The sequence below is a fragment of the Frankia sp. CgJB1 genome (assembly GCF_977947065.1).
The window spans coordinates 1-56,276 of sequence record NZ_CDWTNB010000003.1; the positions used below are offsets into that span (position 1 = coordinate 1).

The 56,276-nt window shown below is 71.4% G+C and carries 45 protein-coding genes, 1 tRNA gene, 3 pseudogenes and 1 riboswitch; of the genes and pseudogenes, 29 read left to right on the forward strand and 20 right to left on the reverse strand.

Annotated features, from left to right (window positions below; translation table 11 throughout):
• Nucleotides 1–362 (reverse strand): RNHCP domain-containing protein (locus tag AC08OT_RS00745; protein WP_476602458.1); only part of this gene is annotated, 362 nt, incomplete at its 3' end.
• A gap of 318 nt (nucleotides 363–680) precedes the next feature.
• Between AC08OT_RS00745 and AC08OT_RS00750 the strand changes: the two genes are divergently transcribed.
• The 4 genes and pseudogenes from AC08OT_RS00750 to AC08OT_RS00765 all read left to right on the forward strand — a co-directional run bounded on the left by AC08OT_RS00750 (nucleotide 681) and on the right by AC08OT_RS00765 (nucleotide 4,332).
• The gene (locus tag AC08OT_RS00750) at nucleotides 681–1,019 is read left to right on the forward strand and encodes a DUF3263 domain-containing protein (RefSeq protein WP_476594540.1); all 339 of its coding nucleotides are present in this window, start codon (nucleotides 681–683) and stop codon (nucleotides 1,017–1,019) included.
• 8 nt (nucleotides 1,020–1,027) lie between these two features.
• Nucleotides 1,028–1,690 (forward strand): LytR C-terminal domain-containing protein, encoded by a 663-nt coding sequence (locus tag AC08OT_RS00755; RefSeq protein ID WP_476595087.1) that lies wholly within the window; start codon nucleotides 1,028–1,030, stop codon nucleotides 1,688–1,690.
• Between the two features lie 69 nt (nucleotides 1,691–1,759).
• A complete protein-coding gene (gene otsB / locus AC08OT_RS00760) occupies nucleotides 1,760–2,608 on the forward strand; it encodes a trehalose-phosphatase (protein ID WP_476602459.1) in 849 nt (282 codons plus the stop codon).
• Nucleotides 2,609–2,809: 201 nt separating this feature from the next.
• Nucleotides 2,810–4,332 (forward strand): annotated as a pseudogene (locus AC08OT_RS00765) (alpha,alpha-trehalose-phosphate synthase (UDP-forming)).
• Nucleotides 4,333–4,395: 63 nt separating this feature from the next.
• Here the strand turns inward: AC08OT_RS00765 and AC08OT_RS00770 are convergent.
• Nucleotides 4,396–5,193, reverse strand: coding sequence for an HAD family hydrolase (locus tag AC08OT_RS00770; protein WP_476602460.1), 798 nt, complete (start codon nucleotides 5,191–5,193; stop codon nucleotides 4,396–4,398).
• A 214-nt stretch (nucleotides 5,194–5,407) separates the two neighbouring features.
• Nucleotides 5,408–5,524, forward strand: a riboswitch (SAM riboswitch).
• A gap of 8 nt (nucleotides 5,525–5,532) precedes the next feature.
• On the opposite strand from AC08OT_RS00770, the gene thrC reads away from it, so the two are divergent.
• The 3 genes from thrC (at nucleotide 5,533) to AC08OT_RS00785 (ending at nucleotide 9,871) form a co-directional block, all read left to right on the forward strand.
• Nucleotides 5,533–6,810, forward strand: coding sequence for a threonine synthase (gene thrC / locus AC08OT_RS00775; RefSeq protein WP_476593859.1), 1,278 nt, complete (start codon nucleotides 5,533–5,535; stop codon nucleotides 6,808–6,810).
• Nucleotides 6,811–7,144: 334 nt separating this feature from the next.
• The gene (gene groL, locus AC08OT_RS00780) at nucleotides 7,145–8,767 is read left to right on the forward strand and encodes a chaperonin GroEL (protein ID WP_476593858.1); all 1,623 of its coding nucleotides are present in this window, start codon (nucleotides 7,145–7,147) and stop codon (nucleotides 8,765–8,767) included.
• Between the two features lie 558 nt (nucleotides 8,768–9,325).
• Nucleotides 9,326–9,871 (forward strand): Uma2 family endonuclease, encoded by a 546-nt coding sequence (locus AC08OT_RS00785; RefSeq protein WP_476593857.1) that lies wholly within the window; start codon nucleotides 9,326–9,328, stop codon nucleotides 9,869–9,871.
• A gap of 17 nt (nucleotides 9,872–9,888) precedes the next feature.
• On the opposite strand, the gene AC08OT_RS00790 is transcribed toward AC08OT_RS00785, so the two are convergent.
• The 9 genes from AC08OT_RS00790 to AC08OT_RS00830 all read right to left on the reverse strand — a co-directional run bounded on the left by AC08OT_RS00790 (nucleotide 9,889) and on the right by AC08OT_RS00830 (nucleotide 20,000).
• A complete protein-coding gene (locus AC08OT_RS00790; RefSeq protein ID WP_462186148.1) occupies nucleotides 9,889–11,529 on the reverse strand; it encodes a DNA repair helicase XPB in 1,641 nt (546 codons plus the stop codon).
• Nucleotides 11,530–11,799: 270 nt separating this feature from the next.
• Nucleotides 11,800–14,343, reverse strand: a complete 2,544-nt coding sequence (locus tag AC08OT_RS00795; RefSeq protein ID WP_476594447.1) for a helicase-associated domain-containing protein — start codon at nucleotides 14,341–14,343, stop codon at nucleotides 11,800–11,802.
• A 54-nt stretch (nucleotides 14,344–14,397) separates the two neighbouring features.
• Nucleotides 14,398–14,913, reverse strand: coding sequence for a hypothetical protein (locus tag AC08OT_RS00800; protein WP_476594446.1), 516 nt, complete (start codon nucleotides 14,911–14,913; stop codon nucleotides 14,398–14,400).
• Nucleotides 14,914–15,411: 498 nt separating this feature from the next.
• Nucleotides 15,412–15,645: a hypothetical protein gene (locus AC08OT_RS00805; protein ID WP_476594445.1), complete on the reverse strand. Its 234-nt coding sequence runs from the start codon at nucleotides 15,643–15,645 to the stop codon at nucleotides 15,412–15,414.
• 1,048 nt (nucleotides 15,646–16,693) lie between these two features.
• Nucleotides 16,694–17,131: a DUF3180 domain-containing protein gene (locus AC08OT_RS00810; RefSeq protein ID WP_476593694.1), complete on the reverse strand. Its 438-nt coding sequence runs from the start codon at nucleotides 17,129–17,131 to the stop codon at nucleotides 16,694–16,696.
• Nucleotides 17,128–17,733 (reverse strand): 2-amino-4-hydroxy-6-hydroxymethyldihydropteridine diphosphokinase, encoded by a 606-nt coding sequence (gene folK, locus AC08OT_RS00815; RefSeq protein ID WP_476595091.1) that lies wholly within the window; start codon nucleotides 17,731–17,733, stop codon nucleotides 17,128–17,130. Before folK ends, AC08OT_RS00810 begins: the two co-directional genes overlap by 4 nt.
• Before the next feature lie 4 nt (nucleotides 17,734–17,737).
• On the reverse strand, nucleotides 17,738–18,205 hold the full coding sequence (gene folB, locus AC08OT_RS00820) for a dihydroneopterin aldolase (RefSeq protein ID WP_476593696.1): 468 nt from the start codon (nucleotides 18,203–18,205) through the stop codon (nucleotides 17,738–17,740).
• Nucleotides 18,202–19,137, reverse strand: a complete 936-nt coding sequence (gene folP / locus AC08OT_RS00825) for a dihydropteroate synthase (RefSeq protein ID WP_476593697.1) — start codon at nucleotides 19,135–19,137, stop codon at nucleotides 18,202–18,204. The genes folB and folP overlap by 4 nt, the downstream gene beginning before the upstream one ends.
• A complete protein-coding gene (locus tag AC08OT_RS00830) occupies nucleotides 19,134–20,000 on the reverse strand; it encodes a GNAT family N-acetyltransferase (RefSeq protein WP_476593698.1) in 867 nt (288 codons plus the stop codon). Before AC08OT_RS00830 ends, folP begins: the two co-directional genes overlap by 4 nt.
• 851 nt (nucleotides 20,001–20,851) lie before the next feature.
• Between AC08OT_RS00830 and AC08OT_RS00835 the strand changes: the two genes are divergently transcribed.
• From AC08OT_RS00835 to AC08OT_RS00845, 3 genes are all read left to right on the forward strand, one after another.
• Nucleotides 20,852–22,282, forward strand: coding sequence for a hypothetical protein (locus AC08OT_RS00835; protein WP_476602461.1), 1,431 nt, complete (start codon nucleotides 20,852–20,854; stop codon nucleotides 22,280–22,282).
• A gap of 35 nt (nucleotides 22,283–22,317) precedes the next feature.
• On the forward strand, nucleotides 22,318–23,262 hold the full coding sequence (locus AC08OT_RS00840) for a phosphotransferase family protein (protein WP_476595094.1): 945 nt from the start codon (nucleotides 22,318–22,320) through the stop codon (nucleotides 23,260–23,262).
• Between the two features lie 341 nt (nucleotides 23,263–23,603).
• The gene (locus tag AC08OT_RS00845; protein WP_476593701.1) at nucleotides 23,604–25,661 is read left to right on the forward strand and encodes a MinD/ParA family ATP-binding protein; all 2,058 of its coding nucleotides are present in this window, start codon (nucleotides 23,604–23,606) and stop codon (nucleotides 25,659–25,661) included.
• Nucleotides 25,662–25,708: 47 nt separating this feature from the next.
• On the opposite strand, the gene AC08OT_RS00850 is transcribed toward AC08OT_RS00845, so the two are convergent.
• Nucleotides 25,709–27,061, reverse strand: a complete 1,353-nt coding sequence (locus AC08OT_RS00850; RefSeq protein ID WP_476602462.1) for a geranylgeranyl reductase family protein — start codon at nucleotides 27,059–27,061, stop codon at nucleotides 25,709–25,711.
• A gap of 79 nt (nucleotides 27,062–27,140) precedes the next feature.
• Entirely contained in the window at nucleotides 27,141–28,313 is a 1,173-nt protein-coding gene (locus AC08OT_RS00855) for a DUF5926 family protein (RefSeq protein ID WP_476596435.1), read from the reverse strand.
• 496 nt (nucleotides 28,314–28,809) lie between these two features.
• On the opposite strand from AC08OT_RS00855, the gene AC08OT_RS00860 reads away from it, so the two are divergent.
• The 4 genes from AC08OT_RS00860 (at nucleotide 28,810) to purL (ending at nucleotide 33,602) form a co-directional block, all read left to right on the forward strand.
• Nucleotides 28,810–29,769, forward strand: coding sequence for an NAD(P)/FAD-dependent oxidoreductase (locus tag AC08OT_RS00860; RefSeq protein WP_476594604.1), 960 nt, complete (start codon nucleotides 28,810–28,812; stop codon nucleotides 29,767–29,769).
• Nucleotides 29,770–29,859: 90 nt separating this feature from the next.
• A complete protein-coding gene (locus tag AC08OT_RS00865; RefSeq protein WP_476594606.1) occupies nucleotides 29,860–30,417 on the forward strand; it encodes an ATP-binding protein in 558 nt (185 codons plus the stop codon).
• Between the two features lie 106 nt (nucleotides 30,418–30,523).
• Nucleotides 30,524–31,237 carry a phosphoribosylformylglycinamidine synthase subunit PurQ gene (gene purQ, locus AC08OT_RS00870; RefSeq protein WP_476594603.1) on the forward strand — a complete coding sequence of 238 codons (714 nt, stop codon included), beginning with the start codon at nucleotides 30,524–30,526 and terminating at the stop codon, nucleotides 31,235–31,237.
• 79 nt (nucleotides 31,238–31,316) lie between these two features.
• A complete protein-coding gene (purL, locus tag AC08OT_RS00875; protein WP_476594545.1) occupies nucleotides 31,317–33,602 on the forward strand; it encodes a phosphoribosylformylglycinamidine synthase subunit PurL in 2,286 nt (761 codons plus the stop codon).
• Between the two features lie 71 nt (nucleotides 33,603–33,673).
• Here purL and AC08OT_RS00880 read toward each other — a convergent pair whose 3' ends face one another.
• On the reverse strand, nucleotides 33,674–34,552 hold the full coding sequence (locus AC08OT_RS00880; RefSeq protein WP_476602463.1) for a DUF3027 domain-containing protein: 879 nt from the start codon (nucleotides 34,550–34,552) through the stop codon (nucleotides 33,674–33,676).
• 98 nt (nucleotides 34,553–34,650) lie between these two features.
• On the opposite strand from AC08OT_RS00880, the gene AC08OT_RS00885 reads away from it, so the two are divergent.
• The 5 genes from AC08OT_RS00885 (at nucleotide 34,651) to AC08OT_RS00905 (ending at nucleotide 39,283) form a co-directional block, all read left to right on the forward strand.
• Nucleotides 34,651–36,198 (forward strand): MFS transporter, encoded by a 1,548-nt coding sequence (locus tag AC08OT_RS00885; protein WP_476602464.1) that lies wholly within the window; start codon nucleotides 34,651–34,653, stop codon nucleotides 36,196–36,198.
• Between the two features lie 105 nt (nucleotides 36,199–36,303).
• A complete protein-coding gene (locus AC08OT_RS00890) occupies nucleotides 36,304–36,753 on the forward strand; it encodes a hypothetical protein (protein WP_476602465.1) in 450 nt (149 codons plus the stop codon).
• 276 nt (nucleotides 36,754–37,029) lie between these two features.
• Nucleotides 37,030–38,043, forward strand: coding sequence for a futalosine hydrolase (gene mqnB / locus AC08OT_RS00895; RefSeq protein WP_476594529.1), 1,014 nt, complete (start codon nucleotides 37,030–37,032; stop codon nucleotides 38,041–38,043).
• A gap of 1 nt (nucleotide 38,044) precedes the next feature.
• Nucleotides 38,045–38,890, forward strand: coding sequence for a 1,4-dihydroxy-6-naphthoate synthase (locus tag AC08OT_RS00900; protein ID WP_476594530.1), 846 nt, complete (start codon nucleotides 38,045–38,047; stop codon nucleotides 38,888–38,890).
• A gap of 42 nt (nucleotides 38,891–38,932) precedes the next feature.
• Nucleotides 38,933–39,283 (forward strand): rhodanese-like domain-containing protein, encoded by a 351-nt coding sequence (locus AC08OT_RS00905; protein WP_476594531.1) that lies wholly within the window; start codon nucleotides 38,933–38,935, stop codon nucleotides 39,281–39,283.
• An 86-nt stretch (nucleotides 39,284–39,369) separates the two neighbouring features.
• Here the strand turns inward: AC08OT_RS00905 and AC08OT_RS00910 are convergent.
• The 3 genes and pseudogenes from AC08OT_RS00910 to AC08OT_RS00920 form a co-directional block, all read right to left on the reverse strand.
• Nucleotides 39,370–40,111 (reverse strand): annotated as a pseudogene (locus AC08OT_RS00910) (HNH endonuclease family protein).
• Nucleotides 40,112–40,227: 116 nt separating this feature from the next.
• Nucleotides 40,228–42,102: a protein kinase domain-containing protein gene (locus AC08OT_RS00915; RefSeq protein WP_476595226.1), complete on the reverse strand. Its 1,875-nt coding sequence runs from the start codon at nucleotides 42,100–42,102 to the stop codon at nucleotides 40,228–40,230.
• Nucleotides 42,103–42,604: 502 nt separating this feature from the next.
• The gene (locus AC08OT_RS00920; protein ID WP_011438780.1) at nucleotides 42,605–43,000 is read right to left on the reverse strand and encodes a cold-shock protein; all 396 of its coding nucleotides are present in this window, start codon (nucleotides 42,998–43,000) and stop codon (nucleotides 42,605–42,607) included.
• 176 nt (nucleotides 43,001–43,176) lie between these two features.
• Here AC08OT_RS00920 and AC08OT_RS00925 point away from each other — a divergent pair, with 176 nt between their 5' ends.
• On the forward strand, nucleotides 43,177–43,578 hold the full coding sequence (locus tag AC08OT_RS00925) for a hypothetical protein (protein WP_476594159.1): 402 nt from the start codon (nucleotides 43,177–43,179) through the stop codon (nucleotides 43,576–43,578).
• Between the two features lie 66 nt (nucleotides 43,579–43,644).
• Here AC08OT_RS00925 and AC08OT_RS00930 read toward each other — a convergent pair whose 3' ends face one another.
• Entirely contained in the window at nucleotides 43,645–44,286 is a 642-nt protein-coding gene (locus AC08OT_RS00930) for an HAD family hydrolase (protein WP_476594158.1), read from the reverse strand.
• Nucleotides 44,287–44,419: 133 nt separating this feature from the next.
• Here AC08OT_RS00930 and purS point away from each other — a divergent pair, with 133 nt between their 5' ends.
• Nucleotides 44,420–44,704, forward strand: coding sequence for a phosphoribosylformylglycinamidine synthase subunit PurS (purS, locus tag AC08OT_RS00935; protein WP_476594157.1), 285 nt, complete (start codon nucleotides 44,420–44,422; stop codon nucleotides 44,702–44,704).
• Nucleotides 44,705–44,938: 234 nt separating this feature from the next.
• Here purS and AC08OT_RS00940 read toward each other — a convergent pair.
• Nucleotides 44,939–45,021, reverse strand: a tRNA-Leu gene (locus AC08OT_RS00940).
• Nucleotides 45,022–45,180: 159 nt separating this feature from the next.
• Here AC08OT_RS00940 and AC08OT_RS00945 point away from each other — a divergent pair.
• The 8 genes from AC08OT_RS00945 to AC08OT_RS00980 all read left to right on the forward strand — a co-directional run bounded on the left by AC08OT_RS00945 (nucleotide 45,181) and on the right by AC08OT_RS00980 (nucleotide 55,745).
• Nucleotides 45,181–46,467, forward strand: coding sequence for an FhaA domain-containing protein (locus AC08OT_RS00945; RefSeq protein WP_476594156.1), 1,287 nt, complete (start codon nucleotides 45,181–45,183; stop codon nucleotides 46,465–46,467).
• Between the two features lie 6 nt (nucleotides 46,468–46,473).
• Nucleotides 46,474–46,971 (forward strand): FHA domain-containing protein FhaB/FipA, encoded by a 498-nt coding sequence (locus AC08OT_RS00950; protein WP_476594155.1) that lies wholly within the window; start codon nucleotides 46,474–46,476, stop codon nucleotides 46,969–46,971.
• Nucleotides 46,968–48,389, forward strand: a complete 1,422-nt coding sequence (locus AC08OT_RS00955; RefSeq protein WP_476597173.1) for a PP2C family protein-serine/threonine phosphatase — start codon at nucleotides 46,968–46,970, stop codon at nucleotides 48,387–48,389. The genes AC08OT_RS00950 and AC08OT_RS00955 overlap by 4 nt, the downstream gene beginning before the upstream one ends.
• Nucleotides 48,390–48,402: 13 nt before the next feature.
• Nucleotides 48,403–49,899 (forward strand): FtsW/RodA/SpoVE family cell cycle protein, encoded by a 1,497-nt coding sequence (locus AC08OT_RS00960; protein WP_462188225.1) that lies wholly within the window; start codon nucleotides 48,403–48,405, stop codon nucleotides 49,897–49,899.
• A complete protein-coding gene (locus AC08OT_RS00965) occupies nucleotides 49,896–51,338 on the forward strand; it encodes a peptidoglycan D,D-transpeptidase FtsI family protein (protein WP_476592741.1) in 1,443 nt (480 codons plus the stop codon). Before AC08OT_RS00960 ends, AC08OT_RS00965 begins: the two co-directional genes overlap by 4 nt.
• Nucleotides 51,335–52,984, forward strand: a complete 1,650-nt coding sequence (locus tag AC08OT_RS00970; protein ID WP_476592740.1) for a serine/threonine-protein kinase — start codon at nucleotides 51,335–51,337, stop codon at nucleotides 52,982–52,984. The genes AC08OT_RS00965 and AC08OT_RS00970 overlap by 4 nt, the downstream gene beginning before the upstream one ends.
• Nucleotides 52,981–54,996 carry a Stk1 family PASTA domain-containing Ser/Thr kinase gene (gene pknB, locus AC08OT_RS00975; protein ID WP_476592739.1) on the forward strand — a complete coding sequence of 672 codons (2,016 nt, stop codon included), beginning with the start codon at nucleotides 52,981–52,983 and terminating at the stop codon, nucleotides 54,994–54,996. The genes AC08OT_RS00970 and pknB overlap by 4 nt, the downstream gene beginning before the upstream one ends.
• A gap of 98 nt (nucleotides 54,997–55,094) precedes the next feature.
• Nucleotides 55,095–55,745, forward strand: a complete 651-nt coding sequence (locus AC08OT_RS00980) for an aminodeoxychorismate/anthranilate synthase component II (RefSeq protein ID WP_476592738.1) — start codon at nucleotides 55,095–55,097, stop codon at nucleotides 55,743–55,745.
• 192 nt (nucleotides 55,746–55,937) lie between these two features.
• Here AC08OT_RS00980 and AC08OT_RS00985 read toward each other — a convergent pair.
• Nucleotides 55,938–56,186, reverse strand: a pseudogene (locus tag AC08OT_RS00985) (DUF881 domain-containing protein); the annotation flags it as partial.
• Nucleotides 56,187–56,276 lie beyond the last annotated feature (90 nt).

Here is a 56,276-nt window from a genome sequence, read left to right on the forward strand (position 1 = left end):
GGGCCCGGCAGCCCTGGGGCCGGCAGCCCTGGGGCCGGCAGCCCTGGGGCCGTCGCCGCCTGCGCGACCGCGGCGGCGACCGCCAGCAGCGTGTCGCGATCGTCCGCCGGAGCGGACCGGTTGCGGCGCCGATGCCCGCACCGCTCGCAGACGTGCGTGATGACCAGATCGTGCGTACGGCTCTCCACCGCGACCGGCCGCATCACACCGCCGCACCGCGCCGCCCGATCGCCGGGGTTGACGTCGACGTGCCGCGACGACAGACAGGACGGGCAGTGGTTGGTGTACCCGTCACCACGCACGGCCGTCCCGCAGACCAGGCAGACGAAGTCCTCGGTGGTGCGGGTGAAGCGCCGGCTCACCGGCCAAGAGTAGGTCACCACACGGCGTGCCCCGCCTGCCCGGAGGCCAATCGGTGCCAATCGGTGCCAATGACAGCCAATCGGGGCGCTCTGACCTGGCCGGAACTCTGACCTGGCCAGGACCAGGTGGGAGCCTCCCGCGAGCGTCTCATCAGATCCGCGTCGGGCGGCCGGACCGCGGGCGGAACGTGTGTTGCCAGAGACGCCGAGGATGTCGGACCCACGGGGTGAAATAGTGGGCGGCGCACCATACCGGGCGTGGTACGTCGGCGCACTATCGCGCCCATCGTCCCGGATGCGTCCCGAGGAGGTCCCGCTGTGGAGGCAGCACACCCTCTACCGCCCGAGAGCCTGCCGCCCGAGAAACCAGCGCCCGAGAAACCAGCGCGGGCGGACGTCCCACCCAACGAACTGTCCGATCGCGACCGTCGCATGTTGCGCTTCGAGCAGGGTTGGTGGCGTCACCCGGGAGCCAAGGAGGAGGCGATCCGGGCCGAGTTCGGGCTGTCATCAACACGCTACTACCAATTGTTAAACCGGGTGATCGATTCGGAAGCCGCGCTGATAGCCGATCCGATGCTGGTCCGCCGGCTGCGCCGGCTGCGGGAGCAACGTCGGGCGGCCCGATCCGGCCGACGTGACCGGGCCGAGGGGTAAGACCACGCATGACACCTGCCACGAACGCACCGCCGCGGCGTCCCCACCGGCGGCGCCCGGACCGGCTCCACACCCTCGGCGCGGGCGTCGTCGCGGTTCTCGCCGTACTCGCGGGCATCCTGGTGGTCAATCTGCTGAACGGCCCGTCCGACGCGGACGGCTCCACCACCCAGGTCGCGGCCCCGACGCACTCGGCGCAGCCGGGCACGGACCAAGCCGGCGGCGGCCGGACCACTCCGGCCCCATCGCCGCACCGCGCGGCGGCCACGTCCCCGGCCCCCGGCCCGGGGGCCACGAAGACAGCGCCGGCGTCCCTGGAACCGACGCCGGCGCCGTCCGCGTCCACCGCGACGAAGCCGCCGGCCCCGCCGGGACCGAAGGCCACGGCCCCGGTGGTCGTCCTGAACAACTCGCGGGTCGCCGGGCTCGCCGAGGTGGCCGCCAAGCAGGTCGAGTCGGCCGGGTTCCGGGTCGAGCGGGTGGGCAACTACCAGTCGATCTACAACGTCCCGGTGACGACGGTCTTCTACGACGCCGACGCCGCCCGAGCCCTGAAGGAGGCGATGCCGGGCATCGAGAGCATCGTGCCCCAGTCGAAGACCAGAATCGTCTCCACCGACGCACTGATCCTGATGATCACCCGCGACTTCCCCGCCCGCCCGGAAAAATGATCACTTGACCGCCGCGCCACGCTCCTCACCGGCGCCCGACCACCTCGCCCCGTGACCGAGGAAGGCCCAGTGACCGAATCCGCGCCACACAGCCCACCCGCCCCCCGCACACCCGCCGGGGGCGCTGGACTCGCCGCCCTGCTCACCGCGCCCGAACGCGCCCTGATCGCCCTCGACTACGACGGCACCCTCGCTCCGATCGTCCCGCGGCCGTCGGACGCCGTCCCGGCGCCGGGGGCGATGGAGGCGCTGCGCCGGATCTCCCATGAGGTCGGCACCCTCGCCGTCATCACCGGACGGTCGGTGGACTCGCTGCTGGAACTGACCGGGCTGGAGAAGATCCCCGACTTCGGGAACCTGATCATCCTTGGCCAGTACGGACTGCAGCACTGGGACTCGGGCAGCCGCGCGATCAGCAGTCCCGAGCCGCTGCCCGGGGTCGCCGCGGTCCGCGCGGCGCTGCCCGAACTGCTCCGCGACGCCCCGGTCGGCACCGCCGTCGAGGACAAGCACCAGGCGCTGGTGGTACACGTGCGGCGCACCGCCGATCCGGACTCGGCGCTCGCCGCGCTCACGCCGGCGTTGACGGCCCTAGCTGAAGACCATGGGCTGGAGGCGGCGCCGGGCAAGCGAGTGCTGGAACTGCGTCCGCCCGGGCACGACAAGGGCGGTGCGCTGCGCGAGCTCATCGCGGCCCGCCAGGCGCGCTCGGTGCTGGTCGCCGGGGACGACTACGGCGATCTGCCGGCATTCGAGGCCGTCGACGAGCTACGGGCGGGCGGGCTGCCCGGTATCACCGTGTGCAGCGACAGCCCGGAGGTCCCGGACGTGATCCGCGAACGCGCCGACCTGGTCGTGGGCGGGCCCGCCGGGATGGTCGCCCTGCTGGAGGTGCTGGTCGAGCGGCTCAGCGGCTGACCGCTCGTGCCCTCTTCGCTCATCCCCATAGGGCGCGCTCAGCCCGCCCCCCGGGGCTCACCCCACCGGCATCCCTAAGCCAACGGCATTTCCGTGAGACATCTGTCGCCGATTCGTGAGCCTCCACCGCCAGACAAGACGATCTTGATGGACCGGCGTACAGGGCTGAGCGGATGGCCTACTCTCCGCAGTGTGCGTCGGATGCCGGGAGCCGAGGAAGACACCCTGCCGCGGCTGTGGCCGACTGGCACCGCGCGGGTGCTGGTCGCCTCCAACCGGGGGCCGGTGGCGTTCGCCGTCGGGGACGACGGGAAGCTGCGGATCCGGCGGGGCGCCGGCGGCCTCGTCAGTGGCCTCAGCCGGGTGGCGGCCGACGACTGTGACGGTCCGATGGCGTGGGTGTGTGCCGCCCTCAGTGACGCCGATCGCCGGGCAGCGCGTTCCGCGCCCGCCGGCCGCCTCGATCTCGCCGGCCACGACACCGGCGGCGCCGCCGTCCGGATGCTCGACGTCGACCAGGTCGTCTTTGACCGCGCCTACAACGCAGTCGCGAACCGCACGCTCTGGTTCATCCACCACCTGCTCTACGCGCCGGCGTCGCAGCCGGTCTTCGGCCCGGCGTTCCGCCGCGACTGGGAAGCGTACGAGACCTACAACGAGATGTTCGCCCAGGCCCTCGCGCACGAGGCCGCCCCGGGCGCCTCGGTGCTGATCCAGGACTACCACCTGACCCTGGTCGCCGCCCGGCTGCGGGCGCTGCGGGCGGACCTGCGGATCGCCCACTTCAGCCACACTCCCTGGGCACCGCCGGAGTACTTCCGGATACTCCCGGACGACGTCAGCGAACAGATCCTGCGCGGCATGCTCGGCGCCGACCGGCTCGGGTTCCTCACCGACGCCTGGGCCGACGCGTTCCAGGAATGCTGCCGCGACCTCCTCGGACTGCGGATCGAGCGGCGGGCGGTGACCGTCGGGACGGCCGGGCCGGGACGGGAAGCCGGGCGGCACCGGACGGTGCGGATCGGGGTACATCCGCTCGGCGTCAACGCGGACGAGCTGCACGGCCGGGCCGCCGCCACCGACGTGGCCGCCCGGGCCGCCGAGCTGGTCGACCTGGCCAGCGGGCGGCGGCTCATCGTCCGGGTCGACCGCACCGAGCTGTCCAAGAACATCGTCCGCGGTCTCGACGCCTACCGGGAGCTGCTGCGCACCCGTCCGGAATGGCGCGGCAAGGTGATGCACCTGGTCTGCGCCTACCCGTCACGGCACGATCTGCCGGAGTACCGGGAATACACCGCCGCGGTGCAACGCCTAGCCGCGGAGATCGAGGACGAGTTCGCCACGGACACCTGGCTGCCGCTGCGGCTGGAGATCACCGACGACTGCCCCCGGTCGATCGCGGCCCTCTCGCTCGCGGAGGTGCTCGTCGTCAACCCGATCCGGGACGGCATGAACCTCGTCGCCAAGGAGGGGCCGATCGTCTCGATCAGGGATGCCTCCTCGTGCTCTCCCGGGAGGCCGGAGCCTGCGCGGAGATGGGCACGGCGGCGCTGGTCGTCAACCCGTTCGACATCCAGGCGACCGCGCGGGCTCTGCACACCGCCCTGACGATGCCCGCCCCCGAGCGGCGCCGGCGCGCCGAGGAGCTGGCCGCCGTCGCCGGGCGGCTGCCGCCCCAGCTCTGGTTCACCGACCAGCTGCACGCCCTCGCCGCCGACCGGTGACCGTCCGGTCTGCCCTGCCGGTGCCGAACGTCGACGCGCGGACGGCGTTCAGGCGGACCGCGTTCAGGCGGCGACGGCCGCTCGCACCGCGCTGGCCCAGCCGGCGCCGACCGGGCCCGCCTCGACCGTGACGTTGTCGTACCGCGCCAGCAAGGCGGCGATGTCCGGGTGCCGCACCGCGTTCGCGACCAGGTGCATCCGCCCGACATGGGGAGCCATGGCCAGGTCGCTGGCGGAATCGCCGATGGCGATCGCCTCGGCCGGTGACACCCCGCGCCGCTTGAGGTCGTAGGCGACCGCGTCCCCCTTGCCCACACCGTCCGGGACCAGATGGTAGACATGCGGATTCACTCCGAGATCAGGCATGTGGACCGGCGAGATCAGCCCGTTGTCGCGCATGCTCAACCAGGGGAACCCGGTCTCGGCGAGCCAGCCGTCGACCTCCGACACCTCGATCTTCCCGCGAAGCATGACGTCGACCTCCCGGCCGGAGTGCGAGGGGGTGTGCAGCTCCAGCCGCCCGGGGTAGCGCTCGACCATCCGGTCGAGCAGGTACTCCGGTACCTGGTCGAAGTCGGGCGGCATCGCGCCGCGCAGGATCTCGCTGTCGCGCCCCTCGTTCCAGCCGACGATCGCGCCGAGCTCCCCGATGAACCCGTCCGCGCCGAAGATCGCCACGGCCTCGAGAAGCTGCGGACGGGTACGCCCGCTGACCAGGACCAGCGCAACGCCGGCGCCGTGCAGCTCGGCGAGCGCACGAGCCGGCTCCAGGGTGATCGCTCCCCCCTCCGCCCGGAAGAAACAACCCTTGGGACCGACCATCGTGCCGTCAAGATCGGTATAGACGACGCGGATACTCACTGTTACAGACTCCCTGGCTCTGGCGTGATCGGGTCGATCTCCGGGCATGGGGGCGCGCGCGGCCGGTGCGAGCGGGCAGGACCCGCCCGCACCGGTGAGACCACACCGAGAAACCTCCGACCGACCCATATCATGTCCACAACCAGAGGCAACACCGGTGCACGACCACCCGCGCACGGTCTACGGTCTACAGTACGGACAGACAACTTCATCTGGCTCATCCAGAGGGGCAGAGGGAACGGCCCAGCGAAGCCCCGGCAACCACCCGCATCCCGTGCGCGGCAGGTGCTAATTCCGTCCTGGTGGCAGACTGCCCCGGGAAAGATGAGGAGCTTCTTCATGACACTCGCGCCCGAGCGTGCCACCGGTCCCGCCCTCGACGTCGCGAACCCCGCGGTCTCGCTGTCCTGTCGGCACTGCGGCGCCACCTACCCGCTGTCCCCTACGCATGTGTGCGTGGAATGCTTCGCTCCCCTGGAAATCGCCTACGACCCGGACCTGCTGGCTCGAGTGACCCGAGAGTCCATCGAACGCGGTCCGGCGAACCTGTGGCGTTATGTCGGGCTGCTGCCCGCCGGGCATGACCCGGCGCGGCGGGTCTCCCTCGGGGCCGGCTGGACGCCGCTGCGCCCGGCCCCGCGGCTCGCCGCGGAGCTGGGGATGAAGACGCTCTATATCAAGGACGACAGCGCCAACCCCACCCATTCTTTCAAGGACCGGGTCGTCTCCGTGGCGCTCACCGCCGCCCGCGAGCTGGGCTTCACCACGGTCGCCTGCGCCTCGACGGGCAACCTCGCGCAGTCGGTGGCGGCGCATGCGGCCGGTGCCGGGCTGCGCTCGGTGGTGCTCGTACCGCACGACCTCGAGGCCGGCAAGACGGTCTCCACCGGGGTGTACGGCGGGACGCTGGTCGCCATCCAGGGCAACTACGACGACGTGAACCGGTTGTGCAGCGAACTGGCCGGGGAGTACGAGTGGGCGTTCGTCAACGTCAACGTCCGCCCCTTCTACGCCGAGGGGTCCAAGACGCTCGGCTACGAGGTCGCCGAGCAGCTCGGCTGGCGGCTGCCCGAGCAGGTCGTCGTGCCGATCGCCTCCGGCTCGCTACTGACAAAGATCGACAAGGCCTTCGGTGAGCTCGGCCGGCTCGGCCTGGTCGAGCCGGCGCCGTACAGGGTGTTCGGTGCGCAGGCGGCCGGCTGCAACCCGGTGGCCGCCGCGTTCGCCCGCGGCGTCGAGACCGTCGCCCCGGTCCGGCCCACCACAATCGCCAAGTCGCTGTCGATCGGCAACCCGGCCGACGGCCCCTACGCCCTCGACGTGGCTCGGCGGACCGGCGGGGCGATCACGGACGTGACCGACGAGGAGATCATCGACGGGATCCGGCTGCTCGCCCGCACCGAAGGCGTCTTCGGCGAGACGGCCGGTGGCGTCACCGTGGCCACTCTGCGCAGGCTGCTGCGCGAGGGGCTGCTCGACCCGGCCGCCGAGACCATCCTCTACAACACCGGCGACGGGCTGAAGACGCTTGACCCCCTCGTCGAGACGGGCGGACCGACCGCGACGATCAAGCCGTCGCTGCGCGCCTTCGAGGCCGCCGGCCTCGGCGACGACTGACTCGGGCGCAGCACAGCCCGGCACAGCGCATTCGACGAACTTCGTGGACCACGCCGGACCAACGGAAGAGCCACGGACGACGGCGAGGCGCCGCGGGGGGATCGGAGCCGGGCACGCGGAACCATGGGTCAGCTTGCACTCACTCGTGCCGAGTGCTAAACAAGAGCTGGCACTCTCGTCTAGGGAGTGCCAAGGCTGAAACGGCGAGGCTGCCCGATCCGCGCTGTGTCCGAGGTGCATCACCCGGGTCCGGAGCAGGCGGGAGCCGTCCGTCGCGGGCGTCGTTAGGGCCAGGCCATCGAACCTGCCATCCCACTGGGAGGACCCAGAAACCATGCCGAAGATCATTGCCTTCGACGAGGAGGCTCGGCGCGGCCTGGAGCGCGGCATGAACCAGCTGGCCGATGCGGTCAAGGTCACGCTCGGGCCGAAGGGCCGCAACGTCGTGCTGGAGAAGAAGTGGGGCGTACCCACGATCACCAACGACGGTGTGAGCATCGCCAAGGAGATCGAGCTCGAGGACCCGTACGAGAAGATCGGCGCGGAACTCGTCAAGGAAGTCGCGAAGAAGACCAACGACGTCGCGGGTGACGGCACCACCACCGCCACCATCCTGGCCCAGGCCCTGGTGCGCGAGGGTCTGCGCAACGTGGCCGCCGGCGCCAACCCCCTCGGGCTGAAGAAGGGCATCGAGGTCGCGGTCGAGCGCGTCTCCGAGGAGCTGTCCAAGCAGGCCAAGGAGGTCGAGACCAAGGAGCAGATCGCCTCCACGGCGTCCATCTCCGCGGGTGACTCGGCCATCGGCGGCCTCATCGCCGAGGCGCTGGACAAGGTCGGCAAGGAAGGCGTCGTCACCGTCGAGGAGAGCAACACCTTCGGCCTCGAGCTCGAGCTCACCGAGGGTATGCGCTTCGACAAAGGCTACATCTCGCCGTACTTCGTCACGGACGCGGACCGTCAGGAAGCCGTCCTGGACGACCCGTACATCCTGATCGTCAACAGCAAGATCTCCGCGGTCAAGGACCTGCTCCCGCTACTGGAGAAGGTCATGCAGACCGGCAAGCCGCTGGCGATCATCGCTGAGGATGTCGAGGGCGAGGCGCTGGCCACCCTGGTCGTCAACAAGATCCGCGGCACCTTCAAGAGCGTCGCGGTGAAGGCCCCCGGCTTCGGTGACCGCCGCAAGGCGATCCTGGGCGACATCGCCATCCTGACCGGTGGTCAGGTCATCTCCGAGGACGTCGGCCTCAAGCTCGAGAGCACCTCGCTCGACCTGCTCGGCCGTGCCCGGAAGATCGTTGTCACCAAGGACGAGACGACCGTCGTCGAGGGTGCCGGCGACCCCGACCAGATCGCCGGTCGGGTCAGCCAGATCCGCAACGAGATCGAGAAGTCGGACTCGGACTACGACCGCGAGAAGCTCCAGGAGCGGCTCGCGAAGCTGGCTGGCGGCGTCGCCGTCATCAAGGTCGGCGCGGCCACCGAGGTCGAGCTCAAGGAGAAGAAGCACCGCATCGAGGACGCGGTGTCCAACGCGAAGGCCGCCGTCGAGGAGGGCATCGTCGCCGGTGGTGGCGTCGCGCTGCTCCAGGCGTCGATCACCGCCTTCGAGAAGCTGGACCTGTCCGGCGACGAGGCGACCGGTGCCAACATCGTCCGGCTCGCGCTCGAGGCGCCCATCAAGCAGATCGCCTTCAACAGCGGTCTCGAGGGCGGCGTCGTGGTCGAGAAGGTCCGCAACCTGCCGACCGGCCACGGCCTGAACGCGGCCACCGGCGAGTACGTCGACCTGATCGGCACCGGCATCATCGACCCGGCCAAGGTCACCCGCTCCGCCCTGCAGAACGCCGCGTCGATCGCCGGCCTGTTCCTCACCACCGAGGCCGTCATCGCTGACAAGCCGGAGAAGAACCCGGCCCCGGCAGTCCCGGGCGGCGGCGGCGACATGGACTTCTAGTCCAATTCGTCACCTGCTGTACCCTGCACCACCGTCTGGCCGAGGGCGGCTCCGGTTCTCCCGGGGCCGCCCTCGTGCGTTCGCCCGTGCATCACAGCCGAGGCTCCGACGGCTACCCCAGGAAGCTCGCCGAAGGCGAGCTGACGGAAACCCCGCCTCCACCCTGATGCCAGGGGTCCCCGCACTGCGCCGAAGGCCCCGTGCGGGGCAAGGCTCGCCCCCGCGGACGGGAGGTTCCGCGAGGGCGAGCTCTCCGGCGTGGGAGCGGGCGCCGCTCGGGACGGAGCGAACGCCGGAAGGCACTCCCAAAGGCGATCTTTCCAAGAACGCTCTTCTCGGCCGCCATCGACGGCGATCAAATTACCAGCGGGTAATCCAAGAGACAAGAGCTTTATGTCACTCCTTTTGAACAATTCGAAGGTCACCTTCGTTAGACTTCGACCTTTTACCGCGACACGGACAATTAACGCATGCCAGCTTTAGACAGCGGCCACGGCGACAGGCACGATAGCCCTCGTGGTTCAGGCCCCCGCACAGCCGCGCTCCCATCGCCCCTCGATGACCGTTCCCACTCCCCCGGTCACCGTGGAAGATCTCGACACAGGCGGACATGATGACGCTCGGTTCGAACTCCTGGACGGCTTGTGCGTCCTGCGACCATGGCCGACACCGCTGCGGGCCCGCGTCACGGCGCGCCTGGTCCGGATCCTGGCGGGCACGGCCTCCTCCGGAGCTCAGATCCTGCCGGCCGGGATCGGGGTGGAGCTGTCCCCCCGCAGTCTGCTCGTGCCGGATGTCGTGGTAGCGGCGAGCGGTGACACCGGCCGTCGGCTCCGGGGCACCCCGTCCCTCGTCATCGAAGTGGCCGACGCCAGCACCCGGCGCTACAACCGCACCCTCAAACTCGATCTCTACCGGCAACGCGGCGTGCCGTCCTGCTGGCTGATCGACCCGGACACCGCCACCATCGAGGCGTACGACCTGGTCGCCGATGCGTACCTCGCCACCCGCACGGTCAGCGGGAAGGAGACCTTCACCGCCACTCAGCCCTTTCCGGTGGCGATCCAGCCGGCCGAGCTAATCGACCCGCCCGACTCGGAGTGATGGCGCGACCCCGACCGCTACCCCAGGACGTCGTCGGCGTCGACGATGGTGTAGGCGTAGCCCTGCTCGGCGAGGAATCGCTGGCGGTGTGCCGCGTACTCCTGGTCGAGGGTGTCGCGGGCCACCACCGTGTAGAAGTGCGCCGTGCGGCCGTCGGCCTTGGGGCGCAGCACCCGACCGAGCCGCTGGGCCTCCTCCTGGCGGGAACCGAACGTGCCCGAGACCTGCACGGCCACCCCGGCCTCCGGCAGGTCGATGGAGACATTCGCGACCTTGGAAACGACCAGTGTGGTGATCTCCCCGGTCCGGAACGCCTCGAATAGCCGCTCCCGTTCCCGGTTACGGGTGGAACCCTGGATGACCGGGGCGTCCAACAGCTCCCCGAGCTCGTCGAGCTGGTCGAGATATGCGCCGATCACCAGCACCCGGTCATCGGAGTGCCGGCGGACGAGACGTTCCACCACCGCCCGCTTGCTGCGGGCGGTGGCACACATCCGGTACCGCTCCTCCGGCTCGGCGACGGCGTAGGCCATCCGCTCGTCCTCGGTGAGCGTGACGCGCACCTCGGTGCACTGCGCCGGCGCGATCCAGCCCTGTGCCTCGATCTCCCGCCACGGGGCGTCATACCGCTTCGGCCCGATCAACGAGAAGACGTCGCCCTCCCGGCCGTCCTCCCGGACGAGGGTCGCGGTCAGGCCGAGCCGACGACGGGACTGGATGTCGGCGGTCATCCGGAAGACCGGCGCCGGGAGCAGGTGCACCTCGTCGTAGACGATCAGACCCCAGTCCCGGGCCCCGAACAACTCCAGGTGCAGGTATTCGCCCTTACGCCGGGCCGTCATCACCTGGTAGGTGGCGATGGTGACCGGCCGGATCTCCTTGCGCTCCCCGGAGTACTCGCCGATCTCCTCCTCGGTCAGCGAGGTGCGGCGCAGCAGCTCGTGCCGCCACTGCCGGCCGGCCACCGTGTTCGTGACCAGGATCAGCGTGGTCGCCCCGGCCTGGGCCATGGCCGCGGCGCCGACGATGGTCTTCCCGGCACCCGCGGGCAGCACGACGACCCCCGACCCGCCCTCCCAGAACCCGGCTACCGCACCCTTCTGGTAGTCGCGCAGCTCCCAGCCGTCCTGGCGCAGTTCGATCCGGTGCGCCTCGCCGTCGACGTAACCGGCGAGATCCTCCGCCGGCCACCCGAGTTTGAGCAGCGCCTGCTTGAGCCGGCCGCGCTCGGAGGGGTGCACGGCGATTGTGTCGTCGTCGATGCGGGAGCCGAGCATCGGCACGACCTTCTTGGCCCGGGCCACCTCGACGAGCACCACCCGGTCGAGAGCACGCAACACCAGCCCGTGGGCCGGGTCGTTCTCCAGGCGCAGCCGACCGTAGCGATCCATCGTGTCGGCGATGTCGACAAGCAGGGCGTGCGGCACGGCGTAACGGGAGAAGCGAACCAGCGCATCGACAACCTGCTCAGCGTCATGGCCGGCGGCACGGGCGTTCCACAGCGCCAGCGGCGTCACCCGATAGGTGTGCACATGCTCCGGAGACCGTTCGAGCTCGGCGAACGGAGCGATGGCCGACCGCGCCTCGGCAGCACTCGGATGCTCGACCTCAAGCAGCAACGTCTTGTCCGACTGGACGATCAACGGGCCATCCGTCACCCGCCACCGCCCTTTCCGTCCGCCGTAGGTTCCACCGTGGGTATCGACCCATTAGTGAACTACCAACACGAGCCGCCCTGCACCAATCGGTGCGGTGCGAGCCACCGGCGTCGCACCGGCACGATCACACCGGCGGCGCGCTGCTCGTTCACCGGCGCCCTTCGACGGTACAGCCGACCACCGACACGGTAATCCAGAGGGGCCGAAGCCCGACTGAAACCACCGCGGGTCCCGCAGGCAGGCGGGCACACCGGCACCGGCCCGCCCGGCTCATGGCGGATCGGCGAGATCCTCCGCGGCGGCCGACCAGTCCGCCGCCACCGGCGGCCCGCCGAACGCGTCGTCGATGTCGGCGACGCCGGTCACCCGGTGCAGGACGAAACGACGCGGGCCGGCGCTGAGTTCGTCCCACGCGGTGAGCCAGCCGCCCTCGACAGCGGTGGGCCGCACGATCCGGTCGCTCGGCGCACCCTGCTGGTCGACGTAGCCCAGCAGCACCCGGCGCCGGTCCCGGACGGCTCCCTGCAGCAGCACCAGGATCAACGGCGCGGACCGGGTGAGCCCGACCTCGATGCCGGGAACCTCACCGGCTGCCCGGACCGCCCGTGCGCTGTCGTCGCCTCGGCGGACCAGCCGGACCACGTCGCGCAGCTGGTTGATCCGGATGCCGGCCACGTCGACCGACGCCACGCGGGGGCGCGCCGGCGTCCGATAGGCGGCGGGCCGGCGCAGCACCACCCGCCCGTCCGGGGCCTCCGCGACCGGTGCGAACCCGGCGGTGCGCAGGCCGACGAGCACCTCCGCGGTCGGCAGTGGGGAGATGACGATCGTCGGCGCGATCCGGCGCAGCCCCAACGCCTGGGTACGCCGGTTGGCGACCACTTCGGCGAGCAGCGCCGTGTCCTCGCAGCGCAGGTAGCTCGCGGCAGGACCAGCCCGCAACCGGCCGTGCCGCCGGGCGGTGTCGTCGATCAGATAGGTGAGGGCCTGCGGCACCCCGCCTCGACCGAGGCGGGCGAGCATCGCGTGGATGTCCTCCGCCACCAGGCCCGAGTCCAGGCCGCGACGCAGCGAGGCCTCGGAGAACCGGTAGACGGTGGCCGCGCCCGCGGACTCGACGTCCGCCATCCGCGCCAGCTCCGCAGCCACCCGGGGTACCAGCGGGCCCGGGGCAACCGCGGTGAGATCCCCCTGCAGCAGCAGCTCCTCGACCGGCTCGGGCAGCAGCGGCGCGAGCGCGTCGGCGAGCCTGGCGCACAGCGCGGGATCACCAGCCGCCGATCGGCTCGGCATGCCCGCGTTCCGCGCCGGATCGGCGTTCTCCGCGTCGAGCTGGGTGGCGAGTAACCGACCGACCGTGCTCGGCGCGCCCCGGCCGGTCAGCCCAAGCAGCTCGGCCTCGACAATCGTTCCGTCGATCATCCCGGCGAGCAGCGTTCCGCCGCGCCGCGGCGCTCGCCAGGTCAACAGGGCACGCAACGACTCCGCGGTCGGCACCACCCCTGCGGGCGCCGTGGCCAGCGCCCGCAGGACCTGGGCACGCAGGTCCTGCGCGGCCGGTCGCCGCACGTCCAGCGACAGGGGAGCGATCTGCCGGCCCCGCTCGTCCCGCTCGCCAACCAGCCAGGCGGCGGTCGACGAGCGCATCCAGCCCTCGACCAGTACGGCCCACCGGGCAGCTACCAGGTCGGTGCCCCAGCGGTCGTAGGCCGTGGTCGGCACGTACTGGACGTCGACCCCCGCGGTCGTGTCGACCAGGCCGGCCGCCGCGGCCAGCTCCACCACGAAGGCCGCGGCCCGCTCGTCGACGTCGAGCAGTTTCGCGGCGGCCCGCAGGTCTCGCACGCTCAACCCGCCGGTGCGCAGCGGGGTGACCGGGCTCGCGCCCCAGGCGTCCAGCAGGGTGGTGACCCACCGGACGAGGGTGTCCGCCGCCAGGGCCGCCGCGGCGTCGGCCGCCGCCACCCCGACGACCTCTCCCTCGACGGCGGGCGGGTGCGGGTGCAGGACCCCGGCCGGATGCTCGCCGCGCACGACCAGCCCAACCTCGCGCGGCAGCTCGACGGTCTCCTCGTCCAATCCGACGAGCAGGCCGCGGGCGAGCAGTTCCTCCACCGGGGTCCGGGCCGCGGGCAACCCCAGCAACCGGCCCGCCTCCGTAGTGGCGCCGAGTGCCGGACCCGCGGCCAGCCGGTCCAGCAGCTGCCGCGCCCGGGAGGAGCAGGCGTCGATCCACTCCCGGACCCGATCCGCGTCCGCGAAGGCGCCGCTCAACGCCTCGATCATCGCTTCCCGGACGGCGAACCCGGTCGCCGTCTCGTCGGCCGCGCCCCGGGGCACCGGCAGGCCGGCCGCGGTCAGGAGCCGGGCGAGCTGGGACTGCCGGTACGTCGTCAGGCAGGCTCGCACGGGACGGCCGAGCCCCAGCGGGCGCACGCCGAGGAGGTCGACGACCATCCCGGTAACCCGCAGCTCGTCGTCGTCGCCCCAGATGAGCCCGAGGTCACGAAGCCGGCCCACCGGCTCGGACACCTCCGGATGCCCGCAGAACCTTGTCAGCTCCGCCAGGGACACCGGCCGGGGAAGGATCGTCAACGCCTCCAGGAGCTCGCAGGCGCCCGTGTCGAGACGTTCCAACGCGCGGGCCACGCTGACCCGGATCTCCAGGCGGGCCGCAAGCACCTCGAAGTCCGGTGGGGGCGGCATCGCCAGGTCCGGCCGTAGGAGGAAGAGCCGGGTCAACGCCTGATCCGGAAGCGCACGCAACCAGTCCACGAGGGTCCCGGGCTGTCCTGAGGCCTCGGCGGCCGGCATCGACACCCTCACGACGGTAGCTGGCGCGGCGCCAGGCCGGCAGGGCGCCGTCGCTCAGCCGGGCCGTGCCGCGTCACCTGGGCGGATGCCGGATTCGCAACCGCGGCGGACACCGGCACCGCGGCGACGGGTGATGGCCCCGCGCGGCAGGTCGTCGTGCCGTCCGGCCGCTCCACCGCCGATCCCGACCCGAGCCGTCCCCACCTGGTCGAGCACCCATCCGCAGCTGGTGTCCCACCGCAGCACCGCGATCGCCGGATCGGTACCGCCCGGCGGGGACAACACCGCGAACGCCCAGTCGGGTGCGCCGGTCGAGGTGCGGATGCCGGTGATGCGCAGACCATCCGGCGACACCCTGGACACCAGCGGGCTGTCGAAGACCGCCGCCGTGATCGCGGCAGCCTCGGCCTCGGTGGGCAGCCGGCCGGGTCCATCGGAGGCGTCCGGGAGCTGCCCGGCCCGGCCGTTGCCGACATGACCCTGCCCAGCCCGGTCCTGACTCACCCGCCCCTGGCCGCCACTGTTCACGGTCAGGGGTGCCGCAGGAGAAGGTGCGGGTCTTGGACGCACGTGGCCTCCCTGGATGCTTTGGCAGGCCAGGACGCGCGCTCGGCCGAACGTCGGCGACCAGGATGCCCGAGACGGGCCTCTTCGCGGCGAGATCGACGGAATGCGACAGACCTACCGATACCGATTTCACACGCCCAGGGCCATCGGATGCAAGAGGATTCGGCAAACTGGGCGCAACCAATTTCGCCGGGACCGCTTCTCCTGCTCCGCCGGCCCGGATGGTCCGCGTGGCCGAGGATCCGCAGGTTACCCGGACATTGATTCGATCATCCTCAATGGAGGCCATAAAGCGACAAGTACGGCAACGATGACAACAATCGCTCTCTGGTCGGCAAACCTCTACGTTGTACGCCATCTTTGCGAACTTTTTGCGGGCCTGAGCCGCGAAGCCCCATCTCCGCCGACGGCGCCCGCCGGGCATGCCCCCGCCGGGCCGCTCCGACGGCCGCGGATCCAGGCAGCATGCCCTGACGACGCCAGGCTCTAAGACGCCAGGCCCTAACGACGCCGGTCGAACTGGTCCACGAGGAAGGACAGATGGTTCACCCGTCCCCAGTCCGCGACCCGGGACATCGTCCCGGCGTCACCGGGCAGGGCCAGTGTCCGGCCGAGCGAGACGCCGACGACGAGGACCGCCGCGAGCACCGCCGCCTGAATCGCGCTGAGTACCGGGTTACGGTGCTGGCGGCCCCCTCCGGCCGGGACTCGGGTACGGGCTCGGCTACCGGCCACGCGGCCACGCGGCCGTGCGGGCGGGCCGGCTCCGGGACGGCGGCGGCGTCACCGGCGGCGGCGTCACCGACATCCGGCCCGTCGGCTTCAGGGCTCCCCCGCCGGCCCTGTCCCAGCGGGTCCGCTCGTGGCCGGCCGGAGGCACCGCCCGGTGACATCCGGTTCGAGGGGCGCCAGGGTTCCCCGGCGGTCCGTGGGTCGTCGTCCCTGATCGCGTGCTGGTACTCGGTGAAGCTGACCTCGTCCAGTAGCCCGGAACCCGGCCGACCGCCTCCCCGGGAGAAGCCGTCCGGGTCCGGAGGAGATCCCCGGTCCAGCCCGGACGGCGCGCGCGGGTCCGGGGGAGACGAGGAATACGCGGGTCGGTGCCGGAGGTCATCGGCCCCACCCGGCGGGGAGACACCCGCACCGCGCGGGTCATGCCAACCGCCGCGTGGATCGTGCCAACCGCCGCGGTGGTCGGGCCGTTCCGCCGGCCCGGGCCTCCTGGCGGATCTCGTCGCCAGCGTGCTGAACGCGACGATCCGGCCCTCGGACGGCTGGCGGCGCCGGGGCACGGCGGTTCCCTCAGCTGCCGGACCCGACCGGATCCGCTCGGTCCGAGCCGCGTTGTCGGGGAGGTCACGCACGGGGTCCGAGAAGTTCCGCGCCGGGTCGTGAACCGGACCGGCGGGTGGGCCGGGATCGGCGCCACCGCCCACCCGACCATGATCTACCCGATCATGATCCACCCGACTGTGATTCAGTCGCGGCTGCACGCGTGTGTCACCGTGCGAGTTCCTGCCCTCAGCGACCACCACCCGCCCCTTCCCGCCCCCGGCGCCCAGGCGCCACGTCACCGCACCATCCACCGACGACATGAACAACGCCGACAATCACCACTCTACGAAGGTGGTCCAGGACAATCCCGACACCGACCACGGTCATATATCGCAATCTATCCCAGAGTAGCCCTGCCAACACGAATCGGCACAGTCAGCCCATCGGTGGTCGCACCACTTTTCGGTGTTCCATCGGAACATTCCGCCCAGAACCAGGGCTGGCCGGGCTAACGCTTCTTGACCCGGCACACCCGTTCGAGGATGAGGCCGCCGGTCAGCAGCACCATCGCCGCGGCCAACCCGAGACCCGCGGTGAGCGCGTCGCCCCCCGCGGTCGGGAACTCCCCCGTGCGGGGCATGGTGTAGCCGAATACACCCGCCCAGAGGCCGGCGAGCGCCGCTCCGACGACGGAGCTCGCCTTGGCCAACGCGGCGAGCCGGGCGACCGTGAGCGGGAGGATCGGGCGCGTTCCCGGCCGTCCCTCCAGCCGGCGGCGGGTCAGGGACGCGACCTGGAGCTCGAGGGCGCCGATCATGAGAACCGACACCGACGCCGTTCGCGGCAGCGTGGGAATCGATCGGTACGCCCACCACAGGAGCAGGTACCCGAGTGCCCCGAACGCCACCGCGACCGCGATGAGATCACGCGCCCGGGTCGGTCTCACCTGGCCGCCTCTCCGGCATCACTGCCGCCGACGGCGGGATCGGTGACGGCACCGGCCCTGGGATCCGCCTCGACGACGAGATCCGCCTCGACCACGAGATCCGACAGCGACCACGGGGTCCGGCGCAGACCGGCCGGGTGCTTCCCCACGGCCATCCGGGCGACCAGATCGGCGACCCGCCTGTGCCCAGGCAGCGTCGCCTCGGGATCAACGTCCAGCCAGGGCACGCAGACGAAGGCCCGCAGATGTGCTCGGGGATGCGGCACGAGGATCTCAGGGTCGTCACTGCGCAGGTCACCGACCGCGATGACATCGACGTCGAGCGTTCGCGGGCCCCACCGGACGGCCCGGACCCGCGCGGCCCGTTCCTCCACCTCGCGGACGACCTCGAGCAGATCACGCGGGGGCGCCGGACGCACCAGGACGACGGCGTTCAGGTAGTCGTCCTGCTCGGGTCCACCGACGGGTGCCGTCTCGTACACCGGTGAGCCGGCGAGCACCCCCAGCGCGCGGTCGAGCCGGTGGACGGCGGCGGACAGCCGGCCCAGACGATCACCGAGGTTGGACCCGAGCGACAGCACCGCATGGTCCGGCCGGGTCATCCGATCACCCGCCATCGGTGGCGACCCCCGCGGCCGCGTCCGGCGCGGTCACCGACTCGACGCCGTCGACCCGGTTCCGGACGATCGTCACCGCGACGTCGGCGAACGGAACCGCGATCGGGGCCGCGGGCTTGTGGACAGTCACCTCGGCCCGCATCACCCGACCGTCCCGCAGACAGGCGCGGACGAGTCGATCGGCGAGGGTCTCAATCAGATTCACGGGTTCTCCGGTAACGATCCCGGTAAGGGTCTCGGCAAGCTCGCCGTAGTGCACGGTGCGGGTCACGTCGTCGTGGGACGCTGCCGAGGAGAGGTCGAGCCACAGCGTGGCGTCGACGACGAACTCCTGGCCAAGATCCCGTTCCGCCGCCAGAACCCCGTGGTGGCCGCGAGCCCGCAGCCCCGACAGGGTGATCCGGTCGAGCGACGTGGCCCTCGGTCGGGAGGCGACCTCCGCCGCGGAACCCGTCACCGCGGAACCCACGGAACCTCCCGGTCTTCCACCCGGCCGGCGTCCACGGCCCAGCCGGGATCGACCTCGGGTCCGTCCCCGGGCCGGTCACCATCGTCCCGCCAGGCGCGCACGACCCGCACGGCGTCGGCGGCCGGCCGGACGGCATGCACCCGCACGCCCCACACCCCGGCCGCGGCCAGCAACGCGGTGGTCGCCTGGGTGGCGTCGTCCCGGTCTGCGACCGGCCGGGCCGAGCCGTTCGCGCCCGCCAGTACCGAGCCGAGAAACGACTTGCGGGACGTGCCGACCAGCAGCGGCCAGCCGAGCGCGAAGAAGGCGTCGATGTGGCGCAGAAGCGTCCAGTTGTGCCGGGCGGTCTTGGCGAAGCCGAGGCCGGGGTCAAGGATGACCCGATCCTCGGCGATCCCGGCGGCCAGCACGGCCTCGAGCCGGTCCACGAGTTCCGCGACCACCTCCGCGACCACGTCGCGGTACACCGCCCGGGACGCCATGTCCGCACTGGTCCCCCGCGCATGCATCAGCACATAGTGCACGCCGCGGTCGGCGACGAGACCGAGCAGATCGGGATCGGCGCCGCCGGACACGTCGTTGACGAGCACTGCCCCGGCGTCGACCGCGGCGGCGGCCACGGAGGCACGGCTGGTGTCGATGCTGACCCGGACGCCCGCGGCGGCGAGCTCGGCCACCACCGGGAGCACGCGACGCATCTCCTCGGCGGCGATGACCCGGGACGCGCCCGGTCGGGTCGACTCGCCACCGACGTCGACGAGATCCGCCCCGTCGTCGACCATCCGCAGCCCGGCCCGGACCGCCTCCAGCGGATCGAGGTAGGTACCGCCGTCCGAGAACGAGTCCGGCGTGACGTTGATGACGCCCATCACCCTGATCAGGCCGCCCGGCACGAGGAGTTCCTCGACGGTCCCGCTCATGGGAGACCTCCACCGGACGTCGCGCCCAGCGGCGCACGGCGGTAGGCGTAGCGGTAGACCGGCCGGAAACCAAGATCGGCGTACAGGCCCCGCGCCGCCGCGCTGATCTCTTCGACCTGCAGATACGCATGAGTGGCGCCTCTGCCCGCCGCCCACTCGGCGAGTGCCGCGATGACCCGGCGGGCCGCGCCCCGGCCACGGGCCACAGGCAGGGTCGCCATGCTGTAGACACCCAGCCAACGGTCGTCCGCGATGCCGCGTCCGACCGCCGCCGGTACGCCGTCCACGGTCAGGGTGATGTAGATGGTGGGCAGCCGCAGCGCCGAGAGCACCGCGAGCGTGCCGGGCCGCTGCACGTTGAATGTCGTCAGCACCTGGCCAGCGACCTCCAGCCACTCATCCGTCGGCGTGGTGGTGACGGTCACCCCCACCGAGCCGGCAGCCGCCGGTGCCCGGTCGGCACCACGCACAAGGTCGGCGAGGGGCGCCGTGCAGACGTCGGTGGGACCGGTGTCGTCGTACCCGGCGGCGTCAAGGACCGCGCCGAGCCCGGTCGGCCGGGAGAAGGGCGTCAGCTGGAAGATCGGCGGCAGACCGGCGGCGGTGTAGAAATCCCGCACCGTGGCGAGCGCCGCGGCGAGGTCGGGCACGTCACCGCGAGCCCAGACTGAGTTGCCTCGCCGGGACGATCCGGCGGACTCGCGCAGCACCCACCCGGCCCGTTCGACCTGGCGCAACGGCGGCCAGGCCCGGTGCGCCTGGTCATCGAGCTCACGGGCCAGGGACGCGTCGGCGGATGGCAGGTTTGCCCGCGGCCCGACTAGTGGATCGGCGGGACGCCGCGCCACGCGGTCATCAGGCACGGCGCGCCGACCACGGCCGGCCTGGTCGACACCAGCTGCGCGGCCTGCCGGCCGGAAAGCACGTCGGGGAGCCATCGATCACAATGCCGAGGCTACCGACCCGAACGCAGGGATGGACGCCGGCACCGATCGGACCAACATCGGGCCCTCCAGCTTCACCTTTTCGGTAATCATGACGAGATGTCATGATTTCAAAGCTATTGCCGCCTCGTTCCCGTTCTGGAGCGGACCGACGGCGGGCCGCATCCCGGCCTCCCTCGGCTCGTCGCCCGGGACCCTCCCGGGCCGGGGCGATGATCCGCAAGCCTGCGCCGCGCGATCCTGTCGGTCCTGCCAGCGCCCCCCTTCCTCGTCCCGCCACCGCCGACCGGCAAACTCCACCGCCGCATCGCACCGCCGCCGGCTCGCCCGCCGAACATGATCGGCAGAGGAAACCTCCGGGTAACACCACGCAGAGCCACGATGACAGGAACTTTGCGCACCAACAACCATCACCCTTCGGCGCAGCCTCCCTCCTACTATTGACCCTACTATTGACAAAGCGAGACACGGGCCAGATCCGGTCGGACCGACCAGAGTGACCGGAGCGACCGGCCGGCGGCAGCGAGGCCGTCGCACGACCGCCGGGAGACTTCGGCCGTTGATCGCTGGATCCGGCCGGACCACCGTCAGGGAGGATGGCGGTCGCGGCACCGATGCGGGCGTGTGGTCTCACTGTGCGCCTCCGGTCGGTCGCTTCTCACAGTGGGCTCTACCCCCCACTACCTTGTCGCCACGGTCACGACCGTGGTGTTATCTGCGTGGTGTTATCTGTTATCTGCGTGGTGTTATCTGAAGGAAGGACGCGCGGCATGCCGCAATCGAGCGGATCTTCACCGACGCGCGGGCCCGACCCCGAGGCCTGGGTCCCGACGAGCCGGTCGGCCCCTCTCCCACCCTGGTGGGCGACCACCGAGTCGATCATCATCCCGCCGGCGCGCACCCCTCCGGACGACCACCCCGAGGACTACGAGCCGCCGCCGCCCCAGCCTTCGATGACGAAGTCCGCAACGAGTCCCACCGATATGTCACCAGTACCTGCGGGCACGCCATCCTTCGGCACTGTGAGCGAAGCACCCTTCGGCGCTGTGAGCGGAGCGATCCCGGCGCAGCCGACACCGTCGTCGGCCCCCCACACCACGCGCCTTGGCGCCCCGGCCCCCGGCGCCTCGGACCGCAGACAGTTCCATCGCTATGCGGGAGCGGCGGTTATGACCGCGATCCTCGCCGAGGGACAGATCATGGAGGTCTCGGACGTCCTCGCGGCCAGTCCGGTCCAGCTCGCTCTGGAACGCGCCGACGATCTGTTCGACGATCTGCTTGACGACCTCCTCGACGCGCACGAGGCGACCCCACCCGCGCACATCCTGGCCCAGACCGAGCGGTTGCGCCGCGGCTTAGAGCGGCTCAGCCGGCGGTCCATCCCCGCCGGCGACGCCCACCGGCGCGACGTGCTGCGGGGGCGGGTCGCCGTGCTGGGTGCGGATGCGGCCTTCAAACTCGGTGACATCGAGACCGCGCGGTCGCTGACGTCGCTCGGCTTCCAGGCGGGGCGCTCGGTGGGTGAGGGTGCGCTTCGCGGCTCGGCCCGGGAAGTCGCGGCCGTCAACGAGTTCTACGCCGGCCGGCCCGACGAGGCGCTCCGCCTTGCCCGGGACGGGCTGACCCACGTCAGTGGCGGTGCCGTGCGGGCCCGACTTGTCTGCCAGGAGGCGCGTGCCCTCGCCGCCCTCGGTGCCGTGCGGGGCGCGGCCCAGGCCCTGGACCGGGCGTACGACCTGGCGGACGCCATCCCGGCAGACCGGTGGGGCCGTCCCGGTCCGAGTTTCGACCAGTTCAATCCGGTCGAGGTGCCCTACAACGCCACGACGGCCCTGTGTCTGCTCGGCCGCCCGCAGGCCGCCCAGGAGCACGCGGATCTCGCCATGCCGAAGCTGGACGGGATGAACGCCCCGGGATTCCGGTCGGTGATCCGCCTCGATCTCGCCCTGGCGCTGGCCCGGCAGGGCCGCCTGGAACTCGACCAGGTCTGCGCGCTGGCCACCGAGGCGATCCAGATCTCCTGGGGGCGAACCGTGGCCTCCGTCTCGGGACGCGCGGATCAGCTGCTCGCGGTCACCCGGCCGCACAGCGAGGTGCACCAGGTGCGGGACCTCGCGGTACTCATCCGGGAGTGGCAGCGCTCCGCGGCGCGGCAGCGGCCCGGCGGGCGCGCGGTTCCCGTGCCGAGCCCGTCGGTCTGACGCCGGCCACCGTACGAGGACCGTACGAGGGTGGAATGGCCGACGGCGGGCGCCCTCCGGCGGGCTCGCCGGACCACGCGCGGTTCACCGCGGAGCGGACTCGCCGCGCCCTCGGCGCGATCTGCGCTGAGGCCGGCCTGGACGACTCGGGCGCCGTGATGATCAAGAGAACCGTGAACGCGGTGTACCGGCTGCCACGGGCCGGCGCGGTTCTCCGGATCATCGGATCGGCCGCGATGGCGCATCGGGTGAGCAAGGTGGTCCGGGTGGCCCGCTGGCTGGCGGAGAACCACGTCCCGGCCGTCCGGCTGCTCCCCGGCGTGCCGGCCCCGGTCACGGCGGCCGGCTTCCTCGCGACGGTCTGGGCCGACGCGACGCCACCTGGCACCCCGCCCGGCGGCCCGGCACCGGACACCACGGAGCTGGCCGGCGCGCTGCGCGGTCTGCACACTCTGGCGCCGCCGGAACCGCCGCTGCCACGCTGGGATCCCCTCGACGACGTCCGCCGGCGATTATCCGACGCCGAGGCGCTCCCCGAGTCCGACCGCCGTTTCCTGGAGAAGATGACCAGCCGGGTCGCGGCGGCTCTGCCCACCATCCGCTACGCGCTGCCGCGGGTCGTCATACATGGGGACGCGCATCTGGCTAACCTCGTGCGGGCCGCGGACGGCCGCGCGCTGCTCTGCGACTTCGACGCTACCTGCCTGGGGCCAGCGGAATGGGACCTGATTCCCGTGGCGGTCGGCCGGCTACGCTTTGGTCATGATCCTCAGGCCCACCTCGACCTGGCCCGGGGCTACGACTTCGACGTCACCACCTGGGACGGGTTCGCCGTCCTGCGGGCGGTCCGGGAACTGAAGCTGGTGACGAGCGTGGTGCCGATCCTGGGGAGCAGCGCGACGGTGGCCGCCCAGTTCCGGGTCAGGATCGACAGCCTGCGCTCCGGCGACACCGGCGTCCGCTGGTCCCCCTACCGTTGACGCCTCCCTCATCACCCTCGCTGTCAGGACCCCGGGGAGGAGACGCCCCCGCCGCCGGCACCACACGAGGCACACCGTTTCCACCGGCCGGGCCGTGCGGTCCACGGAACCACATGTCATTCTGGTCAGACCTGTCGGGCCGGTCCGGCGGGTCACGTCCACGTGCCGGACGCCCGGCTCCGAGCGGGGCTACCGGCGCGGACCACCGTCCTGGGCGTGGTCGTCAGATCACCCCGGCCTCATGGCTTGGGTCGCCCGAACGGAGGGGAGGCCCTTGAACACGACGGAGGGAATGCCCGCCCCGGGGATCAACCAGGTGGTGTGCTGCCCGGAGAACAATCATGAACGATGATCCTCGGGAGATCGGCGCCATCCGGGTCGGCGATGTCGGAGATCGGGACCCCGCGAATCCCGGGCCGCAGGAGCGTGGCGGGCGCGTCGGGTCCCCGCCGCCGACCACCGAGCAGCCGTCCCGTTCGGCGAGCCGACTGCCGGCAGTGACGGACACCGGCCGGTCGTCTCCCGACCGGTCGTCTCCCGACCGAGCCGACCCGGGTCACTGGCAGACCGGTCCGGCGCAGCCGCGCTCCGCCGGTGCCACCGGTTGGACGGTCGACGGCCCCTACCGCCCCGAGCCGGCGGCATCCGCCTTCCGGCCGGGCACCGCCGCCCCGACGGCATCCCGCGCCGTCTCCGACACCTGGCCGTCGATGCGCCGCGTTGATCCGATGTCGGCCACGGGTTCCGAGGCAACAGGTTCCCACCCGGCCGGCTCGGCGGGCTGGACCGGCTCGGCGGGCTCGGCGGGCTGGACCGATCGGGGCACTCCCGGGTCCGCGGCCATGAACCGTCGAGGCACGGAGAGTGCCAACGACAACGGCAGGATGCTGCCGATCGAGACCCGCACCTTCGATCCGCTACTCGACCAGTTCCCCCCGAATCCGGGCGGAGTGTTCGGTCAGGCGTACCCGCCGCCCCCGCCGGGGGAGACCCGGGCCTGGCGGGGCGATCCGCTGAACCCGCCACCGCTGAACCCGCCACCGCCACCGTCCGACCCGTACGCCCAGCCCCCGCCACCGGGCCCGCCACCGGCCCCGCGGGACGAACGCCATGATCCGTGGCGGAGCACGCCGCCGGTGGCGCCGGCAAACTCGTCCGCTCTGGAGGAGACCGCCGCGATGAGACGGGCGGACTTCGACCCCGCCGCTCCCCGGCCGTACGGCGAGATGGATGGGCGATACGAGACCTATCGGCCGTCGACCGAGTATCCCGCGCCGCCGCCCCCCGGCCGGTCGAGAACCGGGAGCAAGGCGGCCCGCGGCCCGCATACTGGCCCGGCCCGCACGCCCACCGAAGCCGGCCGCATCCCCTCCTGGCTGCGCGATCCCGAGCCAGCCGGGTCGCCCGGCGGCCCGGCGGGACCGGGTCCCCGGGAGACGGGTCCCCGGGAACCGGGAAACGGCCGGGCGGGGCTCGCCACCAGCGCACTGCTGCCCGCTCCCCCGGAGACGGCGTCCCGCGGCTGGCGCAGGCTCGTGTACCAGGTCTCGGCGGGCGCGGTGAACCCCGGTCCGTCCCCCGACGAGGTTCGCGACCGCCGGCTCCTCGCGCGCATCCGGAACCCGCTGCACGACTGTCACCGCATCGCGGTGATGTCCCTCAAGGGCGGCGTCGGCAAGACCACGACGACGGTGGCGGTCGGCTCCACGCTGGCCAGCCTGCGCGATGACCGGGTGGTGGCGATCGACGCGAACCCGGACCGTGGCACCCTGGGTTCCAGGGTGCCACGGTCCTCCGCCCACACGGTGCGCGAGCTGCTGGCGGACGCTCCGCGTCTGCACCGGTACGTGGACGTCCGCAGGTACCTGTCACAGGCCGACTCGAGGCTGGAGGTGCTGGCGTCGGCCAACGATCCGGAGCTGTCGGACACCTTCGGGGACGCCGACTACCGGGCAGTCGACGATCTGCTGCAACGGCACTACTCGATCCTGTTGACCGACTGTGGGACGGGCATCCTGCACAGTGCGATGCACGGGGTGCTGGAGCTGGCCGACACGCTGGTGATCGTGAGCAGCGCCAGCGCCGACGGCGGGTCCAGCGCGAGCGCCACTCTCGACTGGTTGGACGCGCACGGCTACTCCGACCATGTCCGCGAGGCGGTCGCCGTGATCTCGATGTTCCCCGTCCAGGGCGAGCGGGTCGACGTCGACACGCTGGAACGGCATTTTGAAGCCCGGACGCGACGGGTGGTCCGGGTCCCGTTCGACCCGCATCTGGCCGACGGGGGACGGATCGTGCTGTCGAGCCTGAAACGGGAGACGCGGGCGGCCTATCGGGAGATCGCCGGCGCGGTGGCCGAACGCTTCGGCGAGGAACGCCGCGGCTACCCGGGCGGCTGACGCCGCTGGCACCGCCGGCTGCCTCAGCACCTCAGCGGCCCAGCACCTCAGCGGCTCAGCGCCGCCACCGCCGTCCGCACGCCGGGACGACGCAGTTGCCGGGCGATGGTGGTCCGTCCCTCGATGAGCCGGGTGAACAGCCCGAAGGCGCCCGGGCCCGCCATGACCGTGTGCATCGCGCCCGGCCGGCGGGTGAACGCGGCCAGGACCTCTCGTCCCGCCGCCATCTCGGGGCCCAGGATCGTCTCGACGCGCGCGGGATAGGCGGCCAAGGCGTCGAGCGCCGTGGCACCCGGGCTAGGCGCCGTGGCACCCGGGCTAGGCGCCGTGGTACCCGGGCCAGTCGGCCTTGTATCCGTGACCCCCCTGGCCCGGGTCACGCCCGCCCTCGCGCGACCGACACCCACACTCGCCGCGGCGGCCGCCTCCCCGGCGAGCCGACCCGACCGTAATGCGAACGAGATGCCTTCGCGTGTCCACGGATCCAGGAGCCCGGCCGCGTCCCCCGCGACCAATACCCGGCCCCGACGCAGCGGGGAGCCGACGGCCCGCACCCGGGTGAGATGTCCGGAGTCATGCTGGCGCGGCAGGTCGGTGAGCCCGAGCCGGTCGACGAACCGGGTGTAATAGGCGCGCAGCGCGGCGCCCTCGGCACGATCACCGATCACGCCGACCGTGAGCACCCGTCCCTTGGGGAACACCCACCCGTAGGAACCCGGCACCGGCCCCCAGTCGATGAGCATGCGCCCGGCCCATCGCGCGGCACGCGCCGGGTCAGCGACAAACTCGCCCTCCAGGCCGACGTCGACCTGGTCACAGCGGACACCGGCATAGGTGCCACAACGACCCGAGGTGCCGTCCGCACCCACCACCACCCGAGCGCGCAGGCCCGCCCCCGCGCGGAGACGCACGGTCACCCAACCGTCATCCTGATCCCCGGCGTCCTCGGCGATCCCGGCCTCGCCCGGCCCGGTCACATCCCGACCGGTCCCGCCCGGCCCGCTCTCGGTCAGCCCCACCACGTACGCACCGGTCCGCACGGTCGCGCCGGCCGCAGCCGCCGCGGCCAGGAGAGCGGCGTCCAGATCGGATCGCATCACCATCGACATCCAGGGACGGCCGCCGGACCGGCCGCGGGTGACCTCGAAGCGGCCGTCCCAGGTCATCGTCAGCGAGCTGACGCTGGCTCGGACCAGACCGGTCAGTTCGGTGCCGAGATAATCCGCCGAAAGGCCGACCAGGCCGCCACCGCAGGTCTTGTAGCGAGGTACCGCCGAGCGTTCGAGCACGCACACCCGGGCCCCGGCGTTCGCCGCCGCCCGCGCCGCGCTGCCACCGGCCGGGCCCGCCCCGACGACAATGACGTCAAAGGTGTTCTCCGGATCGTCAACCCTGCTCACGGCGCTTCATCCTCCCGGACACCGCGCCCCACCCCGACACCGCACCCCACCCCGACACCGCGGTCTGGCGCCGACGCCGTCAGCGCAGGGTGAGGCTGCGTCCAACAAGACCCGCCCGCACCCGGCGTTCGTGCGCGGTCAGTGCCGTGGTGTCGGCCAGTGCCCGTTGATAGGCCACCCGCAGCGCGGCGGCCGGCTCCTCACAGCAGTCCGCCTCGCTTCCGGGCGCGAGATCCCAGACGGGAACGACGAGCCCGTCGGCGCGGAAGAACCCGATGAACCTGGAGCCCTCCCCCACCGTGAGACGTTCGGCCGCAGCCAGGCGAGCCAGCGCATCCAGCAACGCCTCCTCGGTGGGGGCGACGTCGGCGCCCGCGCCGATGGGAGCAACCGCCTCGGCCTCGGAGCCGGTGCCCGCCGCAGTACCCGCCGCGCCCGGCCAGGCCAGCGGAAGCGCCCACCGCAGGTGCCAGCGGTCACCGGGATGGCACCAGTAGGCGGCCGGCACCGAGGTGAGCCGTACGGTGGGCACCACGGTGGCGTTGGCGCGCTCCAGCAGCACCGCCACCTCCTGGTTCGGACCGCTCTCCTCGTCCGACGGTGGCAGCCACCATCCGAACCCGGAATGAACGGTGATGCCCAGGGGTGCCGGGTCCAGCAGGTCGGTGAGCCGGGGCAACCCGGCGAGTCCCGCGGGCAGTTGTTCCACGAGGCGCGGCGCGGAGGCAGGCGGGATGTCGATCACACTCCCCGGCTCAGCGGCGAGTGCGGCGAGCAGGGCACCGGCGACATCCCGCGATGCGTCCAGACCCGGAAGGGCGATCTGCAGGGCGACCAGGATTTCGCCGTCCTCGCGCACCAGGGCGGGGGCGGCCTGCGGCAGCATCGTGCAGAGCGTGATGCGCCGGTCGGCGTGCTCAGGATGGTCGGCGAGGTAGGCCGCCGCCAGGGTCAGCGGCGCGGTGGCGCTGGGCACCAGCTCCCGCAGGGCGACCAGGTCCGGCTCGTCGCGGCGGCCCGCGAACGGGCGCAGCACGGGAGCCGGCCGGTTCCGCTCGCCGTGGCACGCCTTGTAACGACGGCCCGACCCGCAGGGACAGGGTTCCCGCGGTCCGACGGCGGGGATGGCCCCATCGGATCCGTGGACAGACGGGCGGCGACGGCTCCGTGCGGCTCCCCCGCCAGAGCCGGGCGTGGCGACTCGTGCCGGGCGGGTGCCGGGACGCTGGGGTGCGGGTCGGCGAGCGATCACGACCTCCTGGGGTAGAGACCGTCACGCGCGGTCATGGACTTCCTGCGGGTAAGGCTAAGCCATGGTCGGCGGATGACGAGGGTGCCGGGTGGCGGCCGCGCCCGTGGCAAACACCACCGCTCCCGTCGCGGGAGCGGGCCCCGTCGTAGGAGCGGGCCGACGGAGAGCCGACAGCCGACAGATCCGGTCGAGGACAGATGCATCCCCGGCATCTCGGGCTCCCATTCAAGGATAACCCTCTTCCACGGCAGGGACTATCCCGTCGCTGCGGAACCATTACCACGGATACCGCACGCGGCCCTCTCCTCAATGGGCACGATGAACACAGCCGTTCGGCGGACGGGCTCTGGCGGGACTGATGGCGAGCATCATCGACGCTCGTCCGCAAGCCACCGTCACCGTGGCGGCACATCCAGGAAGACGACGCCGCGGGAACCGGTGAAAGGCCGCTCGACAGGCGGCGCCCGCGGCATTCATCTCGATATATGGGGGGTCGGTGGCGAAGGTCGTCGTTGCCGGCGGGGGCATTGCTGGGATCGCCTGCGCCAGCACACTGCTAGCCGAGGGAATCACCGTGGATGTCCGTGACCGGGGCCGCGTGATCGGCGGACGGATGGCCTCACGGTGGATAGACGGGCGCATCGTGGACTCCGGCGCGTCGTACTTCACCGCCACCTCGCCGGAGTTCCGCGAAGTCGTGGACGATTGGTTCATCCGTGGCCTGGTACGCCCCTGGACGCACCGAATGTCGGTAATCAGTGGGCCGACCGCCACCTTGGCCGAGCCGCGTTCCGGCCCGCTGCGGTACGCCGCCCCACGCGGGCTGCGTTCCCTGGTCGCCGACCTCGCGTCCCGCGCCGGGGTGCAGGTCGCGCAGTCCACGCCGATCCGCCGGATCACCCCGGGTCCCCGCGTCGACGACGAGGCCGCCGACGCGGTGGTCCTCGCGATGCCCGACCCGCAGGCGCTGCGCCATCTCGACCCGGCCTGCACCGAGGAGCGGGCGCAGCTCGCCGACCGCCCCTGGTCGCCGGTGCTGGCGCTGCTCGCCGGCTGGCCCTACCGGTGCTGGGCACCGATCGACGGAGCCTTCGTCCACGACGACGATACGATCGCCTGGATCGCCGACGACGGCCGTCGCCGGGGTGACAGTGCCGCCGTCCTGGTCGCCCACTCGACGCCGGATTTCGCGCGGGCGCGGCTGGCCGACCCCGCGGCGGCCGGGCCCGATCTCGTCGCGGCACTACGGCGCCTGCTCACCATCACGGTGCAACCCAGTTGGACGTACGTGCAAAGGTGGACCTTCGCCCGCCCGGACCGTCCGCACGAACAGCCGTACTACCTGTCCGGCAGTGGGATCGGGCTCGCCGGCGACGGCTGGGGAACACCGAAGATCGAGAATGCCTGGCACTCGGGCACCGAGCTGGGCCGAGCCCTCTCCGCCCGATTGAGATAAACGATTGCGATAACCTATCGCAATAACCGATTACGATGACCGATGGCATGTGACCGGATCGAGCCTGCGCCGGCGTAGGTCGTTCGGTTGATGATGCGTGACGCGGGTACACCCTCCGGCATGGAGATCAAAGTAAGCCTGTCGTTGCCCCACGATGAGATCTCCATACCCGTAGTTCGACGTATCTGCACGCAGTCCCTGAAAGTCCTGGGCGTCAGCAAAGAATGCATTTACGATGTTGAACTTGCATTGACAGAAGCGTGCGACAATGTTCTTCTACATGCCCATGACGGCGACGAGTACGAGGTTTTGGTGGGAGTGGACAACGAAGTCGCCATCATCGAGGTGAGCGATCGCGGCGACGGTTTCGACGGCATGGATAATCTCGATCGGACGGCCCGCCAGAACAGCGATTTCCCCAGGCCGGAAAATGTTCCCGAGCAAGGCCGTGGCATCTTTCTCATGCGCGCTCTGATGGACCGGGTGCAGTTCCACCAGGTGGACGGCCCCCATCGGGGCACCCGCGTGCATCTGGAGAAGACTCTCACCTGGGAGGAGAGCGCTCCCGGGGAGCGGCTGAGCCGGGCGCGGACGGGGCCCTGGCCCGCTGCCCGCCCGGAGGTGGCCGAGGGCATCCATCCGGTCTGACGTCTCCCGCCGTCCCCCGCCGACTCCCTTCCTCGACCGGCCGCCCCACAATCCGACCGGCTACGCTGACGGGAGTAGACTCCGAGGGATCTGGGCGGGTATCGCGATGGGTGTGGTAGTGACCGAGGCGGCCCCGCCCGCCCGGATCGGGATCGTCACCTTCCCCGGCTCTCTCGACCACCGGGACACGGCGCTCGCAGTGCGGGCCGCCGGTGCCGAACCGGTCTCCCTCTGGCATGGCGACAGCGATCTCGCCGGCGTCAATGCCGTCATCCTGCCCGGCGGATTCTCCTACGGTGACTACCTGCGCGCCGGTGCGATAGCCCGGTTCTCGCCCATGGTGGCGGCCCTCGTCCCGGCGGCCCGCGCGGGCCTGCCGATTCTCGGCATCTGCAACGGGTTTCAGGTGCTCTGCGAGGCCGGCCTGCTCCCCGGGGCATTGACTCGCAACGTGGGACTGCACTTCGTCTGCCGCGACCAGCGGTTGCGGGTCGAGGCGCCGGGCACTGCCTGGACCCGCGGCTACCAGGACGGCGAGGAGATCGTCATCCCGGTGAAGCACGGGGATGGTCGCTATGTCGCGGCCCCGGGCGTGCTCGCCGAACTCGAGGCGGCCGGGCGGGTTGTGGTGCGCTACGTCGGCGGGAATCCCAACGGGTCGGCCGCCGACATCGCCGGGATCTGTAACGAGAGCCGGACGATCGTGGGCCTGATGCCGCATCCCGAGCACGCTGTTGACGACCTCACCGGCCCCGGGGTCGGCGGGCTTCGCATGTTCACCTCGGTACTGTCCGGCGTTTTGTCGGCTTTTTCCTCTTAAAGAGGGATTTTTGGTTACGAAGGGGTCTCCATTGTCCGCCCGGGAGCCCGGATCAGGGGATATCGGCGAGGATGGGAGGGTGACCGGCAACCCCGCCGCCCCCGCGGCCACCTCCGTGAGTCCCCCCGCCGAGCAGCCCTACCGGGAGCTGGGGCTCACCGACGACGAGTACGCCCTGATCATCGCGACCCTCGGTCGCCGGCCCAGCGATGCCGAACTCGCGATGTACTCGGTGATGTGGAGCGAGCACTGCTCCTACAAGTCCTCCAAGGTGCATCTGCGGCAGTTCCGGGATACCCCGTCGACGGACCGGCTGCTGGTGGGCATGGGGGAGAACGCGGGCGTCGTCGACGTCGGCGAGGGGCTGGCGGTCACCTTCAAGATCGAGTCGCACAACCACCCCAGCTTCGTCGAGCCGTACCAGGGGGCCGCGACGGGTGTAGGCGGCATCGTCCGCGACATCCTGACCATGGGGGCCCGCCCGATCGGCGTGCTCGACCCGCTGCGCTTCGGCGAGGCCGACGCTGCGGACACCGCCCGGGTCCTGCCCGGGGTCGTCGCCGGCATCGGTGGCTACGGCAACTGCCTCGGCCTGCCCACCATCGGCGGCGAGGTCGTCTTCGACCCGACCTACGCGGGTAACCCGCTGGTCAACGCCCTGTGCGTCGGGGTCATGCCGGTCGATCGGGTGCAGACGTCGGCGGCGACCGGGGTCGGCAACGCCGTCGTCCTGCTCGGCGCCAAGACCGGCCGGGACGGCATCGGCGGCGTCTCGATACTGGCGTCGGCGACCTTCGACGAGGGCGGCGGCCCGGCCCGGCGGCCCTCGGTGCAGGTCGGCGACCCGTTCACCGAGAAGATCTTGATCGAAGCCTGCCTGGAGCTGTTCGACCGCAAGCTCGTCACCGGCATCCAGGATCTCGGCGGCGCCGGGCTGACCTGCGCGCTGACCGAGACCACCGCCGCGGGCATCGCCACCGGCCAGCCCGGCGGCATGAAGGTCGACCTCGACCTCGTGCCCCTGCGCGAGACGTCGATGGCCGCGCACGAGATCCTCGCGAGCGAGTCCCAGGAGCGCATGCTGGCGATCGTCACGCCCGAGGCGCTGCCCGAGGTTCTCGCCCTCGCCGAGCGCTGGGGTGTGCTCGCGACCAGGATCGGCACCGTCACCAACAGTGGTCGGCTGACCGTACGCTGGCATGGCGAGGTCGTCGTCGACGTTCCGCCCGGATCACTCGCCGACGATGGCCCAGTCTACGAGCGCCCTCTGCGCCGCCCGGTCGACTTCGACCTGGTCCGGGCGGACGCGCCCACGCCCGCCCGGCTCGCCCGGCCACGGACCGGGCCGGAGCTGCGGGAGACCCTGCTGCGGCTGGTCGCCTCACCGAACCTGTGCTCGCGGGCCTGGGTGACCGACCAGTACGACCGGTACGTGCAGGCGGGCACCGTGCTCGCCCAGCCGGAGGACGCGGGCGTGCTCCGGCTGTCGGCGGCCACCGGCCTGGGGATCGCGCTCGCCACCGACGGCAACGGGCGGTACGCACGGCTCGACCCGTTCGCCGGCACCCAGCTCGCCCTGGCGGAGGCGTGCCGCAACGTGGCCGCCACCGGATCGGTGCCGATCGCGGTGACGAACTGCCTGAACTTCGGCTCCCCCGAGGATCCCGAGGTGATGTGGCAGTTCGCCCAGGCGTGCGCGGGCCTCGCCGAGGGCTGCCGGCGGCTCGGCCTCCCGGTGACGGGCGGCAACGTCTCGTTTTACAACCAGACCGGCTCAACGCCGATCCATCCGACCCCGGTGATCGGGGTACTCGGCCTGTTCGACGACGTCACTCGCCGGACGCCCATCGGCTTCGCCGAGGAGGGAGACGTCCTGATCCTGCTCGGCGACACCGCCGACGAATTCGGCGGCTCGGAGTGGGCGTGGGTGACGCATCGCCATCTCGGCGGCGAGCCGCCGGCCGTCGACTTCGCCCGGGAAAAGCTGCTCGGCGAGATCCTCGTCGCCGGTTCCCGCGACGGCATGCTCACCGCCGCGCACGACCTCTCCGACGGTGGGCTCGCCCAGACGCTCGTCGAGTCGTGCCTGCGCGGCGGGCACGGCGCCCGGATCATCCTGCCGGCCGGATCAGACCCGTTCGTCGAGCTGTTCAGCGAGTCGGCCGGCCGCGCCGTCGTCGCGGTGCCCCGCGCGGAGGAACTGCGCTTCACCGGCATGTGCGAGGTATGGGGCCTGCCGTGGCGGCGCGTCGGTGTCGTCGACGGGGACACCCTCGACGTACAGGACGCCTTCACCGTCGGCCTCGACGAGCTACGCGCGGCGCACGAGGGAACGCTGCCGGCGCTGTTCGGCCGGCTCACCTAGACACGAGTACGTCCGAGCCGAGTACGTCCGGATAAATCCAGGTAAGTCCCGGCGTCGGCGGGCGAGGCCGGTCAGGAGTGGCCGTAGGGCTCCGGTCCCGGGCCGTCCGCGGTCTCGCCCGCCCCGTTGTCGTCCACCGAACCCGGCGGATGGGCGGCCACGCCCACCAGCTCGACGTCGATCGGCTCCAGGTCGGAGGGGTCCTCGTCGAACAGGACGGGTTCAGGATGCGCCGAAGGAGCCACCAGTGCCTCCGAGTGCGCCCCACAACCGTGGTCGATCGACGTGACCCGGCCGTCGTCCGGTGCGAGCTCGTTGGCGCAGACGCCGAACATCCGGCCGAGCGCACCCGCGAGCCGCACGTGGAATCCGCAGGTCAGGCAGGATGCGGGCGCCACCTTGGCGATGGATGCGCCCGGGCCGGCGGGACCCGCGTACCAGCGTTCGACCGCTTCCTCCCGCCCGGTCACGGACAGCACCCGGGCCCGCCCCAGACCGAGCTCGATGAAGACGTCGCTGTCGGCGAACTCCTCGGTGTCTTCTGTGCGCAGCGCGAGCCGAGGATCGTCGATGGCGGTCGGCAGCAGGTCCCCGACGCCGACGTCGCCCGGCCGCAGCCGCTCCGACCAGGGGACCCACGGGGGCGCCAGCATGGCCCCGTCCCCGGGCATCAACACGACGTCGTCGACCGTCGCCTTGCGCACCCGCGCGGCTCGGGTAACGATCACCGTCCAGACCCAGCCGGGGTAGGCCCGCGACAGGCAGGCGAACCGGTGCAGGGCGAGGCGGTCCCCCTCGCTCTCGACGCCGAGATGCTCACCGACCTCCGCCGCGGACCCCGCCTCCTCGACGGCCGCCTGCCGGGCCAGGTCAACGGCGGCCGCACAGGTCGGATCGGCCACGGGTTCCCGCCCGGACCGGACCGTCCTACGAACATCGGGAGCATCCACGGGAAGTATTCTCACCCACGAACCCTCCCACCGCCCGACGTGGTCGTAGTGGCGCCGGTCCAGGACAGCGCCGGTCCAAGACGAGGACACTGGGCAGGGTGAACCTGGGCAGCACAGTGGTGAACAGCCTGCGCCGGCTGCGGGCGAGTGTGCGCGGCAATGACGCCGACCGGTCGGGGCTGTCGTCGCTGACGGAGCTGTCGTTCGTCAACGCCGCCGGGGACGCGCTGGTGACCGTCGCGTTGGCGGGTTCGCTGTTCTTCGCCGTCCCGTCCGGCGAGGCCCGGTCGAAGGTCGCCCTCTACCTACTGGTCACCATGGTGCCGTTCGCCCTGCTGGCGCCGGTCATCGGTCCGCTGCTGGACCGGGTGGCCTACGGCCGGCGGACGGCGCTCGCCGCCATCTGCCTGGGCCGCGGGCTGCTGGCGTGGCAGCTCGCGGGGGCGCTCGACGGGCTGGCCGTCTACCCCCTCGCGCTCGGCCTGCTCGTGCTCTCCCGCGGGTTCGGCGTCGCGCGCAGCGCCGTCATTCCCCGGGTGGCCCCGGCGGAACTCACGCTCGTCACGATCAACTCACGGATCTCGCTGGTCAACATCGTCGCCGGGGCGGTCGTGGCACCCGTCGGGTTGGGCATCGCCAACATCCCTTTCGTCGGCTATCCCTGGGTGTTGCGGATCTGTGCCCTCGTCTACATGGCCGGGGTCCTACTGGCATTCAACCTGCCCGGGCACGTCGACTCCGCCGCCGGTGAGCAGCCACTGCGCGGGCCGCTTCCCTCAAGCGTGGCCCGGCGCGGTGTCGGGACGTGGATCCGGGCGTTCCTCGGCACGCTGCCGGTGGCGCTGCGCGCCGCCCTGGTGCTACGCAGTCTGGTCGGCTTCCTGACGTTCTATCTGGTGTTCCTCCTGCGCACCAACGGCGGGAACAACCTGTGGCTGGGCGGGCTCGCGGTCTGCGCGGGCGCCGGCAGCGGCCTGGGAGTCCTCATCGGCGGCCGGCTCGGCCGGCGCCGCCCCGAGGGCATCCTCATGCTCGCGCTGGTGTTGGCGGCAGGGGGATGCCTCGGTGCGGCGATCACCTACACCAAGTTCACCTCGCTGGTCGCCGCGCTGCTGGCGTCCATGGCGGGGTCGATGGGGAAGCTGGCGCTGGACTCGATCATCCAGCGGGACATCCCGGAGACCACCCGCAACTCCGCGTTCGCCCGCTCTGAGACCGGTCTGCAGCTGGCCTGGGTCGCCGGCGGGGGCCTCGGACTGATCGAGATGCCCGGGATGGTCGGCTTCGCGGTGGCCGCGGCGGCGATGGGGATCACGTTGTTCGTGGAGGCCGGCGCGCTGCGCCGGTCCCGGCTGGCCGCCCGCGCCCAGTTCCGCGCGGACGCCCGGAACCACCCACCCGCCCACAACGATCCGGACACGACGAAACCGCTCGGTCACCCAGGGGTTCCCCCGCAGTCGCCGATGCCCCCGCCGGCACCCAGGCCCCCGCCGGCCCACGCGACCGCGTCGACGCCGCTGCCACCGGCCGACCCGTGGCGGCAGGCCCCACTCCCCATTCCGGCGACGCTCCAGGATCCGACCGGTCCGACCCGGCCTGACCGCCGACGAACGACCCGCGGCCTCCGATGGCGGCGCCAGAACTGACCCGGCACGCCAGCAACGTGACCCGGGCCACCGTGCCCACCGGCCAGGGGCTGAAGGCCCTGGCGACGAGCGACGCCACCGCACGGGCGGCGATACCCTCCGACCGTGCGCACGCCTCACCTCCTCCGCCGTTTCCCGTTCCGGCGGCTCGCCGTGGCTTCCGCCGCCGCGGTCGTCGTCGGCCTCGGCCTGAGCGGCTGCGAGCGGCCGACTCCCCTGGTGACCATGGAGTCCGGGGGACACTTCGTGCAGACGAACGCCGCGCAGTACGAGTGGGACGGGACGGTGATCCAGAAATCGGTATCACCGCCGCACATCACGGTCAGGCCCGGAAACGCCATCAACATCGACGTGCCGACGTCGGTCGCCGACCGCGGCTACTTCCTCGTCCTGGGCAGGGAGCGGGTGACCGACAAGATCAACGAGACGCACTACCGGTACGTTCCCGCCAAGAACACGCCTGCCCTGCTCGTGGTGTTCGCGCTTCCCGAGGCAGGCAGCTCCAGCGACCAGGCGTCGGGAAGCTGGCCGTTCCTGGTCACCTTCAAGCCCTGACCCACCGCCGGCCGCTCCGCCGCCGGACCGGAACCAACGACCCACGCACACCAGCCCCCGAACGGGGATACACCGTGCGCGCAGCGTGCCATACCTCCCCACTGGGACCACGCAGCGTCGTCCGCGATGCTAAGATCCGGCAACAAGTCCGATTTGCACCCCATCGAAAACCCCGTACTGTTACCCAGCTGTCCGGTGCGGTGGTGTTCGGGCGGATCGACCGACAGTATGCGACGACAGACGAGGACGTCCCCAGATTATGATCCGGACCTGATCGTGAGCCGCACCCTGATCGTGACCGCAGTGACCGCCGAAGCGGACGCGGTGTGTGCCGGCCTGATGGGCAGCTGGTCGCGCGGCCGGACCAGAACCCCCATCGGACCGGGCAGCCTGGTGTCCCCCGAATGGGACCGCCAGCTTCTCACCACCTCCACCCTGGGCCCCTACGTGGGCCGGCGACGCGGACCGGTGACGGTGCTCGCGGCAGGCACCGGCGGCCCGGCCGCGGCGGCGGGCACCGCGGTGGCAATGTCGGTGGCGAGCGCGGCGGGGCAGCCGTTCAGCCTGGTGGTGGCGATGGGGATCGGCGGTGGGTTCCGCGGCTGGGCGGAGATCGGGGACATCGTCCTCGCCGATCGCATCGTCGCCGCCGACCTCGGCGCGGAGTCCGGCCTTGACGAGGAACCGCCCGCTCCGCTGATCGGCCGCATCAGCGAGATGGACCGCAATCTCGGGTTCCACAGCAACGGCGCGCCGGCACCCCGCGGCGGCCCCGCCCACTTGCCGAACCCCGCGGGGTCGTTCCTGAGCCTGGAGGATCTCGGGCTCGGTTCGTCCACGGTGGTCCCGGATCCGGACCTCATCCACCGCCTGGGCACGGTGCTCGACGCCACCGGGCGGCGGATCGTCACGGGTAGCGTGATCAGCGTGTCGACGGTGACGGGCACCGAACGTCGGGCCACGGCGCTGACCGAGCGGCTGGACCCGGTGGCGGAGTCGATGGAGGGGTACGCCGTCGGGGTGGCCGCCCGGGCCTTCGGCGTCCCGGTGGTGGAGATCCGTACCATCAGCAACACGGTCGGGCGCCGGGACCGGTCCGACTGGAACCTGCCGGTCGCGCTGGCCAGCCTCCGCACGGCCGCCGCGGCACTCGTCGCCCACCCGGACGGTCTGGTGATGGCCGCACCGGCGGCCACCACGAGCGACGCCTCCACCACGATCCCGGCCGAGCACCCGGGTGCCCGCGGCCACCACGGGAACAACGGCCACCACGGGACGGGAGAGCACTGAGATGGATGCTGGCCGGGCGACCACCTCGAACCTTCCAGGTCCGCTCTCGCTCGCCATCTCGCCCTGCCCCAACGACACATTCGCCTTCCATGCCCTCGCGCACGGACTCGTCCCGGGAGCACCCGAGGTGTCGGTGGCCTTTGCCGACATCGACGTCCTCAACGCCCGGGCCGCCGACGGGCGGGACGACCTCGTCAAGGTGTCCTACGCCGCCCTGCCGTGGCTGCTCACCGGGTACCAACTGCTGACGGCGGGCGGGGCCCTGGGCCGCGGCTGCGGCCCGCTCGTCCTCACCGCCGGGCGGTCGGGCCTGCGCGGTGCCCGGGTCGCCATCCCCGGCACCCGCACCACGGCCTACCTGCTGTTCCGGCTGTGGGCGGCCGACGAGGGCGTGACGAGCGCCGACGTGCTTCCCTTCGAGAAGATCATGCCCGCCGTCCGCGACGGCGCGTACGACGCGGGGCTCGTCATCCACGAGTCCCGCTTCACCTACCCGTCCTATGGGCTGACGGCGCTCGTCGACCTCGGCGACTGGTGGGAGGGCCAGACCTCGCTGCCCATTCCGCTCGGCGCGATCCTCGCCCGCCGGGGGCTGGACGGCCCGGCGCTGTCCGCCGCGGTGCGGGCGAGCGTCGCCGCGGCCTTCGCCGATCCCGCCGCCAGCGCCGACTACGTCCTCGCCCATGCCCAGGAGATGGCGCCCGACGTCGTCGACGCCCACATCAAGCTGTACGTCAACGAGTTCAGCCTCAACCTCGGCGACGAGGGGTTCGCCGCCGTCGAGGCCCTGCTCTCCCGCGCCGCCGACGCCGACCTCGTCCCCGCGCTTCCGCGGCCGCTGCGGTGAATCGCGAGCCCCCTCGGAGGGTCCTGATGGCAGGATGGAGACGTGAGTACCGATCAGATACCGGCTGTCGGCGTCGCGGAGCTACCGGTCGAGCTTTCCGCGGACGGTGCCCCGCTGATGGTGGACGTGCGGGAGCCCGACGAGTGGTCCGCCGGTCACATCGCCGGCGCGCTGCACATCCCGATGAGTGAACTGGCCGCCCGGCTCGACGAGGTTCCCCGGGAACGCGAGGTCGTCGTGGTGTGCCGCTCGGGCGGCAGGTCCGCCGCCGTCACCAACTACCTCAGGCAGGGTGGCTGGCAGGTCCGCAACCTGACCGACGGGATGCTCTCCTGGCAGGCGCACAGCCGCCCGATGGTGAGCGAGAGCGGCGCCGCGCCCACCGTCCTCTGAGGACCGCCGGCCGGCTCCGCCGGGTCCGGGCCGACTCCGCCGGCTACTCCGCATTTCTCGGATGACCCGGCGCCGCGGGCTTCCGGTCAGCCGCTCGGGGTCAGCCCCAGTGCCGGCTGGTTCGGGCACTTCTGGAGAACGGCGCGCATCGCGTCCGCCTCCGCCTGGACGACCCACAGGCGGTAACGGGCCTTCAATCCCACTTGGCGCGCGATGTAGGGGCACTGCTCCCCCGGGCTCGACGGCAACCATTCGGCGGCGTCATGATCGCTCTTGCGCTGATTCGTGGGACCGTCGACGGCCAGCAGGTTCTCCGGATCGTTGGCGAACTGGAGCCGTTCCCGGGCGGTCCAGTTGAGCGCGCCGGTCCGCCACGCATCCGCCAGGGGGACGACGTGGTCGATCTGCACGCTGGCGGAGTTCCCGTCCACGGTCGAAACGGATGATTCTGGTGGTGTACGGATCCCGGAGCTCACCGGTCAGCACCGTGCAGCCGTCCGATCTGCGGATGGTGGTGCTGCGCAGATCTCGCCGCAGAATGTCGTTACGGGTGTCACACCCGTTGTCGTCGATGTCCGACCAGGCGGGCCCGAACTCGTCCCGGCGGTACCTGGGAGAGTTGTCCTCCTCTTTGATCGGAAGGGTGGCGAGCAGCTTCAGCGCCGAGCCGCTGGCGGTCGGGGCACCAACCTGGTTGGACGTTCCGGTCTGGTCGGAAAGGTCACTGCAACCGGTCAGGCCGGCGATGAGGGCGAGGACGGCGAGGGCCGCGGCTCCGCCGGGTCGACCGGGTCCGCGACGATCTGGACCGACACCGCTTCTTCGCACCGGACTCCCCACCTCGACGGTTCGGAACCCGTGGGGGGTGCCCGCCCCGCTTCGGGTCCGTTCGGATCGAGGGTGACATTAACTGGAAATCGGCCCGCCGGGCTGGTCGGCCACCGTCAGGGGACGGGAACGCGGACTCCTCCGCTCACCGGATTGTCGTGCAACTCCAACTCCTGGGCCGTGGCCTCCCGCGGGATGTCGAAGACCATGGTGCCCGCCCTGAGGTCACCCGGGTTGATCGAATCCCACAGATCCTCGTTACTCAGTTGGAGGCGGGCGAGGAAATCGGCGCTGTGCCGGCCGCCGCCGCCGTCCCACAGAAACTGGGATGAGGTCACCAGCGTGCGGGTGGAGTCGCCGAGGTTGCGCACGGTCACGTGGGCCAGGCAGAACTGGCCGTCCGTGTGCCGAGCGAGCAGTCCGTCACCGAGTTTGGTCTGCCCGCACCGGAAGGAATCCACGATGAACTCAAGCTGGCCATCCGTGACGGGGCGGTTCAGGCCGCTGGCCGAACCCGATGCCGTGCTCGGACCGGTGGAGCGCGACGGGGCGGTTGTGGCCGCCAGCTGTTCCGCGGAACCATTCTGGCCGCTCTTTCCGGTCTTTCCGGGCAGGCTGACCACGACCGCGATGGCGATCAGCGCGCTCAGGACGATGGCGGCGATCCAGACGAGTCGCCTGCGATCGAGCCCGCGGGCCGCCGGCGGCTGGGCGAAGGGCGGGTACGGTGCGCCGGGCTCACCCGGTACCGGCCCGTGCTGATCGGGAGCCTGGCCGGACCACGGCCCCGGCGGTGCGCCGGGGACCTGCCCGCCCATCCGCCCGCCCAGCTGCGCGGGTGGGCGGGCGCCTACCTGGGCGGGCCGCGGGCCGGGGCGTCCCATCGGGCTGTGCGCGTCGGGCTGCCCCGGTGGTGCCTGGCGTGGTTGTCCCGGTCCCTGGCCCGCCCGGGCGGCGGGAGCGCCCGCGTTCCAGGGGACCTGACGCGCGGGAGCCGAGGTCGCCGCGCCGATCCGGGTCGGCGCGGCGCGGGGCACCTCGCCGGTTCGGCTCAGGAGCTCCTCGGCCTGACCCATCGCCTCGCCGATGGCACCGGTACCGCGGGAGGGTGGCTGCGCGATGAGCCGCAGCAGCAGGTCCCGGGCGCTCGGCCGGTCGTCGGGATGCTTGGCCAGAGCCGCGCTGACCAGGCCGACCAGCGGCTGCGGCAGACCACGCAGGTCCGGGGCGGACCCGACGATGCGCGTGCCGAGGTCGATGTCCGTACCGTCGCCGAACGGGTGGCGGCCGGTACCGGCGTAGGCGATGAGGATGCCCCAGGCGAAGACGTCCGCCTCCGGACCGATGGGCTGGCCGTGCACCTGTTCGGGCGCCATCCACCCGGCGGAGCCGAAGCCCCATGCCGTGGGCTTCGCCTTCGCGCCCTCGAGGGCCTGCGCGATCCCGAAATCGATCACACGTGGCCCGGACAGTGAGAGCATCACGTTACTGGGCTTGAGATCCCGAGGGACGAGGCCTGCGCTGTGGATCGCGGTAAGCGCCGTCGCGACCCCCACGGCCAGTCCGGTCAGGGTCGACGAGGTCAGCGGGCCCTTGTCGACCTGCATGTCCAGCCGGACCCCGTCGATGAACTCGGTGACGAGGTACGGCGCGGGCGCATTCGGATCCGCGTCCAGGACTTCGGCGGTGCAGAAGGGAGCGACCTTGCGTGCCGCTTCGACCTCGGCCCGGAACCGGCGGCGGAACTCCTCGTCGGCGGCCAGATCCGGTCTGATGACCTTGATGGCAACCCGCCGTCCGGCCCGGTTCCTCGCCAGGTAGACCGTGCCCATGCCGCCGACCCCCAGCCGGCTGAGCAAAACATAGGGGCCGACCGACCGGGGCTCGTGTGGATTGAGCGGATCACCTGGTTCGGAGCGGCCGGAACCCATGCGTGCGGCGTTGTCGGCCACGGTCAGCACCGCACGGCTGTGATCACGATCGCTGTCCACTGCTTGTCACACGAATGCCTCTCAAATCCCGATCCGACGCCCCGTTCCGACCGCCGATCCGTGCCCTCCGCCGATCAGCGGAGGTGGGACGGCCCTCGGCGATGCCACCGCGGCCGGCTGCGGGGCTGCTCATGGTTCGGTCTGGTCTACGTTTGCAGTCTGCCGCACTGCCAACGCTTCCAGTCGCACGCGGGCTCCCCGCCGACGGGACCGGTCGGCTCCCCGACAATGTGTTGCCGCCACGGCACGCAGGCCGCGGCGGATGAGGCCGCAACCGAGGAGGCATCGTGAACCGGTGCGTACCAGTGTGGCCAATCTGATGAAGGGCTCGATCTCGGCTCATGCCCGGATCCTGATTGATGTGGCTGGCTCGGTCGGTGTCGCTGATGTGATGGGAACAGCGGATTCGATGGACCCACCTGGCGGCGTCCGACGAGGAACCTGGCGCCCAGGTCGCGGTGTGCACCGGGTGCGGCCGACGGGTCAGTTTCCTGCCGCCGGCCTAGACCTCCAACTCGTTGGCGACGGCGTGCACGACCTTGGCGACCCGCTGGGCGGTCCGCCGGTCGGGATACCGGCCGCGACGAAGGTCCCGCTGCACGTCGTCCAGCACCTTGATCATGTCTTCGACCATGCTGTGCAGCTCGTCCGGACTGCGCCGCGCGGCCTGGGCAGCCGCCTTGGCGACCGACGGCGGGGCGGTCAGCAGCCGGACCGACAGTGCCTGGTCGCCACGCCGCCCGGCGGCGACGCCGAACTCGACCCGGTCGCCGGGTTTCAGCCGGTCGACCCCGGCGGGCAGGGCGGCCTTGTGCACGAAGACGTCGCCGCCGTCGTCCCGGCTGAGAAAGCCGAAGCCCTTGTCGACGTCGAACCACTTGACTTTGCCGGTGGGCACGGGCGACCTCGTTCTGTGTAACGGCAGGACAACGCAACGGAAGATGAGTGATTCCCAGGCTATCCGTCGGCCGCACGTCGCGTGCGTCTTCGGTAGCGATCGGCTGTCGAGTGAGCCCCTCTCCCGTGATGGTGGCCTGGCCCGCGTTCGGCACACGTCCTCGTAGGCTGTCGCACGTGTCGGCGAAACCCTCGTCCGGGCAGGCCGGACCCGTGGCCGACGGTGCGGTAAACGAGGCCACGGCTCCGGTCGGGACCCCGCCGCCGGTGACCTGGGCGGATCGGCTGGTCCGGGTCGGGGCCGTGCTCTTCGGAACCGGTCTGGTCGCCACGGTGGCGGCGGTGATCCCCTTCTTCCTGGGCGCCGAGAATCTGCCGATCTGGCTGAACGCCGTCGCCAGCGGCGGACTGACCATCGGGTTCGCCGTGGCGCTGGTGGGGGTTCTCGCCGCCGCCCGATCCCGGATTCCCGAGGAGAGCGATCCCGATCTCTACGTGAACAACCCACATCCGCCCGACCACGGGGCCCCCGGGGACGGCACCGGTCCGCGGACAGACCCCGTCACCCGTTCCCGATAGTTCCTTGATCTCACGGCCGGGGGTGCGGGCCCCGGCCGGGCCGACCGCGTCGACCGCGTCGCGGCGTCAGCCCTGCTGTCGTCGGCGCCGGGCCTCGTCGACCAGCCAGGGCGGGAAGTCAGCCAGCCGGGGGAGGACGACGTCGGCGCCGGCGGAGAGCAGATCAGCGGCCGAGCAGGGCCCGGTGGCGACCCCGACGGCGAGAGCGTCGCCGTCGCGGGCGCCGACCATGTCGCCGACGTGGTCACCGACGAAGATGTCCACGCGGTGGGCGCGCAGTGCCTCGCCCTTCGCCTGCGCGAACCGGGCTCCCTCCACCACGTCGGCGGTGATGCCGATCCGGTCCAGACTCGCCCGGGCCAGTGCCGTGCTCTTCGCGGTGACGACCACCACCCGGCCGGCGAGCCGCCGCACCGCCTCCACCGCGGCTACCGCGGCCGGCATCGACAGCGACGCCGGCACCGCGTGGACCGTATAGAGCTCGCGGTAGCGGGCCGCCACGGCCGTGACATCGGCCGGCGGGAACCAGTGGGCGAGCTCCGTCTCCAGCGGCGGGCCAAGCCGGGCGACGACCGTCTCGGCGTCCACCGCCACCCCGGTCTCAGCGGACAGGACGGCGAAGGTCGCCCGGATCCCGGGCCGGGCATCCAACAGGGTCAGATCGAGATCGAACCCGACGACCGGGACGGGCGCCCGCCAGAACGACACCGGCCAAGCTTAAGGGCCGTGTTCCCCGGGAAGCCCGCATTATCCGAGATCGCCTACCAGATCTGTACGATCTGTACGCCCCGGGCGGGCGAGATCCGGCTCATACGCCGCTCGACCGGTAGTGTCCGCGGGTGTGACCAGGGTTGTGGTGGATGTGATGCTCAAGCCGGAGATTCTCGACCCGCAGGGGCAGGCGGTGCTCGCTGCGCTGCCGCGCCTCGGCGTGAGTGGCATCGTCGGGGTCCGCCAGGGCAAGCGTTTCGAGCTGGAGCTGGAGGAGGGCACGGACCTCGACGGCGCGGTCCTGGCCCGGGTCGAGCACTTGGCCTCAACCCTGCTGGCCAATCCGGTGATCGAGGACTACGCGGTGCGCATCGAGGACGCCTCCCCGCCGTCGGTGGGCAGCCCCGCCGGCTGAGCCTCTCCGCTGCCGGAGAGGGGACGCCCGCGCCCCACCCAACGGCGCAGCACGCGCCGCCAAGGACTCGTGGGGAGTTCGGGGGGGCTCGGCCCCCGGCACCCCGCAACAACGCCGACGGCCCCAACCACCCACCCAGCCAAGGCGGCGCCGAAGGCGCAACGAGGGGAGTCGGCCCCCGGCCAGCATGACGAAAAGCCCCAACGGCGCAGCACGCGCCGCCAAGGACTTGCGTGGGCGAGGGGGGAGTTGAACCCCCACGTCCGCTAGGACACACGGATCTGAACCGTGCGCGTCTGCCATTCCGCCACTCGCCCGAGTGGGACTATCTCTCGGCCAGACGACACGCTACCACGCCGGAGATGTCCTTCACGGAGGGGGGTCGGGCCCGTCGCGAACATGCCAAGCTGCCGAGCCGTGGGACGTCCGCGCTCGGGGGCATACGATCTCACAGACCGGGAGAAGGGAGGTCGAGCATGGGCGTGCTACAACGCTTCGAACGGCGCCTGGGCGGCCTCGTCGAGGGTGCGTTCGCGAAGGTGTTCAAGGGCGGAGTCGAGCCCGTCGAGATCGCCAGCGCGTTGGCCCGGGAAACCGACGATCGGCGGGCGGTCAGTTCGAACCGGGTGCTGGTGCCCAACGAGTTCGCCGTCGAGCTCGCCGGCGGCGACTTCGCCCGGCTCTCCCCCTACGACCGGGCACTGTGCGACGAGCTCGCCGAGATGGTCCGCGAGCATGCGGCCGAGCAGCGCTACACCTTCGTCGGCCCGGTGTCCGTGCGGATGTCCGAGGCCACCGATCTCGATGTCGGCGTCTTCCGGATCCGCAGCAGCGTGGCCGCCGCGGACCCGGGAGCGGTGACTGGACGGCGCGCACGCCCTCCCCGACCGGGCGCTCCCGGCACCCCGCACCTCGTCATCACCACGAAGGCCCCGGGAGGGCCCACGGGCGGAGGGGAACGGGAGTATCCCTTAGACGCCGCGACGACCGTGATCGGCCGCAGCGTCGAGTGCGACATCCGCCTGAACGACACCGGTGTGTCTCGTCGCCACGGCGAGATACGCCGGCTTCCCGACGGGCAGTTCCTCTACGTCGACGCCGGGTCCACCAACGGCAGCCTGGTCAACGGTCGCGCGGCGACGCAGGTCAAGCTGGTCAACGGGGACAAGATCGAACTCGGTACCGCGACGATCATCTTCCGTCGCGAGGACGGACGGGGGAATGGCCCGGCGCGCGCGGGCGCCCGTGGGACACCTCCGCCGGCCCAGGCCGGGGGCCGGGAGACCATCCCGCCGGACCGCCGTCCCACGCCCGCCCCGGACGACCCGTACCGGCGCGGCTCGTCGCCCCGCGCCGGCCGCGTCGACCCGCACGCCGATCGTGATCGGCGCGGTGTGCCGGGGTACCGGGACGATCCATACCAGAACCGGATGGACCCGTACCGAGACCGGACACCGGAACGGGATCACGGCTACGACCAGCCGCGCGACCGCGGCGGTCGTGACCCCTATCACCGTGATCCCCGTGACGGGCGTGGGGGACGCGACGACGCTCCTCGGCGATCCGACCCTGCACGGCGCGCCGACCCCTACCGCGAGCCGAGCAATCCCGGCCGCCGGCCCGGCTCCGGTTCGCCGTCCGATGGGCTCGAATCCCTCGACGACGTGTACGACGCCGACACGGACCTCCCCGGCCGCGCCGCCGCGGAGCCTCCCGGCGGGGATGGTCGACGTGACCGACCCAGATCGGATCGAGGCTGGTAGCGCCCGATGGACCCCACCGAGCCCAGCGAACTCGTACTGCTGGTTGTCAAGATCGGATTCCTTGCCCTCCTCTGGGGATTCGTTCTGGTCGCCGTGCGCGCCGTCCGGCTGGATATGTTCGGCCACACTAAGCGTCAGCAGCGGCGCGAGCCGCCCCCCATGGTCCGGCCGACGCCGCCGCGCACCCCGCCCCAACCTCCACGCAAGCCACAGACACCTAGCAAACTCGTGGTGACCAAAGGTCCCTTGACCGGCACAACGATCCCGCTAGGAACGGCACCTGTCACCATCGGACGGGCACAGGACTCGACCCTGGTCCTCGAGGATGACTTCGCATCCGGGCGGCATGCGAGACTCGTGCCCCACGACGGGCAGTGGTTCGTGGAGGACCTGGGCTCGACCAATGGCACATTCCTCAACCGTACGAAGGTGACCAGTCCCATGCCGGTACCTCTCGGCGCGCCGGTCAGGATCGGGAAGACGGTCCTGGAGCTCCACCGGTGAGCCTCAGGCTTCACTTCGCCGTCCGCTCGGATGTCGGGCACGTGCGGGAAGGAAACGAAGATTCGGCCTATGCCGGGCTCCGCCTGCTGGCGGTGGCCGACGGCATGGGTGGTCATGCTGCGGGGGAAGTCGCCAGCTCGACGGTGATCTCCCGCCTGGCGGGTCTCGACGACGCGATCGACAGCGACGATCTCGTGACGGAGCTGAACGAGGCCGTCCGGGACGCCAATCGGCAGCTGCGCGAGATGTCGCTGGAGAACAGCGCGCTGGACGGCATGGGCACCACGGTGACCGCCGTGCTCTCCTCCGGTGACATGCTCGGGGTGCTGCACGTCGGCGATTCCCGGGCCTACCTGCTGCGCGACGGCGTCCTCAGCCAGGTCACCCACGATCACACCCTGGTGCAGGATCTCGTGGACCAGGGTCGGATCACCCCCGAGCAGGCGAACACCCACCCGCAGCGCTCGCTGCTGATGCGGGCGCTCGACGGTCGGGAGGTCGAGCCCGACCTCTCCGTGCGCCAGGCGATCGCGGGAGACCGCTACTTGCTGTGCACCGACGGTCTGTCGGGGGTGGTAAGCGAGGAGACGATCCTCGAGACGCTGCTGCTGCCCACCCCACAGGAGGCGGTTGACCAGCTGATCGACCTGGCCCTCAAGGGCGGTGGCCCGGACAACATCACCGTCGTGGTCGCCGACATCGAGGAGGACCACGGCGAGGCGGAGCCTTATCCTCTCGTGGCCGGCGCGGCGGCCGAGAAGCGGGCGGTCCCCGGGGCGTCGCCGGCCCGCAGCGGGCCGAATCCCCAGTACCCCGACCACGAGTCCGCGGCGGCGAAGGCGGCCCGTATCGGTCGGCCGGGCTTCCACCGGCGGGACCGCCAGGCACAGGCCAGCGATCGCGGCGACGACGACGGCGATGGCGACGACTCGGACCCGGAAGGATCCGGAGGACGGCGCTCCGGCCGGCGGGTCCTGTTCGTCTCCACCGTGGTGTTCTTGCTCATCGTGGCCGGTGCTGCGGCCGGGTGGACCTACGTGCGCGGGCAATATTATGTCGGCGTCGACGATGAACACGTCGCCCTCTTCCAGGGCGTGAAGGGCATTCCGCTGTCCTCGGTGGTGCTCTCCCGTCGTCAGCCACTGTCGGAGGTTGCGGAGCCCGATCAGGCGGAGCTCCGACGAGGCATCCGCGCCGGCAGCCGTGACGATGCGGAGAAGATCATCTCGCGCCTGCGTACCCCGGCTGTACCCGCCGTATTCCCGTCACCGAGCCCGAGTCCGACCGACCGTTCCAAGGTGCCGTCGGGCACCTCGGACTCCTCCCTCCTGTCCACTCCCCTGTGCCAGCCGGCGACCGATGCCGGCGTCACGGTCCCGGGATTCCCGACCACACCCGTCCCCACCCCCTCACCGTGATCTCAGGCCAGCGATGACTCGCCCGCCGATCCCCCTACCTCCGCTACGCAGGCCGAGGTCGGCGGATCTCACCGCGACCTTCGCCGGCTTCCCGCTGCCCACCGGCACCAACCTCCCGCCGTACCGGCGCCGGGAGCTCATCCTGATGATCTTTGCTGGTGCGCTCGCAACCAGCGCGCTCGCCGCGTTGACCTTCGCCGACATCGGCCAGATCTCGCTCGGGATCTTCTCCATCGGTCTCGGCTTCTTCTGCCTGTGGGCACTGGCCCACCTGGCGGTACGCAGGTTCGCGCCGGCCGCCGACCCGGTGCTGCTCCCGGTCGTCGTCGCGCTCAACGGCTTGGGCCTGGTCATGATCTATCGGCTCGACCTCGCCAAGGCGGATGCCGCCGAGCGGGCGGGAACCCACATCCCGCCCGGTGCCGCGCAGACGCAGCTCGTCTGGACCCTGCTGGCGGTCATCGTCTTCATCCTGGTGCTGGCGCTGGTACGCGATCACCTCTCGCTCGCCCGGTACGCCTACACGGCCGGCCTGGTCGGTCTGGTCGGTCTGGTGCTGCCGATCGCGCCGGGCATCGGCGCGACCATCAACGGCGCGCGCCTCTGGCTGCGGATCGGGCCGTTCTCTTTCCAGCCGAGCGAAGTCTCGAAGATCATTCTTTTGATCTTCTTCGCCGGCTATCTGGTCAACAAACGCGAGGTCCTCTCGGTGGCCTCCCGGTCCTTTCTCGGGATGGGGATCCCGCGCGCCCGCGACCTCGGACCGGTGCTGGTGGCGTGGCTGGCGAGCCTGGGCATCCTGATCGTGCAGAAGGACCTCGGCTCGTCCCTGCTGTTCTTCGGAATGTTCATGGTCGTCCTCTACGTCGCCACCGAGCGGGCATCGTGGGTCGTGGTCGGCTTCGTGCTGTTCCTGTTCGGTGCCGTGATCGCGCACAGTATGTTCAGCCATGTCCAGGTCCGGGTGGACGGCTGGCTGCACGCCTTCGACGGTGACAACCCGTCGAGCACGTCGTACCAGCTCGTGCAGGGTCTCTACGGCTTCGCCGCCGGTGGCATCACCGGTACGGGGCTCGGGGAGGGGCACCCGCAGAAGGTGCCGTTCGCGAACACCGACTTCATCATGGCGAGCCTCGGTGAGGAGCTCGGTCTCACCGGCGTCATGGCCATCCTGATGATGTACGCCCTGGTCGTGCTGCGCGGGATGCGCGCGGCCCTCGGCGCGAAGGACCCGTTCGGCAAACTGCTGGCGGCCGGGCTGTCCTTCACCCTGGCGCTGCAGGTGTTCGTGCAGGTGGGCGGGGTCATGCGGCTCATCCCGCTGACCGGGCTCACGCTGCCGTTCGTCTCCTACGGCGGGTCGTCCATCGTGGCCAACGCCGCGATCATCGCGTTGCTGCTGCGGGTCAGCGACGCCGCCCGCCGCGCACCCGAACCGGTGCCGGATGCCCCCCTGTTCGACCCGGGCGCGGTTGCCGAGAGTCCCACCCAGGTGGTGAAGACGACATGAACCGCACGGTGCGCAAGGTCGCCGTCGCCTGCATGATCCTCTTCGCCGCGCTCCTGGTGAATGCGAACTGGCTCCAGGTGGGCGAGGCGGGCAGCCTCAAGTCCCAGCCGACGAACGGGCGTCAGATCACCAAACGCCTGGAACGACAGCGGGGCGCGATCGTCGCCGGTGACCTGGAGATCGCACGTTCGGTGCCGTCGAACGACCAGTACAAGTATCAGCGGCAGTATCCGGCCGGGCAGCTCTACTCCAACGTCACCGGCTACTACACGCTGTTCACGGCGGCCGGCCTGGAGCGGTCCGAGGACGTCTTCCTGTCCGGAGACGACGACCGGCTGCTCGCGAGCCGGGTGACCGGCCTGTTCACCGGCGCGGAGCGGCGCGGCGGTTCCGTGGTCACTACGATCAACCCCGCCGTCCAGAAGGCTGCGGCGGAGGCGCTCGACAACCGCAAGGGCGCGGTGGTCGCCATCGAGCCGTCGACCGGCGCGATCCTGGCGATGGTCACCAACCCGTCCTACGACGCGAACGCGCTGGCTGCCCATGACGAGAAGGCCGCGGCCAACGCCTATGGGCTGCTGTCGGGCAATCCGGATCAACCATTGCTGAACCGGGCGACCCAGCAGACCTATCCGCCCGGTTCAACCTTCAAGCTCATCACCGCCGCCGCCGCACTGTCACAAGGCAGGACGCCGGACACCCGCGTCGCCGCACCCGACGAGCTACCGCTCCCGCTGAGCACCGTGCGGCTGCCAAACTTCGGCGGCGAACGCTGCGGCGACGGCGAGACCGACACCCTCATTCACGCGCTCACCATCTCCTGTAACACCGCGTTCGCACAGCTCGGCATCGATCTCGGTGCCGACACCCTGCGCCGGCAGGCCGAGGCCTTCGGCCTGAACGCGACCTTCCCCGACTTCCCCTTGCAACAGGCCCGTAGCGTCTTCCCCGCCAAGCTCGACGCCGCGCAGACCGCGCAGTCAGCGATCGGCCAGTACGACGTCCGGGTCACGCCCCTACAGATGGCGGAGGTGGTCGCGGCGATCGCCAACGACGGCATGGAGATGAAGCCCTATCTCGTGTCCGAACTGCGCAGCCCGGACCTCAAGAGGATCAGTAAAACCGAGCCGGAGAAACTCGGTGAACCGGTGAGCAGCGAGGTGGCCGCCCAGCTCACGACCATGATGGAAAGCGTGGTGACGTCGGGGAGCGGTCGGCGGGCGCAGATCGGCGGCGTTACCGTCGCCGGGAAGACGGGGACCGCCGAGCACGGCACCAGTCTGCCGCACGCCTGGTTCGTGGGGTTCGCGCCGACGGACACCCCGAAGATCGCGGTTGCCGTCATCGTCGAGGACGGCGGCGGCGAGCTGGGTACCGGTGGTGCCGTCGCCGCCCCCGTCGCGAAAAAGGTCATACAGGCCGCATTGGACAAGCCATGAACAACTCCCCGGGCAATCCCATCTCCCCGTCGCAGCCCTTCGCCGGCGCCGCGGCGCCGAACACCGTCCTCGACAACCGATACCGCCTGAACGGGCGGATCGCCGCCGGCGGCATGGGTGAGGTCTGGCGTGGCCTGGACCAGACCCTCGGCCGCCCCGTCGCGGTGAAACTGCTGCGCCCGGAGTACGCCAGCGATGAGTCGTTCCTGGTGCGGTTCCGCGGCGAGGCCCGCCATGCCGCCCGGCTGTCACACCCGGGCGTCGCCTCGGTCTATGACTACGGCGAGGTTTCGACCTCCGACGACTACCCGACCGCCTACCTGGTGATGGAGCTGGTGGAGGGGGAGCCCCTCTCCGCCGCGCTGCACCGGGAGAAGCGGTTGTCCCCGGAGCGCACGCTGGACATCCTCGGGCAGGCGGCCGACGCGTTGCAGGCCGCGCATGCCCTCGGCGTGGTCCATCGCGATGTCAAGCCCGGCAACCTGCTGCTGCGCCCGGACGGCGCGGTGAAGGTCACCGACTTCGGGATCGCCCGCGCGGTCGACGCCGCGCCGCTCACCGCCACCGGCATCATGATGGGGACGGCCTACTACGTGTCCCCCGAGCAGGCATCCGGGCGTCCGGTGACACCGGCGAGCGATGTCTACTCGCTCGGCGTCGTCGCGTACGAGTGCCTCGCCGGTCGCCGCCCCTTCGACGACCGCAACCCCATCGTGGTCGTGATGGCCCACCAGCAGGACACCCCGCCCCCGCTGCCAACCGACACCCCCTACCAGGTGCGGGCTCTGGTGGACTCGGCGATGGCCAAGGACCCCGCGCGCAGGCCCAGTTCGGCGGGGGCATTCGCACGTTCGGCGGCCGGGATCCGGCGCAGCCTGTGGAGCCCGGAGCCGGCGCGCTGGCCCAGCACACCGGATGCGACCGCCCGCCATCCGGGGCCGGGCGCCGTCCTCCCGCCCGCTGGTGCCGCCGCTCGCCCGCCCCGATCCACCTCGCGCACCCGACCACCGTCCTGGGTGGCCGCACCGCCACCGTCCGCTCGCACCAGTGGACCGGGGCGCACCGGCGCTCCGTCGGACAAAGCCCAGGCGGTTCCCGATGGCCCGGGAGCCATGCTCGGCGGACCCGACGTACCTGCAACGGCCCTGCACAGCCCGCCCTACGGCGGCCCCGACACCGCGTACGGCGACCCCGAGGGGGCGTACGGCGGCCCCGAGGGGGCGTACGGTGGCTCGGCCTACGGGACGCCGGACCGTGGCGGCCCCCGCGATCCCGGCACCGCCTACCACCCGGGTCCGCCGCCGTGGGCCCGTACCCCCGGCGGCCCCCCGGGCCTGTCCGGCCCGGACGGCCAGGATGATCTACGGCCGGGCTGGGAGGGGCGAGCTACTCGACGGCACCGGCCGGAGACAGCCTCCCGTCCCGCCCTGCCACTGCCGCTTCTGATCATTCTGCTGATCCTCACCGTGGTGATCGTCGCATTCGCGACTAACAGGTTGTTCTCCAAGAGCAATTCCGAATCGAACTCCGCGACCACACCACCGGGGATGGTGTACGCAACCGCAATCGGTGATGAAATCGTCAGCGGTAACGCCGGGTCGGCGATTTCCGGCGCGGGAGGGGCGACGGCAGGGGAGTATTCGTGACCGACGTGACGGAGATGTATGCTCCGGGGGCTGGGCCACAGATCATCGGCGGGCGTTACGAGCTGGGCGAGGGCATCGGCTATGGCGGCATGGCGGAGGTCTTCCGCGGCCGTGACATCAGGCTCGGCCGTGAGGTCGCCATCAAGACGCTGCGCCCGGACCTCGCCCGTGATCCCACCTTTCTCGCCCGGTTCCGCCGCGAGGCACAGTCCTCGGCCGCGCTGAACCACCCCGCGATCGTCTCGGTGTATGACACGGGCGAGGACATCATCAACGGGGCGCAGATCCCCTACATCGTGATGGAGTTCATCGAGGGACGGACCCTACGCGACGCGCTGCAGACTGAGGGCCGGTTCACCGAACGCCGCGCCATGGAGATCACCTCCGACGTCTGCGCCGCCTTGGACTACAGCCACCGGATGGGGATCATCCACCGCGACATCAAGCCGGCGAACGTGATGCTCAGCCCGGACGGCTCGGTCAAGGTCATGGACTTCGGCATCGCCCGCGCCACCACCGCGACCTCCTCGACCATGACCGCGACGGCCGCGGTGATCGGCACCGCCCAGTATCTGTCCCCGGAGCAGGCCCGAGGAGCCCGCGTCGACGCCCGCAGCGACGTCTACACCACCGGGGTGCTGCTCTACGAACTGCTCACCGGATCGCCGCCGTTCCGCGGGGACAACCCGGTGGCCGTGGCCTACCAGCACGTGCGGGAGGACCCGCCGCCGCCGTCCGCTCACGATCGCGGCATCTCCCCCGAGGCCGACGCGATCGTCCTCAAGGCGATGGAGAAGGACGCCGACGACCGCTACGGCACCGCGGGTGAGATGCGCGACGATCTGGAACGGGCGCTGGCCGGACGACGCGTGCACGCCATGATGGGAGGTGGTGGCGCGGGCGGGGCCGCCACCACCCTCGGCCCGACCGCTGCCGGCACGGCGGTCCTCAGCCGCGGTGACCGAGCGGGTTACCCCACCCGGGACCGCTACCGCAACGACGACCAGACCACCTACCGCGACGTGCCCTACGACGACGGCCGCTTCGGCACCGGTCCGTTCGACCGCTACGACGTGACCGGGGCCATCGACCGGCGGGCCGTTCCCGATCAGGAGCGTTCCCAGGCGTGGAAGTACATCCTCGCGGGTCTCGGAATCGTCATCGTCTTCGTCGCCGTCGTCCTGCTCGCCACGACCTTCCTCAGCTCCGGTCACAACACCGCCTCCACGAAGAAGATCCTCGTCCCGACCGGCCTCGTCGGGCAGAACGAGGAGCAGGCCCGCGCCCGGCTGCAGAGCGCCGGCTTCGGGGGGGATGTGGTCACGAAGCTGGTCGACTCACCGGACATGGCCGGCCGGGTCACGGCGGTCGACCCGGCCGAGGGCAAGGAGGTCGCCGCCAAGGGGATGATCACCCTGTCGATCGGCAAGGCCGCCGACGACGTCCAGATCCCCACCGACCTGATCGGGAAGACCCAGGCCGAGGCCGAGGCGGCGCTACGGGCGCTGGGGCTGGTCCCGAACTCGATGGCCTACGCCAACCCGACCGGCCAGAAGGTCGGCACGGTGAACAGCACCGATCCGCAGCCGGGTACGGCCGTCAAGCCCGGCAGCACGGTCACGCTCAACGTGGTCAGCCCGAACGTCAACGTTCCCGACGTGCGCAACCGCACGTACGACAATGCCGTCGCCGAACTCGGCCGCTACGGGCTGAACGCGGCCCGGCAGAACGTCGCGAACAACAACGTGGCGCCGGGGACGGTCGTGGACCAGAGCCCGTCCGGCGGCAACGTCCCTCGGGGCTCGACCATCACGCTGTCCGTCGCCCAGCAGATCCAGACCACCGCGCCGCCGACCCCGACCGAGACGCCGACCGGGCCCACCCCGACCGCGGAGCCGACCAGCACCTCGCCGAGCCCGACGGGTAATCCCATCCCTGGGACACCGGCCACGACGAGGCCGGGCGGCCTGGGGGGGCTGCTGGGCGGCCGCAACGGCGGTGGCGGCACCTGAGGTCGTCGCGCCGACGGAGGCGGTCGTGGCTGCTCAGGCAGTATGGGACTGCGGCCGCCCACGGCAGGGTGCCTGATGCTGCGGGAGGTCACGATCTGATGCGCATCCTGGTGATCGACAACTACGACTCGTTCGTCTTCAACCTTGTCCAGTACCTGGGCCAGCTCGAGACCGAATGCATCGTGCGCCGCAACGACGAGATGACGCCGGCCGACCTCGCCACGCTCGGCGTCGACGGGGTCCTGCTCTCCCCGGGACCGGGTATGCCCGAGGCGGCCGGCGTGAGCATTCCCATGGTGCGAGCCTGCGCGTCGGGCGGTGTGCCGCTGCTCGGGGTGTGCCTGGGCCATCAGGCGATCGCGGTCGCGTTCGGCGCTACCGTCGACCGCGCCCCGGAGTTGCTGCACGGCAAGACCTCGGTCGTCCACCATGACCGGACCGGCGTTCTCACGGACCTGCCGTCGCCGTTCATCGCGACTCGTTACCACTCGCTGGCCGTCGAGGAGGACACCCTCCCCGAGGAAATCGAGGTGACCGGCCGGACCGAAAGTGGCGTGGTGATGTCGCTGCGCCATCGGCGGCTCCCGCTCGAGGGCGTGCAGTTCCACCCGGAGTCCGTCCTCACCCAGGGCGGCCACCTGATCCTCGCCCGTTGGCTGGACCAGTGCGGCGACGGCGGCGCGGCGCGCAGGCTCGCACCGGGGCTGTCCGCCGAGGTCGAGACCCTGCGGACGGCGGCGTTCTCCTAGCCGCGCCTGGCGGTGCCGGACAGGTCGATCATCGGCCCGTCGTAGCCGGATAACCGGCTGTCGGCGGCCTCCTCGACGCGGTATCCCAGCCGGTAGGCGTCGGCGTACTGCCGGTAGATCGTGACCTGTGGATTGGCCCGCAGGCTGGAGCGCAGCGACCTCCCCGATCGCCGTGATCCGGAACGGCGGGGAGAAGACCTCGCCGTGCAGCAGAAGAGTGTTCCCGACGCAGCGGACCGCCATCAGTGCCGTCACCCGGCGATCCATGATGCTCATCGCCTCGGCGCCGCCGGCCCACAGCGCGTTCACGACCGCTTGGACATCCTGCTGATGCACGATGAGATCGTCGGGCCTCGGGGCGGGCACGCCGGGGGCGTACGGGCCACCCCGGCCCTCCCGCGGGGCGTCGTCCAGCTCGACGGTCAGCGCCGGCCCGCGCACCGGGGCCAACCCCGCGGGACCGGCCAGCCGCTCGACCAGGGACCGGGCGGCGGCATCGGTCCCGCGCGCGGAGCCTGGGGCCCCTGACGG

Coding starts and splice junctions, on each gene's coding strand:
- AC08OT_RS00755 (WP_476595087.1), top strand. CDS start 1,028: ATGACACCTGCCACGAACGCACCGCCGCGGCGTCCCCACCGGCGGCGC.
- thrC (WP_476593859.1), top strand. CDS start 5,533: ATGACACTCGCGCCCGAGCGTGCCACCGGTCCCGCCCTCGACGTCGCG.
- groL (WP_476593858.1), top strand. CDS start 7,145: ATGCCGAAGATCATTGCCTTCGACGAGGAGGCTCGGCGCGGCCTGGAG.
- AC08OT_RS00785 (WP_476593857.1), top strand. CDS start 9,326: ATGACCGTTCCCACTCCCCCGGTCACCGTGGAAGATCTCGACACAGGC.
- AC08OT_RS00795 (WP_476594447.1), bottom strand. CDS start 14,343: ATGCCGGCCGCCGAGGCCTCAGGACAGCCCGGGACCCTCGTGGACTGG.
- folK (WP_476595091.1), bottom strand. CDS start 17,733: ATGACCCGGCCGGACCATGCGGTGCTGTCGCTCGGGTCCAACCTCGGT.
- folP (WP_476593697.1), bottom strand. CDS start 19,137: ATGAGCGGGACCGTCGAGGAACTCCTCGTGCCGGGCGGCCTGATCAGG.
- AC08OT_RS00835 (WP_476602461.1), top strand. CDS start 20,852: ATGCCGCAATCGAGCGGATCTTCACCGACGCGCGGGCCCGACCCCGAG.
- AC08OT_RS00840 (WP_476595094.1), top strand. CDS start 22,318: ATGGCCGACGGCGGGCGCCCTCCGGCGGGCTCGCCGGACCACGCGCGG.
- AC08OT_RS00845 (WP_476593701.1), top strand. CDS start 23,604: ATGAACGATGATCCTCGGGAGATCGGCGCCATCCGGGTCGGCGATGTC.
- AC08OT_RS00865 (WP_476594606.1), top strand. CDS start 29,860: ATGATGCGTGACGCGGGTACACCCTCCGGCATGGAGATCAAAGTAAGC.
- purQ (WP_476594603.1), top strand. CDS start 30,524: ATGGGTGTGGTAGTGACCGAGGCGGCCCCGCCCGCCCGGATCGGGATC.
- AC08OT_RS00900 (WP_476594530.1), top strand. CDS start 38,045: ATGGATGCTGGCCGGGCGACCACCTCGAACCTTCCAGGTCCGCTCTCG.
- AC08OT_RS00945 (WP_476594156.1), top strand. CDS start 45,181: ATGGGCGTGCTACAACGCTTCGAACGGCGCCTGGGCGGCCTCGTCGAG.
- AC08OT_RS00950 (WP_476594155.1), top strand. CDS start 46,474: ATGGACCCCACCGAGCCCAGCGAACTCGTACTGCTGGTTGTCAAGATC.
- AC08OT_RS00960 (WP_462188225.1), top strand. CDS start 48,403: ATGACTCGCCCGCCGATCCCCCTACCTCCGCTACGCAGGCCGAGGTCG.
- AC08OT_RS00965 (WP_476592741.1), top strand. CDS start 49,896: ATGAACCGCACGGTGCGCAAGGTCGCCGTCGCCTGCATGATCCTCTTC.
- AC08OT_RS00970 (WP_476592740.1), top strand. CDS start 51,335: ATGAACAACTCCCCGGGCAATCCCATCTCCCCGTCGCAGCCCTTCGCC.
- AC08OT_RS00980 (WP_476592738.1), top strand. CDS start 55,095: ATGCGCATCCTGGTGATCGACAACTACGACTCGTTCGTCTTCAACCTT.